We start from the raw sequence: 57,671 nt of genomic DNA, 5'->3' as shown, positions 1-57,671 counted from the left end.
TCATATCCAGAAGACTCCATATGGAATATGCCTTCACTACCATATCCCCCGCTTCATCGTGGATCATAAAATTACGATAACCAAACATCTTCTCGCTGCCGCATGCCTGTGTGGTGATCCGGATCTGCTCTCCCAGCTTCGGATAGCGGTCAACCACGATCTGCCAGAAATTTAAAACCCACATCCGCTCCCTGCTGTAAGTGGTCTCCATCCCTACTCCCAGCTTTTCCGACTCAAAGCAGGTGCAGTCCTGCAGATAATTCACGATTCCATCCAGACTCAGCCTGCCATTTTCTGCCAATTCACTATATCTTACTCTGCTTTCAAATGAATACATATGAATCCCCATTTCTATATTTCTAAAAGAAAAAAGGAGCCTCCATCCTTTGGAAACTCCTTTCTACTGCAAACTTACTGAAATAATGATAATTATTTAACCAGCTCTTTCACCTTTGCAGCTTTACCTACTCTGTCACGAAGATAGAACAGTTTCGCACGTCTAGCTTTACCTTTACGTACAACCTCAATCTTATCAATGATCGGAGAATGAAGCGGCCAGGTCTTCTCAACACCAACGCCGTTAGAGAACTTTCTAACTGTGAATGTCTCTCTTGCGCCACCGTTCTGTCTCTTCAGTACGGTTCCCTCATACACCTGGATACGCTCACGGCTACCCTCGATAACCTTTGCATAAACCTTTACAGTATCTCCAACACGGAAATCTGCAACTTCTTTTAACTGTGCATCTTCAATTGCCTTAATAATATCGTTCATGATGTGACCTCCTTATATTTTCGACATTCTTAATACTTATGTGCTTTCTGCAACCGTAACAGAGGAATATCTCTACTCACAACCACACTATCATATCATAAGAACCCCGCCAATACAAGCCCTAAATTCAAAAAAATTGGTAACTTTCTTATTCCGCCTGAAACAGCTCCACCAGCTCTTCCATAGACAACTGATTTACAAAGACCTCACCGGCTTCGATCACATTCTCAGACAAAAGCTTTTTGCGGGTCTGAAGTGCATCGATCTTTTCCTCGATGGAATCTTTCATGATCAGCTTGATCACCTGCACTTTCTTTTTCTGGCCAATACGGTAAGCACGGTCCGTCGCCTGCTCCTCCACAGCCGGATTCCACCATGGATCAAAGTGGATCACAGTATCCGCCCCGGTCAGATTCAGTCCGGTTCCTCCTGCCTTTAAAGAGATCAGAAATACCTTTACCCTTCCCTGATTGAAGCTTTTTACATATTCCTTGCGCTGCTCCGGCTTCGTAGCGCCTGCCAGATAATGATAATCAATCCCCTGCGCCTCCAGTTCTCCGGCAATAATATTAAGCATAGAGGTAAACTGCGAAAAAATGATCACACTGTGTCCTCCATCCAGAATCCCCGGCAGCTGCTCCATCAAAAGATCCAGCTTGCCACTGCCACCATGATAATTCTCGATAAAGGTTCCCGGATGGCAGCAGATCTGGCGCAGTCTGGTAAGTGCCGCCAGCACCTGCATACGGCCGCCGGCCGCCTCCAGGCCTTCCGCTCCCCTCATCTCCTCCTGAATCCGGGACAAATAAGACAGATAAATCTTTTTTTGCTTGGCTGTCATCTCCGCCATACGTTTTGTCTCAATCTTATCCGGAAGCTCTTTCAGCACTTCCTTTTTCATCCGCCGCAGAACAAAAGGCTGTATCCTTGTCCGCAGCTCTTTCATTTTATTCTGGTCATGCTCCTTTAAGATCGGCTTCTCATATGCGTCCGCAAAACGGGAATATTTCATAAAAAATCCCGGCATGATAAAGTCAAAGATCGACCACAGCTCTGACAGGGCATTTTCAATCGGCGTACCTGTCAGGGCAAACCGGTGATCTGCCGGAATACTCTTGACTGCCTTCGCCCCCAAAGAGGATGGGTTTTTGATAAACTGTGCTTCATCCAGAAATATGTGGTCATATTTCTGTTTCTGGTAGCTTTCCGTGTCCTTCCGAATCAGGGGATATGTGGTGATCCACACATCATACTCCCCATCCTGCCCGGAGATCAGTGCCTCCCGCTCCTCCGGTGTTCCCTGTACGATACAGGTCCGGATCGACGGTGCAAACTTCTGAAACTCATCCTGCCAGTTGTAGGCCAGAGAGGTAGGACACACGATCAATGTCTTCTGTCCCGGAAAGGAACAGATATAAACGATCGCCTGTAAGGTTTTTCCAAGACCCATATCATCCGCCAGAATACCACCCATTCCATAATGAGCCAATGTTTTGAGCCACTGGAAGCCAACCACCTGATAAGGTCTTAGGGACGCCGTAACAATATCCGGGATCTCCCATTTCATCTGTTCCGGATGCTTGAGATCCTGTAGCAGCATCTCATAAGACTCCTGCCTCTGCAGCCGGCTTCCCCTCGGCAGCATCCGTTCCAAAAACATAGCGGTACTCTTATGAAATGTCATTTTACTTCCATGGAATTCCTGATCATTCTCCAACATCCAGCGAAGAGAATGAAGCTGGGAATCCCCTCTGGTCAGATCAATAAAGGAACCATCCTTTAAACGGAAATATTTCCGTTTAAGCTGCACCGAACGGAAAAAGGCCTCCAGCTCCTCTCTCGGTATCTGTGCATAACCCAGATCAATTTCCAGCAGATTAATATCCGTATCTAATCGTATATTAGCGGACATAGTTCCCATTTTACGGATGCCATGGCTCTTATACTCCTTGGAATAAAACACCTTAAAATGATCCGTCAGCTCTGTGATCCGGTCCGTCATCAGTTCAAAAATATCATTCTCATTTTTCAGCAGAAACGTATCCCCCTGCACCTGAAAGTTCAGGCCATAGAGAATGCTGAGCAGCCGCTCCTCCTCTTCCTTGTCCCGGACCAGTATAATATCTCCCTCCGGGAACTCCTCCCGCAGAGGATTCACACGGTACCTGCCATAGCAAAACTCCAGTCTGGCAGAAACATAATATTTCTTACGCATCTGACTGACATCCAGATAAAGCTCCGGCTGTAACGCCTCCACGATATAACTTTCCCGAACCTCCTCCGGCACCTGCACCTGCATAGACTTTTTAATGACCGGCAGCACCTTCTCAATAAAACGCTTTTTATTTTCTCCGCGAAATTCAATCTGCCGTTCCTGAGACTGAAACAGACTGGAATAAAACGGAAGCAGGTTACAGATATAGTCCCTCTCCGGCAGATAAATATCGTTTTTATAATATAAAATAGAACCGTCCTGTGACAACGCATGCAAAGGCTCCCCACCCTCCTGGGCAAGCCTCAGTTCGTCCCCTTCCATCTGCATATCAAGAGAAAGCTCCGGCCGGCCTTCAACAATCTGTGCCGTTCCCATTTCTTTTCCAAACAGATTAAGCTGGCAGTCCAGTCCCTTTGCCAGATGCAGCAGCTTAACCAGCATATTCTGAGACAGAACCATCTCCTGACGACTAAACAGATTAGAATAATAGGTCTTTCCCAATGTCTCCTGAATCTCGTAAATCTCCGTAAGATATGACATCACACTGGCGGACGCCTCATCAAAAGCACATTCTCCGGGAATAAAATAAAACTGCTTTCCCAGACGGATATCCCTTTCCTCATAATAATCTGCAATAAACTTTTTGGTATTGGTTACCTTATACATTTTTTCAGAACCCGCATACAGGCTGAGATATGCCTTGGCATTCTGCTTTTTGAGCAGTGACGGTATCGTGATCCGCAGTCCCAGATGATAATAAGTAGGACTCAGACGGCGAAATTCCCTTTTCTGAAAATATTCAATGATCTGGTATGCTGTCTTATCCTTTTTGTCAAGGTTCTCCCGCACATTTTCCCTCTGCTGGTAATCAGCAATAAACAGCAACGTTGCCACCACATGCTTGCAGGCTCCCTTCTGCTTTACATGAGAAGGGCAGTTACAGGTATAAAGCCATTCTCCCTCTTCGGAAACCTGTATCGTGACCACATACTGGTTACCCCCATGTACCACACTGCGATACTGACCGGCGTTTTCATTCCATGTCACATCGCTGACAGCGTGAGCTGCATAATAACGCATTCCCCGATAATATACCGTCTCCGAGGACGCCATACGGCGGATTGCCTCCCGTGTGATTCTTTGCATGCACGAAACCTCTTTTCTATTCAACAAATGACTTTTGCGGATACTTTATTTATTACGCTTCAAATTCCTCTTCCAGCAGATGAAGCTTATCTGCCACAATCGACATTTTCCTTCCAAACGGAAATTCATATAATTCCTCTCTGTTCAGTCCCTTCAATTTCAGGACAAGAACAAAATATACGCATACCGCTGCCACAAGAGCCGGCAACAGAGAAATTACATTGCTCTTTGTCAATACATGGAACAACCGGAACACGACAAATGTCACAATGCCCATGATCACAGAGGACAAAAACGGTACACAGAAGCATTTGGTGATCTCCTGCTTAAAGCCCAGATGCGCACTGACGGAATATCCGTTCAATACACAAACAAGCAATGGATATGTGACATTACCGATCACCAGAGCATATACTCCAAGTCCTGTGAAACGCATCAATCCCCACACCAGTACAATATGCACGATCAGAGAGATCAATGAATGGATCACCGGCAGACGCATCTGGTCAATACTCTGCAGCACGCCGCTTGTCACGGTAGATAACGCATAAAATATAATACAGCTTGAACCAATCATCATCATCATGGAGCCCGTCCGATACTCCATGGAAGGATAAATGGAATGAATGATCGGCACTGCCAGCACTGCCATTCCCACGGCAGATGGAAATGCAATGATCATATTAAACTTGACTGCCAGATTTACCTTGCGGTGTACCGCATGCTTATCTTTTCCAATATAAGATGCCACAAGACTCGGCACCATAGAGGATGCGATTGCCGTAGAGACAGCGATCGGCACACTCACCAGTGTACGATATTGTGTACTGTAAATGCCCTGCCAGGTACTGATCTGCGTACCGCTGATGCCCTTGCCCAGCAATACCCAGTTGATCAGTGATACATCAATAATACCACTGAGCTGATATACTGTCTGGCTCAGAATGATAGGAATTGCCGTCCACAGGATCAGCTTATAAGTCTCTCCCAGAGACATCTCCTCGGAGACACGATCCTTTCTCTGCTGCTTCTTCATCACCGGCCGATACAGCAGATAGATCAACACCAGAAAGATCAATGCCATCAACGCACCCATACTGGTACCAAGAGTACCGCCGGCAGCTCCCCACGCAGAGAACTTTGCCGATGCACTGTGGGCACGCATCATAAAAAATGCTGCAGATACACTCACAATCGCATTGACGATCTGTTCGAAAATCTGGGAAATTGCCGTCGGCATCATAGTTTTTCTACCCTGGAAAAGACCTCGCAGCGTTCCCATAATTGCTACCACAAAAATGGTTGGTGCCAGAATACGCAGTGGAATGGAAATTCCGTAAAAGCTCTTAAAGAAATTTTTTTCCAGCCAGTCTGCTCCAAAAAAGACAAATAATGCTGCCGCACCACCGGTACAGATGGAAAAGATCATAGAACACCGGAAAATATGATATGCCTCTTTATACCGTTTTTCAACACATTTGGCCGATACCATCTTGGATACCGCCATCGGCATACCATAGGATGAAATGATCAGCAATATATTGTATATCTCGTAAGCAGAAGAATAGATTCCGTTTCCCTCGGAGCCAATAATATTGGCCATCGGTATCCGGTACAAAAGACCGATCATCCGTACCAGGATCGATGCCACCGCCAAAATACTTCCCTGCTTCAAAAAACCGCTGGCAGCAGTTAATTTCTTGTTTGTTGTTTCCATTCTGTTACCCATGCCTTTCCCACGCCTGCATGACAGAAACCGCAGGCTTATATTTCCTGTATCTTATAATTTATTCCCGTATAATACCCAGATCCTGCAGAATCTGCTCCTGACGCCGTTCCATCTCAATCCGTTCCTCGTCCTCCATATGATCATAACCAAACAGATGAAGCATACTGTGCGCCGTCAGAAAACAAATCTCCCGTTTCAGGGAATGACCGTATTCTTCCGCCTGCATTTTGGCGCGCTCCACAGAGATTACAATATCCCCCAGTATGAGCTCTCCCGTCTCCGGATGAAAATACTCTGCTGCATTATCCTCATCCTCCAGCACAGAAAAATCCGCAGGTGCCGGATAATCTACCATCGGAAAAGAAAGGACATCCGTGGGGACATCCAGTTCCCGGAACTCCCTGTTAATTTCACGGATGGAATCATTGTCGGTAAACGTTACATTTACCTCAAATTCATAGGGACATTTTTCCTGATCCGCTGCCTGGCAAATGACTTTTTCCAAGATCGTTTCGTAATCAAAATCCAGTTTCTGATCTGTTTCATTTTCAAAACAAATTGTCATGGTAAATGATAATCCTCCCTTATATCTCAAATGCATGTGCTACATAAAATGCTTTTAATGTATCTAACTGTGCATCGGTCAGTCCAGCTTCATCCAAACCGCCCTTATTGATACGATTTGTAAATATACTCATCACAAGCTGGTCATCGGAAATCGCACCTCTTTTGCCGTTTTTGCGAAGATATTCACTAGTGGAAACAATACAATCGCTCAGCATCACAACGGCCGCCTCCGGACTTTTCGGTATCTCGCTGCCGGTATTATGCTGGCGGATCACTGCTGCAAGATCCTCCGGAAAGCCGTATTGTTCTGCCAGAACAGCATTGCCCTCCATATAATTGTCCGGGGAAAGCATTCTTCCTGCCTCGTGGAACATTCCTCCCACAGCTGCCAGTGCCTCATTGCAGCCCAGCTCTCTGGCCGCCAGCCCGGATAACCGGCTGATCTCATAAGAATGCTGATAAAGAGTATCCTCCTCCTTCAACTGAAGGATTAACGGATAATCATCCTGCAGATATGCCATCATATCAAACGATTCCACAGAAGCTTCCGGCTCCTGTCTTTGATTTTCCTCCGGCTCCGGACCGATACCGGCTTCCACGTCAGGTGACATCTCCGGCACATCTGACGCACTGTCAGCTCCGGCTGTCCCGCAGACAATCTGCAAAATACCACTGAAGACCGCCACAAATACCAGACTGGAAATCTCCAGGATCAGGAAATATCTCTGCCGGAATATCTCACTGCTCTGAAATCCACAGCGGATTACAAACAGGGCAATACACAATGCCACAAGAATCACTCCTGCATATGGCATTTCCTTTCTGTCACGCAGCATAGATAAGATCATTACGATCGCTGCTGCCATGATAAAATACCCCACCAGCAGATTGATATCCTTATGGACCAGTGCCGCATTGCACAGATAATCCAACATCAGAACGCCAAAGGTCACTGCCTTGATCTCGACCGACTCAAGATATCCCACAACTGCCAGCGGCAGAAGCCAGAACAGCCCAATGTGGTAGCGGGATGCGGCGCCGATCAGACACAGGGAAACGGAAAAAGAAAACAGATAAACTAACTTCTCCGGAATCTGTGCCCACAGCATGTCCTCTCTTGTATGAAGCAGTGTCATAAATACCACACCAATGATCAGAGAATAACAAACCTGCACCAGCATACCGGCAATGGTCATACGATTTATACCGGCACATATCAATGCTCCCAGTATCAGCGACAGATACATCACGATCGAGAACAGTCTTTTTTCATTTATCCTTTCCATGACGTGCCCCCTGCTCCTTTTTTCTTGCCTCGCGGCGAGCCTGTTTCTTTTCATAATCGTCATATGCACTGACGATCTGCTGTACCAGCGGATGACGAACTACGTCCTTATTATCTAAAAAGGAAAACCCGATATCATCTACATTTTTCAGTACATTGATTGCCTGATCCAGTCCCGAAGCGGTTCCCGACGGCAGATCCTTCTGTGTCTGATCTCCGGTCACAACGACCTTGGAACCAAATCCGATTCGTGTAAGAAACATCTTCATCTGCGCCGGCGTGGTATTTTGTGCCTCATCCAGAATAATAAAGGAATTGTCCAGAGTACGGCCTCTCATATACGCCAGAGGTGCCACCTCGATCAGTCCTTTCTCGACATTTCTCAGATAGCTGTCCACTCCCATGATCTGATGAAGCGCATCATATAATGGCCGCAGATAAGGATCCACCTTGCTCTGGAGATCCCCCGGCAAAAAACCCAGTTTCTCCCCCGCCTCAATTGCAGGACGTGTCAGAATGATCCGGCTGACCTCATCCCGTTTAAACGCCTCAATCGCCATCGCCATGGCAAGATATGTCTTTCCGGTTCCTGCCGGCCCAACGCCAAAAACGATCATCTTTTTACGAATCTGGTCCACATATTTCTTCTGTCCGGTCGTCTTTGGTTTGATCAGCTTTCCCTGTATGGTCCTGCATACAATGTCCGAGTCGATCTCCACCAGCTCCGATTCTCTGTGCTCCATAGAAAGTGCCAGCGCATAATCCACATTCTGCTCCGTGATGGTATTGCCTCTGCGGGACAATTCCAGAAGCTGCATCAATATGCTCTCTGCCGTCTTAACGCTGGCCGCCTCTCCCACCAGCTTCAAGCCACCGTCCCTGGCAACCATCGTAACATTCAGATTCCGTTCAATTTTTTTGATATACGCATCGAAACTGCCAAATATGTTTTTTTCATGCTCGGCAGGTATCTCAATAACTGTCTCCATAATCGACATGTAATATATTTCCTCCAAACTAACGCTAGAATTGCTGATATTTCTTCTGCTTTTTGGAATAGACAATATCTGCCTCCCCCACAAAGCAGTCCCCCTGCTCCCGGATGACCAGTTCGCCCTCCAGGTCATAACATCCCTTCTCTGTCATCTGCTGCCGGTAATAATCAAACCGGCCGGTAAGAAGCTTTGCCGCCTCTTCTTGGGAATAACGTGATTTTTCCTGTTGTATCTCCCGAAATGTCTTTTTCCAGACAAAAACAGGAAAACGGCATGACAGAAAAGGGCATACTTGCCCACCTTCACGGATTATATCATATTTTTCGTAACTTTCCAAACTTTTTAATGGATTATATAGAAAAAGATCATGATTTTTTATGTTTATCTGGTATATGGTACGGCTTTTCCCCGTTATTTTTCTTTTCTGATACTGCTTTTTCAGACTGTCCTCATAATGATAAACAGACTGCAGTACCACCGTTCCGGCCGCCCGGACATGCTTTTTGGCCACCACCTCCTCATTGTCTCCCACAATCTTTACCTTTTCTGAGATCAGCTTCTGTCCCTCTTTCACCTGATCTCCGGCTCTGACCTTTGCCGTCCCGGTCTTGGTCACAATACTTAACACGGTTCCGGAATTTTCTGCCACCAGACTTGCCGGCACCTTCTTATGCTTCTTTTTCTGCAGCAGCACTTCATCCAGCCGCACATAAAGCTTGCTTCCGGACTTTTCCACCGATGCCCATCCAATATCCTGATACTTTTTTCGAAGCTTTGCTTCAATCTCACTGCACACGACATCCTTTCCTGCCATCCCTCCATACACATCTTCGGATTCCAGATACCGCAGGATGCTGTCCTTCGTATGATACGACTGTCCTGACACTTCAATGCCCCAGATCCTTCCTGCCAGCAAAAACAAAATGCACAGCATAGATAAAATTCCACACCAGAAGCTGGCTCTCGCAATTCCTCTCCGAAGCCAGAAGTAGCCGCCAATCCTTTCCTTCACCACAGGGAAAACTCCTGTCTTTTGTACCACAGGGCGCAGCTTATAATAATCCGTTCGTTTCATACAGCCATATACATACTGCCCCTGCCGCTGCCACCGGACCTTCCACCAGAAGATTCCCTTCGTCCTGCAGATATTGATAAAACGCTCTGCCTGATCTCCCGGCAGACGTACGATCACATAGCCTCCGCACCAGGTCAAAATTTTATGTATCATTCCCGCTCCTCCATCTGAGCTATCCTTTCTCTTATTTGCTGCCTCGATATCTGTTACTGATATTCTATGGAATGGATCTCTCCCACCACACACATACAATCCTCCCGGTAATAGGCAATTCCCAGCCGCTTCCCGGCGATCCGGATCTTTCCTGTCTTCGTCTGTATCCGGATCTGCTCCTCCTGATATTCTAATATACTACGGTAATTCTCAATACATACCCGGTATCTTCCAAAACTGGTCACCACAGGAGCCTTTGCCAGAATATCCTCTGAAAGATTCAACACTCCCGATATTTTTCCCGACAACACAGGATCCTGCATGGAGGGTTCCGTTTTCATCCTCTTTTCATGCTTATGCTTCACCGGTTTGACACGATACTCCCTTCTCATGGATTTCCTCCGATCAACAGTCTCCTTCCTGTCATTATATGCAAAAAACACCGGAAAGTGACTTCCGGTGTTTGATCTATGTCATTATTTACTTTTCTTTTTGTCTCCCAGCGTGTCATCGATCAGATTCTCAATGACAGACTTTTTAACCCAGACATCAAAGCTCAGCATACAGATAAATGCAAATGTCGTCAGAAGCTTTTTCTCCTCCGGATCCTCTACGTCAGCAAAGGCCTCTCCGGACTTGTTCAGCTTACGGATAATGTCTCTCGCCTGGGAATTGATATTTTCCTGCTCCAGCTCCACGATCTGCCGGTAAATATCACTCAGGGATAAACCGTCCTCACTTCCAAAAAACTTCTCCGTCAATGGATTCAGAATACTCTGTATATCATTGATAGACAAAAAGTTCTTGAGATAATAAATATAGATCAGCAACAGCATATGCTCACTGGAATATTTCTTTTTGACCGGTGGCGGCAGCAAATTATTCTTCGTATAATTGTTGATCATAGTCTTGGTGAGTATCTTATCCTCCTCAAACCGCTTGGAAGAACGCAAATGCTCATCCATAAACGTCGTCACCTGATCCATATATAAATCAATCTGAGGTATTTCATCGGGAGTAATATAGTCGATATTTTGTATACTCCGTAGGAGATTCAGAATCTCGTTTGTGTATTTTTTCTGCATAATGCCTCATTCCCTGTTCTTTTCACATTTTTTCGCATCTGTCATTATAACGCATTTTGGAAATTATGGCAAGAATGAATCCCTGTGCTGTTCAAACCTGCAAAATCAAAGAAACGGTCCCCCACCATTTGGTAGAGAACCATCTCTTTTCCTTATTCTCAATAGATAATTTTATTTTTTATAATTTTGTTTCACATTTGCTCTAAGACGTTCCACCATTTCCTTTTCCGGTTCATCCATATAATAATAATTGGGGTCTTGTTTTAAAACTTCATTTAATACGTCCTCTTTATTATCTGCACTTAAGATTACAAAAGCACGCTTTTCTTTTATATATTTTAATTTGCAATACATATTTTTTCGAATAAGATAAATCTCCATTTTTTCTCCTATCCTATCCCATGTAAATCCATTACAAAAAAATACTTGTTCCATTTTCGTCTTCTTGGCATTTACTGCACGTTCTTCCCGTAATCTTTCCTGCTCCTCCTTTGGTAACTTACTTTCCTCCTCGTCTCTCTTTTTAATTCGCAGTTGTCTTTGCCTTTCCCTATTTTCTTCCATCTCTATTTCATCCATCATTATATGATACAGTCTATCAAACGCCTCATCTTCACTATCCGTTTCCAGAAATATATAGAATTCACAAACACTTGATCGGTCGGGCAGTGTTTTTCTATATACCTTCCATTTCCGATTTTCCTGATCATAACAGCACCCAATGGTATACGATGATGATAATTTTTCTTCTACCTCCACAAAGATATCTTTTAGTTCTGGTTTTAACTCTTTCTTTTTTTTTAAAAATTCTTCTTTTTTCATCCTGTTATCCTTCTTTCTTATATCCCTTCTGTTAAAATTCCCAGCTTTTTTAAAACATCACCTGACAATGGCGTTAAAAACTGATTTGCTCCTCCCTCCATGTCACCCATTGGTGCTGCTTTTCCCCTGCAAGAAAGAAACGATTCCCCACCATTTGGTAGAGAACCATTTCTTATTAAAACGATTACCTATCTATTTCATATAGTTTGCCATCACATTTTCATCTAATCGTTTCAACATTTCCTTTTCCGGTTCATCCATATAATAATAATTGGGGTCTTGTTTTAAAACTTCATTTAATGCATCCTCTTTATTATCTGCACTTAAGATTACAAAAGCACGCTTTTCTTTTATGTACTTAATATCACAATATGTATCATTTCGAACAATATATTCTAATTCATCGTCTTTTCCTATTTTCTTTCTAGTAAATCCATTACAATAAAAAACCTGCTTCATTTCTATCAATTTAGCATTTACTGCACGTTCTTCCCGTAATCTTTCCTGCTCCTCCTTTGGTAACTTGCGGAATTTTTTCGGGTGGTTGTCACCCTACCCGATTTTCCTTTCTTTTAATTTCAAGAGACTTTCGCCTCTTTTTTGTTTCTGCTTCTTGTCTTGGATTTAGCCATTCTTCTTCTGAAAAACTCCAGGCTCTGGTTCCTTTTGCCCATCTTTCCGGATATCTTCTTTTCTTCTGCATACAATAGATCACCATCAACCTGCAAAGTGAATAAGTCTGTTTTATTATCAAAATGCTGATATATTTTAATCCCCTGAAATATTTCAAAATTCTTACCTATAGACAAATTACAACTTTCCTCAATATTAAGCTTTCCTCCTGCAAAAACGTAATCCTCCTTTACTGATACATCACTATGCTGTATATAAAATCCTCCACTGCCTTCCTGGATAATATTTTTCTTTACAATTACTTTTTTTCCATTTGTATATAAATTTCCATGAATATACAAATTGTCACAAATCAGATCCTCTTCCAGCACAATGTCGCTATTTATATGATAATCTCCTCTTGATTCTTCCTCCGGCTCTTTAGTTACAAAGGGCCCCTCTGTATCCGATGGCATTTTTGTTTCTTCTGGTCGATCTGTATCCATCGGTTTTTCCGTTGATTCTTCTATATTTGTCTCTGCTGGCATAGCCGTTACCGGATATACTGTACTCGTCTCCTCCGGAGGAGTTGTAGTTCTAAAATCCGTCGCTGTACATTCCGGAATAATCGTTTCTGGATTATCCGTAAACACCGGATCAACAGGTGAAGTCACAGGATGTCCTGTCTCGGCAGGATCTACAATCAATGTTTCCAACGGATAATTTGTTTTTACCGGATCTGCTGTTGGAATCTCAATATTGCCAGAAGAAACCGGAGCCGATGATATCATAGGAAGTCCAGAAGCTATCGGAGCTGATGAAGTTACAGGAAGCTCAGAAACCTCCGGCTCCTTCGATGAAAATACCATCTTCTTTTTTGAAATAAACCCTTCTTTTCCAAACTGTTCCAAGTCTTTTTCTTTACCAGATGCCTGAAATCCAATCTCTACCTTTCCTCCAACAGCGATTTCAGAGTTATAATTCATTGGATTTATGGAATACCCGCTTTTGTCTTTTTGACATACCGCATTCCAAATATTATCTATCTGACCATCCCATACAAAATGTAGCTTCCATCCCTTCAGAATTTCCTTTCCCGTATTTTCAAGGATGATCTTTCCTATGATCCCTCCATCCCATTGATTTGACACTTCCGTTGTAATACGGCAATATCCTCCAAAATCTGCCGTATCCCCAACTGCTCCCTTGGGATCCTCCCGCTCTCCTTCAATTTCAATTTTGTCCGGAGCCTGAGGTAAATCGACTCCTTCCGCAATAAATCCAATGTTAATGCTTTCCCCTGCATTGAGCAGCTTATTGTAGGATTCCGGTGTGAGCACATACTGCCATGCACCGGACACCTCCTTTTCACTTGCAATAGATGCATTCCATATATTTATTATTCTTGCCTGATATACAAAACGAAGCTCAGAAAGCTTCATACTTTCCTCTCCATCGTTTGTAATGGAAATATCTATTTGCACCTGATTTCCCCAACCAGACTTTGTCTCATATTTCACGCTGCAGCCATTGGAGGTGTAACTTTTCTCTGTAATATTTTCCTTTTCCTCCTTCTGCGCTGCCTTTACCTGATGAATATTCATCAAGCAGTCCGGTGTCATTGTGATCAACATTGCAATTGCCACAATCAGACATATAACTTGTTTCATAATTCTTTTTCTTTTTTTCATAAGTACCTCCTTAATTATACTTTTTCTGCAAACCTATCGTTGTGTGTTTTACATTAGCACTATATATATAATATGTCAACAATAATATTTATTATCTGTGCTACTTCTATAATTTTCTACGAAAAAAGAAGACCCCCTGCATGGAGGTCCTCCTTTTCGTTTTATAATAACCGAAGATGAATTTCCACTTATTTTCCGGCCGCATCCTTTGCGAGCTGCGTATCTACCAGATCATCATAGGACAACCGGTCCTTCAATACTCCCGCATCCTGCAGAATATCCTGTAAAAGCTCAAAGCTGGCTTTTTCAAAGACCAGATTTTCCTTCCAGGTTCCCTGGTCATAATAACGCTTTACCACAGTAACCAAAGCCTTCTCGTCCGTCTCCGGGAACTGTGGTGCGATCACCTTTGCAATTTCTTCCGGAGTGTGGCTCTGCACAAAATCCATTCCCTTCTGTACCGCCTTCGTGAAAGCAAGAAGCTCCTTCTGATGATCCTTCATATAACTTTTTTTGGCAGAATAAGCCGTGTAAGGAACATCACCGCTGGCTTCCCCAAGAGATGCCACAACGACACCTTTCTTGTCAGCCTCCAAAGAAGCAGCAAATGGTTCAAATTCCACGGTATAGTCTCCCTGTCCGGAAGCATATGCCTGTGCTGTGAGACCAAAGTCAATATTTTTAACAATTTTCAGATCTTTTTTCGGATCAATGCCATTTTTCTTTAATACATATTCAAATACCATCTCCGGCATACCGCCATCCCGGCCGCCCAGTACAGTCTTCCCCTTCAGCTTGCTCCAGTCAAAGGAGTCATCCTTTGTCTTTGCCACCAGGAAATTACCGGCACGATTGGTCAACTGGGCGAAATTCACAATGTAGTCCTTTGCGCCCTCCTGATACACATAAATAGAGGACTCGGAACCCATAAATCCTATGTCTGCCTCCCCGGAAACCACTGCAGTCATTACATTGTCTGCCCCCATTCCATTGGTCAGCTCCAATGCAATCCCTTCGTCCTCAAAATACCCCTTTTCAATCGCCACATACTGCGGTGCATAAAAGATAGAGTGTGCCACCTCGTTGAGACGGATCGTAGTAAGCTCTTTATCCTGCTTGCCACAGCCCGACAAAGCACCCACCATCATCACCGCCGTCATACCAACGCAAAGCGTCTTTTTCCAGATACGTTTCATATGATACCTGCCCTTTCTGTACAAAAAAGAGGACACCCCTGTGGGTATCCTCTTTTGCACAAACAATTTATAGATTATGGTATGCGGCTTTTTCAAAATGGTTCGCCTTCTTTAATTGAAGAAGGACCCCCACCCGTTACTATATCCGTTTCCATTCTGGGAATTATTTCCATTTTGATTTCCATCATTATTCTGGGAGCCGTTCTGACTGCTGTTTCCACTCTGGTTGTCATTACTTTGGCTGTCATTACTCTGGTCATCTGTGGAATCTGATTTCTTACCAAGCTTTACTTTCATGGTAACCTCTTTATAATCACCGTTATCTGCTCTCTTTACAACAACCTCCACAGTATCTCCGGCTTTGCAGCGTCCCAGACGATCCTTCAGACCATCCATGGTTGTTGTCTCATTTCCGTTAAATTTGACAATGATATCGCCTGTCTTGATACCGGCTTTTCCGGCAGGAGAATCCTTTGTAACTTTGCCTACATAAATTCCTTCCGGCATATTGTAATACTGGGAAATCTCACTGGAAACATCGGTTCCTTTGATGCCCAGATATGCCTGTTTATCCTCAGATACCTGCTGTGCATCAATAATATCATTGATGATCGGAACTGCTGTAGAGATTGGGATGGCAAAGCCCATACCCTCTACAGAAGTGTCAGAATATTTTGCAGAATTGATGCCGATAACCTTGCCCTCATCATCCACAAGAGCACCACCGCTGTTGCCGGGATTGATCGCAGCATCTGTCTGAAGCAGCTTCATATTGACATCCTCAGAGGCAACCTCTCTGTCAACCGCACTGATATATCCAACGGTAACAGAAGTACCATAACCCAGTGCATTACCGATGGCGATAGACTGTTCTCCAATCTTTACCTTGGTAGAATCTCCAAGGGTTGCCACCTTGATATTATTTTTGGTGTCACTGGACAGATCCTTCATCGGTATCTCAACCACTGCCAGGTCGGAGTCTGTGTCGGTTCCCTTGACGCTTGCAGTATAAGTACTGTCGTCATTAAATTTTACGGATACGCTGGTGGCATTCTGTACAACGTGATTGTTCGTTGCAATATAAAGATTACTGTCATCCTGCGCTACGATAATACCGGAGCCGCTTCCGGATGATTCCTGAGAATAGTTTCTGCCAAATACATCCTGTGTATTTTCCTGAACTGTTACATCAATGGCTACAATAGACGGAAGCACATTAGCTGCTACTGTGGATACACCTTCGGAGCTTCCATCACTGCTTCCTGTTGAAGTCGTAGTTGTTTTTAATTTGCTTGCCGGCGTAGCGGTGCTTTCTACCGCTGCACTTCCAATGAAATGATTGGCGGTATAGTTAACCCCCTCAAATGTCACGCCTCCTACCAGTCCAAACACTGCAGCATACGCTGCCACCTTTGCTAAATCCTGTTTTCTCATCACAATCTCTCCCTTCCGTTCCTTACTCTTCTCTAATACGGCTAAACTCCTGATATGAGTTCTTTAGAACTCATTATATCGCCGTTTGTTTTATCTTATGATGTCATTCTAGCAACGAATTATGTTTCCTTTGTGATGTGATTATGAAGAAAACGTGTTTTAATTGTGTTTGTTCTGTGAAGTGATGATCCTGTGTGGCGGAATATCATGCTCTTCCGCCTCAATATGATCCACGATCTGAAAGTCATAAGCGACCGCATATAAATGTAAAGACGTCCCCTCAAAACGGGCAAGATAACGGTCATAATATCCGCCACCATATCCCACACGGTGTCCTTCTCTGTCAAAGGCAAGTCCCGGCAATAGCATCATTCCTTCCGTTGCTTCTACCTTCGGGCAATACTCTGCCGGCTCCAAAATTCCCTGATAACCGGGCTGCAGATCGGTCATATCGTGAATCTCGTAAAAGTCCATTTCCCTGCCGGCAACCCTTGGAACTGCCACATGAATCCGGCGTCCCTGTTTCTGCTCAGCGAAAAGCCCCCGGATGAGCTCTTTTGTATCCACCTCTGTTCCATAGGACACAAACGGATAAAACCAGGATACCTCCCTCCATACGGGATCTGCCAGAAGCTGCTCACGAATCTCCTGATTCTGACGGCTGCGCTCCTGATCGCTCATCTCCCGGCGGAGCTTTTTCATAATCTCTCTGGCTTCCTTCTTCGTCATTCTGCATCCTCCAGACGAACCGGTTTCTTTTTGCCAATGGTCTCTCCAAGATCTGTAATACTGCCATCCTTCTCGATGACAGAAATATTATTTAACTGTGACCGTACATTTGCGCGGATATCCGCCAGAAATTTCTGGCGCAGCTTTTTCTGTTCTGCCTTTTCAGCAGCGGTAAGCCCCTCTGCTTTTGCTTTATGTGCCAGTTCATTAATTCTCTGAATTCCCTTTTCGTCCATGATAATCTCCATTTCTTATTTATTTTCACTTGATCAGGCTCTCCGCCACACGGATTCCATCCATCGCGGCAGAAGTGATCCCGCCAGCATATCCGGCACCCTCTCCACATGGATAAATCCCCCGGATATTCGCCTGCAAAGACTCATCTCTGCATATCCGCACCGGAGAAGATGTTCTGCTTTCGATTCCTGCCAGAACCGCATCTTCACGGGCAAATCCATGAATCCGTCGGTCAAAAGCTCCAAAGCCTTCCTCGATGGCATCTCCCACAAAGCCCGGAATGACCTCCCGGACATTTGCCAGCGCATATTGTCCCTTAATAGACGGAATCACCTGTCCCAGTCCGGTGCTTTTCCTTCCGGCACAAAAGTCACCAAAAAGCTGTACCGGGATCTTTCCCTGACCGGCTTTGTACGCCGCCTCTTCCCATTTTCTCTGAAAGGCAATCCCTGCCAGCGGATCACGTCCTCCAAAATCAGAAGGATCCACCGTGACTACAATGGCACTGTTGGCATTGCGCCCGTCTCTGGCATGGTTACTCATTCCGTTTACCGCCAGACGTCCCTTTTCCGAAGAGGCATTGACGATATATCCACCGGGACACATACAGAACGAATACACGCCTCGTTTTTCTCCGGTATTGTAGGTCAGCTTGTAATCTGCAGTGGGTAGTTTTTCGTACAGATCTCCATACTGGTTCCGACCGATCATCTCCTGTGGATGCTCCACCCGTACTCCTACTGCAAATGGCTTCGCCTCCATAAGGATTCCGCTGTCATATAACGTCTTTACCGTGTCTCTGGCACTATGCCCCGTTGCCAGGATCAAAGTGTCACATTCCAGATGCTCCTCTCTGCCATTCCGAAGATATACGATTTCCTCAAGCGTATCCTCCTGCCATATTGCCCGAAGGAACTGTGTTTCAAAAAGCACCTCTCCTCCCAGCTCCCGAATATGTTCCCGGATATTTCGTACGACCTGTCCCAACAGGTCTGTACCAATATGTGGCTTTTGCAGATAAAGGATTTCCTCCGGGGCACCAAACCGCACAAAGGTTTCCATTACTCTTCTGCCCCGCCCTGTGGGATCCTTGACCAGTGTATTCAGCTTTCCATCGGAGAAGGTTCCTGCTCCCCCTTCCCCAAACTGTACATTACAATTTTCATCCAGCTCGCCGGTGTCCCAAAACCGGGACACCTTTTTCCGGCGTTTTTCTACCTCGCAGCCCCTCTCCAGTACAAGAGGTGCGGCTCCATGCTCTGCTAACTCCAATGCCGCAAATAATCCGGCCGGTCCCATCCCCACAATGACCGGTCGTTTTCTCTGTCCGATATCTGGTACAGATGCTGCATTCACAGCTTCTTTCTCTGACTCCTTTGCAGCCCCGTTTCCAAATCCCTTCCATATTACCGCATCGTTTTTTCCATAACGGCGAAGTACCTTTTCTTCATGAGGTATCTGAAAAACCACTTGATAAATATACTGCATCTGATGCTTCTTTCTGGCATCCATCGATCTCCGGAGAATCTGAAATTCTTTCATTTCTTCCTCCCTGATATGTAGCTGCTTTGCTGCTGCCCGCCGGACAAGCTGCTTTTCTTCCTCTCCAATGATTCCTTTTTTGACAAGCTCTGCCGGAGCCTTCTGACAAATTTTATCCAAAGAAACCTTGATCTGTGAAATCTTGATCATGATCTTCCTGCATTCCTTTCCTGATTCGCAACTGCCATTCCTGCGAGATAACCGCTGGTCCATGCCCACTGTAGATTATATCCCCCGCAGATTCCATCCACATCCAGAAGCTCTCCCGTTATATAAAGCCCCGGATATCTGCACACCTCCATGGTATCCGGATCAAGCTGACTTGTAAGAACTCCTCCTGCCGTCACCTGTGCAAAATCAAATCCGTTGACCCGCTCAATGCCAACCTTCCAGTGTTTGAAACGGTCTGCGATCCGGCGGATATCCCGGTCACTCCATTCTCCCGCCTTATCCTTCGGCTTTAAGCCAAGGCTTTTAAGAAGAACTCTTCCCAGAATCTGATGCACCATGCCTTCCAGTGCCTGCTCTGCTGTATATGACGCAAAATCCTTTCTCCTGCGTGAAAGCTCCTCCCAAAGCTCCTCCTCCGGATAATCCGGCAGGATATCAAGCAATAGATATGGCCTGTCCCCCTGCTCCAATGCTCTGGCGGCATAGCGGCTCACCTGAAAGCATGGAATCCCGGACAGACCGTAGGATACAAGCTGAAGCTCTCCCCGGTCCTTTGCAAGAAGCTCTCCAGCCTTACTGTAGAGTTCCACACAGCCCCGTACCCGTATTTTAGCCCATTCCTTTGTAAAATCTCCCTTCAGTACACATGAGGTCAGGGCCGGAACCGGAGAAACAATCTGCAGCCCAAGCTTCTCTGCAATTTTATAGCCATCCCCTTTGGAGCCGTGAACCGGTGCTGCTTTTCCTCCCACTGCAAGGATCACATTCCGGGTCTCATACGAAGCCTTGTCCGTCTGAACCTGATAATATACTGTACCATCTTTGGCTGTCCTGTCTGTAATACGCTGTACTCTCTCCTCCGTATGAAGGGCCACCCCAAGCATCTCCATCCGCCGTACCAGTGCATCCACCACAGAGGCAGCCTGACCGGATACCGGATAATAATAACCGTCTCTTGCCTGTGGAAGGATTCCCATCCCACGGAATGTATCCAATGTCTCCCGATATGAAAAATGCGCCAATGCTTTCCGGATAAATCCCGGTTCTTCTCCACGATAACATTCCGGCGATTGATGCTCATTGGTATAATTGCATTTTCCGTTTCCTGTCGCATATATCTTTTTACCGGGCTGCGATAGCTGCTCCAGAACAAGAACCTTACAGCCCTCTCCTGCAGCCGTCACCGCCGCCATCATTCCCGATGCACCGGCACCGATCACGATCACTTCTTCTTGCATGTTTTTCTCCATTTCTTTTCTATCTGTCAACTGGAATAATTTTCCAATATGCCGTACAATTCTTCCTCATCCTTTACTTCAATGCCCTTTTTCAGCTGCTGCTTTTCTTTCCTGGAAAGTGAGGAAACCGCAATGCCCGTATGCTCATATACGGTTTTCATATCTCCATAATAGGCGATCACCTCTGTGCCATCTGAGATCAGATAATAACGAAATTTTACCTTTGACTGATCATAATTCTTACATATGGTCAGCCGCTCCGGCGAAAAGGAGATCAGACTGACACTCTGCAGACCATCCAAAAACTCCTTTGCTGACATGTTCTTTTTGTACTTGCTGCAATATTCCTGCGCCTGTTCCCTGTCACAACCCACCAGCTCCTCCGGCAATGTCTGATACTCCGTGACCGTCTCATCCGTCAATGCATTGTGACTCTGCACCTGATACACTGTACTATCCGATAATGTTTTGGAAACATTTTCTGTCTGTACCGATTCCCGGACACTTTTTTCCAGCTGCTCCACGCGGTCTGCCATCCGGTTATCCACATATACCTGCACCTGCTCTCCCACACGGCTCTCATAGTCCTCCTGCATCTTTTCAAACTGATTCATGGCGGACTGATAACAGTAAAAATTGGCAAGGGCAAATAATGCAAGAAACACACAGCATACGGTAATATAGCGAAATACTTTTCCTTTCATACATAACCATTCCTTTCTGAATTTGTTATGTATTATTTCCGTATTCTGCCATGAATATTCTGTTGTTATTATATTCCCTCATCTACCAGCAGATCAGTTCCATCTGCCGCTGTAGTGGCAAGCTCATCACAGCGTTCATTCTGTGGATGTCCATTATGTCCTTTGACCCACTGAAAAGATACCTGATGCTTCTCCATTGCAGCCAGCAGACGTTTCCACAGATCTACATTTTTGACCGGCTCATTTTTTCCGCGTTTCCAGCCTTTTTTGATCCAGCCATCCAGCCAGTGCTCATTAAACGCCTTCACCACATACTGACTGTCCGAATATACCGTGATCTCACATGGTCTGTTTAATGCTTCCATCCCTGCGATCACTGCCATCATCTCCATTCGGTTATTGGTGGTCTTCTGATAGCCGGCCGAAAGTTCCTTGATATGCTCCTGCCCTTTGGAATCCACAAAAGACAAAATCGTTCCATAGCCTCCCGGTCCATCCGGATTTCCTCTGGCTGCTCCGTCTGTATACATTGTAATTTTCGTCATTTTAATCTGTCTTCCTTTCCTGTTACGGGATCACATTTTCCAGCTTCCGGTCTCCACAAAATTTTCCACACGTTCCTGCGCCCGCTGTACAATATGCTGGTCATACCCGATCATGTGCAAAAGCTTAATGGCATTCCTCGTCATAGCTTTGCCCTCCCGGAGACGGTAATCAAAGATCACATCATCCTCCTCTACCTGCTCCTCAAAATGATAATTATCATACTGCTCCTTCAAAAGCTCCGTAAGCTCAATATCATGAGTCGCCGCAAAGCAGAGTGCATTTTTCTGAGCCAATACACTTAAGATCTCCGTAGATGCCGCAATACGCTCCACTGTATTGGTGCCACGAAGTACCTCATCAATAAAACAAAGTACCGGTTCTCCCTCCTCCTTTGCCTGATCTACGATCCGCTTGAGGGATTTAATCTCTACCATATAATAACTCTCACTGCTCAAAATGTCATCCCGGAGTGCCATAGAAGAATAAACCCGGAAATAAACAGCTTCATAACGGTCTGCCAGCACAGTATGCACCGTCTGCGCCAAAATCGCATTGATCGCCACGGTTTTAATGAAGGTTGACTTTCCGGATGCATTAGAGCCTGTCAGCAAAACATTCCGGTGTGCATGGATCGTATTTTTGACCGGAGACTGCAAAAGAGGATGATAAATTTCATCTGCCTCCAGATAAAACACTCTTCCTTCCGCCTGTTCCATTTTAGGGACACACCATTCCTGCATCATTTCACGGTAAGAAGCAGTAGCAATCATACTGTCCAAAAATCCAACTGTCTCATAAATATCCATGAGATCCTTCTGCAGGCGCAGCACTTCTCTTGCCATCGACTGGAATTTAATAATATCAATATGTGTCAAAAGACGGACATAATCCATCAATATATCGGTAATATTCCCTTCCATCCTGCCGCCGCCAACCACAAGCCAGCTTCCCCGGCAAAATTTTCGGAACTTGCCCTGTTTTTCCTTCATCCGGTCAAAATATGTCTGCAATTCCTTAATTTTCAAAGCGGATACCGTCTCAGAAAAACGGATCATCCGCACAACAAATGCAAATAACCGGTAAAATTGCTCCATCTGTGCTTTTCTTTTATAATATGTCACCATATTGACTGCTGCAATCACCGCTGTCGGCATGATCATCATATCCGGCACAAAAAAGCATGATATAACGCCCCCTATAAATGCCACAAACTGAATAATGGAAAAAATTCCCGTTTCTCTTTTTAACAAATTGATCTTGTCCAGATAACCATAAACAGAAAAATTGCCCGACTTTCCAATCGTGGCAAACTCTCCCTGAAGCATATAACGTGCTTCCTCCTCTGTCCGGAAAAAGGAGATCAGCCGTTCCCTTTCCTCCAGCTCCTTCGGATCTGTCACAGGGCAGCGCAACAGATAATATAAGTATTCCTGCCCCATTGCTGACTTCGTATGATTCATCTGCTGATATACCCGGTTCATATCCAGATCATTCCAGGTAATATCATCCACAAATATGGACGGTTCATGGTCTCGATAATACTCCGCAACTGCCCGAAGCTTTTCTGTACTGTATTCATCCTCAATAGGACTTCCCCATTCCCGCAGAAGTCTCTTGCGCATCCGTTTTTTATAATTTCTCCGGTCTACATATAGTTTTACTCCGACCAGCAATATGATCACAACGACACATAACACAATCTTCATTCCAACACCCCTTCCTGTATCTACAAGTCTTTCGCTATAAATATAATGTCAGAACACAAATATATTTTCGCCTTCGTGCACAGTTTAACAGAAAAAGACTGTTCTGACAAATTTTCTTTTGCAGAACAGTCTTATCACTTACAATAAATTATCCGATCACACGGCCAATCTTCACCGGTGTCCGGTAATATGCCGATGAAATCTTTATGCCGGTACGAGGGTTACTTGCATGGATGATCTGGCCATTACCAATATACATAGCTACATGACTTACTCCTCCACTACCATAGAAAAACAGGTCTCCCGGACGAACATCACCGGAACTGACTGTCTTTGTGGCTCCAGCCTGTGCAGCGGAAGTTCTTGGCAAAGAATATCCGAAATGCTCGTAAATTCTCATAACAAATCCGGAGCAGTCGGTACCATTGGTCAGGCTTGTACCTCCCCAGACATATGGGTTACCAAGGAACTGCATTGCATAGTTTACCATATTGGTGAGATTGGAAGAGTCGGATGAATCGGAGGATGTCTTAGAGGCAAGTCCCGATTCATTAATAGATACCGCCCTGTCAAGATTAAAGGTAACCTTTACAAAATCTTTGCTGACAAAAGCCTTCTCATTATCAATGCTGATACACATCCAGTTTTCCAGATTATTGTACATTTCCTTTGTGTCAATATTTCTCAGATCAGATTTCTTACAATGTTTGGAAACATATTTCTTTAACCAGGTCTTTGTCAGGTCTCTCTTGTAAATATCATACTCATCCTCTTCGGAAATCTGATCATAAATCCCTGCATCCGTAGATGGAAGATAACGCACATTCAATGTCTCTGTATTTACAGAGATACGAAGATTGGCAATCTTCTTTGCAAGCTCCTCTGCCTGCTGGTCTTTTACCAGATAGCTTGCTTTCACATATCCCTTTACCTTACCGGATACGATTTTTGCCCAGCCTTTATTCACCTTATAAATATTGCAGCCGGAATTTTTGGTCATCTTTCCTACGATCTTGGAACTCTCGCCCGGCTTATTTCTGACGTTCAGATAAGAATCTACCTTTGCCACACCAAGCCTGTCATATTTCAGATTCAGCTTTAAATGGCTGATCCCCTTTTTTTCTTTTTTGTCAGAAGACTTCTCTGTGCTCTCAAGAGTTGTGATAGCCGCTGCGCCTTTGGAGGTAAGCTGCTCTGCTGTTACTTCTGTCTCCTGCTGTGCCGTTTCTTCCTTTTCCTGCTCTGCAAGAACCGCATCACTGTACTTGTCCAGACTAAGATTAATACCAGCCATAGGCTTCTCTGTTGCCACAGTGCCTGCATGGATCCTGGCCGTTCCGGCTATCATCACGATGGCTGCCACTGCTGCCGCAATCCATTTTATATTCTTTCGATACATACGAATCCTCATTTCTAATAAAGAATATTACATATTCAAGTCAAATGTTACATATATATTACAAAAGAATTATAACAGTATGGCAAAAGCTTGTCAAATCATAAATGGATTTATATTTTCATCTTTGTATTTTCATTTCTTGGTTTTATCCCTGCATCGTACCGGAAAAAGTGACTGTTTTCCCCTCTGCTTTCGCCGTGATATTACCTTTGTGGGCATCTACGATCTTCTTTGCAATAGACAACCCAATCCCGTGTCCACCTGTCTTGGAAGAACGGGAGCTGTCATTCCTGTAAAACCGGTCAAACAGATGCTTCGTATCCACATCATCCTGATCTGTTGTGTTGGTCACGGAAAAGCTGACACCCTTATGGATCTTTGATAGCTTCCAGGTAATATTTCCCTCCTCACTGACATATTTGGCTGCATTGTCCATTAATATCGTCATAAGCTGTTCCATCTGCTCTCTGTTGGCACGTATCTGCAGATTGTCCTCCAGTTCCATCACAAGCTTCACATTTTTTCGTTCCAGCACCTCATTAAAAGGCTCTACTGCCTTTTCTGCCAATTCCTTCATATCCACATCCTGCCGGTCATTTTTCTCCTGGACCTCATCCAGCTTTGCCAATACCAGAAGCTGATTGATCAGCTTCCCCATCCTCTTGGTCTGGTCCACGATATTCTGAAGCCACTCATTCTGCTCCCCCTTATATTGTAACACCTCTGCATTGGCAGAAATAATGGCAAGGGGAGTTTTCAGTTCATGGCTGGCATCCGTGATAAACTGCTTCTGCCTTTGGGAGTTCACCTCGAAGGGACGTACCACCCGCTTTGATGCTATGATAAATATGATCGTGATCAGCATCGTTAAAAGAAGTGACACTCCTACCGTGAGAGTCACCACCAGCTGGTAAAATTCCTGACTTTCCTTGAAATCCAAAAAGATAATGTCCGTGACCTCTCCATCCGAATATTCCTTTCGGAAACGATAATTTCCCACATTTCCCACATCTTTTTTCACAAAAAGCACAAACTTGGCCATGCGGGCTGCTTTCTTCTCATCCACTGCTGCAATATGATCCATATCCACAGACAAAATCTGCTTGTCCGAGTTTACGGCCACACAGAAATACCTGGTCCGAAATGCCGACTCCTCGTTAAACTCAATATAATTTCCGCCAAAAAGCTGCTGTTTGACAGATTTTTCATCATAGTCCTTCATCAGCGGAACTGTTCCGTCATTTTCACTGATGATCTGTGTCATCTGGTCCGCCTGATCATTATTGTATGTGCGCAGACAGAATATCAGCACCAAATTCATAATGGCAAATACCACTACGACAGAGAAAAAAACAATCCCTACAAGACGCCATCGTAATTTTCTCAAGCCTATCCCTCCTTCTTCTCAGCAGAAATCTTTCCATCCTCCATCATAAGCTGCAGATTTCCATGAATCTGTACCAGTTTATTATTGAGATATGCCATATAAAGAGAGATTTCCTCTGCACTGACCTCCCCCTGAAAAACCTGACCGGCAATCTCCTCCACCGAATAACTGATATCCTCCTTTTCCAGAAAAAGTGCCAGAAACTTGGCTTCCTTTACACTCAGGATCAGGCTGCCGGATTTGGCAGAAAGTTCATTACTCTCCAGGTCCAGTGTCACATTGGCAAGATTTAAAACCGTCTGCTGATACTCCCGGTTTCTCCGGATCATGGCCTTAACCCTTGCTACCAGTTCTCCCATGGCAAAGGGCTTTGCCAGATAATCATCAGCCCCCATATTCAGACCCTCGATCCGGTCCTCCGTCTCCGCCTTTGCCGTCAGCAGCAGAACCGGTGTATAATCGGAACGCTTTCTCATATTCTGTGCCACCTGTGTTCCTTCCATTCCCGGCATCATAATATCCAGCACAACCATATCAAAATGCTCCTTCTGCAGGATTTCATCGGCCGCCAGACCATCCATCACTGCCGTCACCTCAAAGCCCTCCATCTTCAGCACCTCTGAAACTGCCATCGAGAGTCCCATCTCATCCTCTGCATATAATATTTTCATGATTTTCCACCCTTTCCCGGCTCCCGGATCATATCCCTCAGCGTCTGCATGGACAGATCTGTGGATGCCATCTCTCCGGCGCACCGCTTTAACTCTTTTTCAATCAATGCCGCATTGTTGATATTCTTCTTATATCTCATCTCATGCTCCAGGCTTGCCCAGCAATCCATGGCAATGGTCCGAAGCTGTATCTCCACACGGATCGTCCCCTTTGCTGCCGGCGGAAATGGACATTCTATGATCACATGGTAGCTGCGGTACCCATTGGGTTTCGGACTGGCAATATAGTCCTTTTCCTTTACCACAAAATATCTGCCGTCCGCTTTCATGGACTTTACCAGTTCATACACATCTCCAACAAAATGGGTCACCAGACGGAATCCTATAATATCCGATATAGCCCCCACTGCCGTCTCTGCATCCTGTGGCAAATCCTTTCTTGCTAACTTTTCCCGCATTCCATCTGCAGATTTAATCCTGCTGCGGATATGCTCCACCGGTCTCTCTCCCTGTCTGTCGGAAAGACCGTCTACCAGTTCCGAAAGCCACCCAAGCACTTCCTGCTCCAGTTCCTTCAATGGTTCATAATATGCTCCATAATATGTACTCTGTATCTCTTCCATAATAATCCAACATTCCTTCCTCAACTCGCAAACCCGGAGCCGCCGGCACAATATCTGCCAAGCAATTCCCGTTGGCTTTCCTCTACATTGCGAGCATTTTCCTATGCCCTAATAAAATACGGTACAAGCTGCACCTTTCTGAGCAACATTGTACCGTATATATATGAAAATTCAATGAACTTATTATATTCTGGAAAAGATCTCTGTCTCTGATTTGAGCTCTCCTGAAATCTGATAATTGATATCCATTTTACCGGAAATATTTTCCATATCAAGCACTAGATTCTGCGTGCTGTCTGCCACACCGGACACGCCTTGGACACCTTCATCAATCGCCGTTGTAATGACCTGGATGGAATTGGCGATTTCATCCACAACATTTTTTAAGTGATCTGTCTTTTGCGCAAAATCCTTCATGATATTCTCAATATAACCCGCCTTGTCACGATAGACTTCTCCTGTGCTGACAAAATCAGCAAAATCCGGCAGGATCGACTCCTGTATATACTCCACAAGTCCGTTGGCACTTTCCGACAGATTATGAACTGCCTCTGTGACAATGCCGTTGATCTGCTGAATATTGTTGGCAGCCTCTCTGCTGTCCGCCGCAAGCTTGCTGATCTCATCCGCCACAACCGCAAATCCCTTTCCTGCCTCACCTGCTCTTGCCGCTTCGATGGAGGCATTTAAAGCTAGAAGATTTGTCTGGGCTGATATACTTAAAATATCATCCGTAAGACTATTTACCTGATCCACACTTTTACTTTCCTCTATCGCCTGATTCAGCTTCGCTAATATAATCTCCATTTTCTCCTTTGTGGAAATCATGTTCTGGCGCGCCTTTGCTTCCATGGCACTTGCATGCTCCTCCATCTCCAGAGAATATGTGTTGATATCCTTGGAACGATCTGCAATCTGGCTCACTTCTCCGCGAACCGACTCTGCATTCTGGTTGATCGCAGCGGCGTTATCTGCTACCTGCTGCATTGTAGCCGTAAGCTCCTCTGTCAATGCAGATAATCCGGTCACACTGTCATTGGATGTCCTGATACTTCCCATAACATTTCCCACAACCTCATCCATTTTCAGTGTATTCTCTGTAAGAAGCTTAAATATATCCTGTAATTTTGACAAAAATACGTTAATTCCTTCACACAGGCTGGCAATCTCATCATCAGATACAACTGTAATCCTTTTGGTCAGATCTCCTTTCCTCTGTTCCAGATCCGTCACCATCTGCGCCATATCCTTCTCTGCGCGGGTAATCGGTTTCAGAATACGTTTCAGCACAGAATATAATGCCCCAAGCATTGCGAGGATTCCCACCAGAATCGCAATTCCATTCAGAATCACTGCACTGCGATACACCCGTTTTAAACCGGTTCTTTCCGCTGCCACTTTCTTTTCTGTGTTTCCCATCAGAGTCGTCATTGCATTCTGCATTTTCTCCCCGTATGATGCTACGTCTCCGTTTGCCAGAGCATAAGCATCAGCGGATTTGTTGTTGGCACTGTATGCCAGCAGATTTGCCAGTGAAGACTTGAATTTATCATATGTAGTTTTCAATTCCTCATAAGTACTTTCATCACTGTCGCTTACATACTTCTAATACTGCGACATGCTTTTGTCCATATTTTTTTCCAGTGCTTTTAATTCATCTACCATACTTAATTTCACATTATAATCCGTGGCTATAATATGAGACAATGCTGCATTATGGATACTCTGTGCTTCCTGCTGCATCGTCCCCAGCACCTTCACACTATCCATTCCATGATCTGCAATACTTGCCGCACTTCCATTGACATTCTGGATATTCGCCACCGCCATAATATTAGACAAAATAGAGACAATCCCCAAAATCAGTACCGGCATCATAATAAAAAACTTAATACTCGATCTTCTCTTTTTTGTATTCACGCTGATTTCTCCTTTCTGTATCACATCAGACGGTCGGTGCTGTCACCTTTTTCACCATATCATCCAATTCTTTCTGTAATTCCTTCGGGCTCAACGTCCCATTTGCCACTGACGAGCCAAATGATGAGATGGGATCCCAGAAATTTCCTCCCACTCGCTGCAGGCACCCATACTCAGACTGTGCGATCACTGCCTGGATAGCCGGCGATTTTTCAATGTCACCGGACTGGGATGCCTTAATATTGGAAGGTCCCTGCCCCCTTTCTGCAAAACGCCTTGTCTGATTATCCTGATTGGTAATCCATTCTGCCAGCTTCATTGCCCATTTAACATCGGAAGAATACGCATTTACTCCAACCATTTTATAACCCGTAAAGGAAGCCATCTGCACCTGCTTTCCGGCGCAGGTATATGTCGGAAGCTTTACTGCCCCATAATTCTTTCCCCATGCCTTGTCAATCGCATTGGCATTCCATACACCGCTGACTCCGGCGATCACGCTGCCATTTTGTACACCTTTGAGAAACTTATCGTCTGTCGTATTTAAAAATGCACTGCTTCCGGCAATCCGCTCCATTGCCTGTGCCACATCAATCCCCTTGATCTTTCCTTTTTTGCTGTTCCAGTTGCAGTAGTTGGTGACACCATCCTCATTTACTCCTGCCTTCAATCCGGTATTTCCAAAAAAGGAATACAAATACCATGCAGACGTCCAGTCCATTGTCACTTTTTTATGTACCTTTTCGGCCTTTGCCAGAATTGTATCCAGCTTCTTTACGTCATTCCCGGAGAAATACTTTTTATTATAGTATAAGAAATATCCGTTATCTGCTGTCATAGGATAGGCAAAAAGGCGATCATTAACAGATGCAGCCTCCACCGCACCCTTGATATTGTCCTGTTTCACCTGGTCCGCATCCCTGATCTCCTGCAAAACTCCACTCGCCGCCAATGCCTGCAGCTGATCATCCGGGAAAGCAAACACGTCGGCTCCTTTTTCCACATCTCCCAGTAATGTTTCCTTACATGTGGTTTCACCCTCTACTGCCAGTTTAATATCAAAGGATGCTTCTGAGGCATGCTCCTTTTTGAAATCATCCACCATAGATTGGAGCATCTTCTGATCCTCAGCCCCTCCCCACAGGGTAAGCTTCACGGTCTGCTCCTTATCTGCCGCTTCCTTTTTTACTTCCTTTTTCTGAGACCCGGTTGTGTTACTACAGCCGGTCAATGTCAACGACGCACACAATAGCATTGTTATGATTCCTCTTGTCTTTTGTCTCATTTGCAAATCACTCCTCTACTAAATGATTCATTTCATCATACGATTATAACATAAGATATTTTATCCGTAAAATTAAATTTTTGTAAACTTATTATGTCCTATTGTGAATAAATTTCACAATTAAAATCCCCCGGTTTCTTACTATTTTTACGTTTCAATTAGATACTCTTTTTAAATAATAATGCACACCAGGCCGCCATTGCTGTCGTTGATCACCTTCTGAATGGTTTCCTGCAGCTTTAACTGGCTTTCCTGCGTCAGCTTATTGACCTTTCCACTCATGCCCTCATCCACCAGCTGCCGTACCGTCTTGCCAAAAATATTGGTGTCCCAGATTCCATCCTTATCCGGTCCCCCCTGTTCGGCAATATAATCTAACAGATCCTTTGCCTGCTCCTCCGTACCAACGATCGGTGCGATCTCTGTCTCGATATTTGCACGGATCATATGTATGGATGGACTCACCGCCTTCAGCTTCACACCATATTTATTGCCATGATGAATGAGCTGCGGCTCCTCAATGGTTATCTCATCCGTTGTCGGTGTGATCACACCATATCCCTTCTGATGTACCTCCTGCCATGCCTGCCCGATCTTGCCAATCTCTTCCTTCTGGGCAGCATATTCCTTCAACAGGCGGATCAACTGATATTCTCCCGGTATCTCCGTTCCCACCAGTTCACTGAGGATCTGATAATATTTCGTATCATCAAACAGGGTGTCGATCAATACCTTTCCATTTTCCATACCAATCTTGCGAATATGAAACTCCTTGATCATATCACTGTCTACCTGAAAATGCTCTCTGGTCACATCACTGATCTTTGCAATTCCTGTCAGGATCTGACGCACCTTTTCAAATAATTCTGCCTTAAGCCAGTGACTGTTGGGCAGCATTTCCACCCATTTCGGCAGATTAAATTCAATCTGGCTTACCGGAAACGCCCGAAGGATCCGTTCCATAATTTCCAAAATATCCTCCTTGCGAAGCTGGCTGGCATTCACCGCCATTACCTCCACATCATATTTATCCCTGATCTCCTGAACCACATTTATGGTTTCCTCACTGTAGGGATGTATGGAATTGACAAGCACCACAAAGGCTTTTCCAATCTCTTTTAACTCCCGGATCGTCCGTTCCTCTGCCTCCAGATAAACGCCACGCTCCAGTTCCCCGAAGCTTCCGTCCGTGGTCACCACAACCCCCACCGTGGAGTGATCGTGGATTACTTTCTGTGTTCCAAACTCTGCAGCCTGTGTAAATGGCATCGGTTCCTTGGACCATGGTGTCATGACCATGCGCTCCTCGCCGTCCTCCGTGAGACCATTAGCCCCATCTACAATATAGCCCACACAATCGATCAGCCGCATTCTGACCTCATTATCTCCCATAAGGCGGACCCCTACGGCTTCCTTCGGAATAAACTTTGGCTCTGTAGTCATAATGGTTTTACCATCGGCTGACTGTGGCAGCTCATCCACTGCTCTCTGACGGTCATGCTCATTGGTAATGGCAGGGAGCACCAAAAGCTCCATAAACCGCTTGATAAATGTTGATTTTCCTGTACGGACCGGTCCGCATACTCCTAAGTAAATCTCGCCATTGGTTCTGCTGGCGATGTCTGTATATACCTGAAATTCCTCCATGGCTACCTCCCGGAATACATTGGCAATGCGCTGGTACATGCCGACCGGGCATTGCATGGTTTGCTGTTTGTCTATCTATATGCATTCCGGAATATTATTATGCCTTTCTGTCAGTCCATAAATGATTTAAAATTTTCAGAGTAATGAAGTTTTTCATCCTTGGTGATAAAAATAGCCTCCACGCCATCCATGGAATTGATCAGCTTCATTCCCTCTGAAAGTCCCAGTGCAAATGCCGTGGTAGAAAGTCCGTCTCCGTCCACCGACTTATCCGATACAATGGACACGCCCAGAAGATCATTTTCATAGGAATATCCCGTTTGCGGATTTAAGATATGATGATACATGGTGCCATCCTCCGCCTTAATATATCTCTCATAAATTCCGGAGGATACTACGGATTTATCACGGATATTTACCACGCTCACTGTCTCACTCCGATCAGCAAAGGGTTGTTGTATCCCAATCCGGAACCCATCGGATTCACTTTTTCCTCCCAGACATAGAATATTTCCTCCCAGATCGATCACCGCTGATGTGACCCCATTTTGGGACAGATAGTCCCTGAGCCTGTCTGCAATATACCCTTTGGCAATTCCTCCCAGATCCAGCTCCATTCCGGATCTCTCCAATGTCAGCAAATTCTTTTTCAGTTTTACCTTTTTGTAATCCACATAGGAAAGTGCTTTCTCTATCTCTGCAGCATCCGGAACCGTTCCCTTCCCGGATGAAAAGTCCCACAAACTGCTGACCGGATCAATGGTAATATCAAAGCTCCCTTTGGAAAGACGGCTGTAATACAGACCTTTTTGAAGAATATCCTTCATATCCTTTGATATCTTTATCTCCAGACTGCCATCCTTCCCCCCGCTCTGCGCCGCCTCACGGCTGACCTGATTGATCTGATAAAGCTCGCTGTCTTTGCGGGTGGTACTAAACAGCTTCTCATACTTCGTACAAAGAGAAATACATTGATCCAGTATCTCCTGACTGCCTCCCTTGTATATGGTGATCGTATAGGTTGTATCAAACGCAAAGCCGGATATTGATAAGGGATCCTTATTTTTCTCTGTATTTGAAAAGGGTGATACGCAGCCCGTTATGCTGCATATCACCAACGTTACGATCATACCGATTGTAGGGAGCTTCTTTCCTGTTCCTGCTTTCTTTTTCATATTAATCTCCCAGTTTTTCAAACATCTGCTTTGCACAATGCTCCACCTTCCAGGCCCATTCATAGGAAGCAGAATAATGTCTGTTAATGTCCGACAGGCCATTTCCCATATGATAAATTCCTTCCTGCGCCAGATAACTCTTCGCCAGCCAGCGGGCAGTTCTCATAATATTCGCCTGATCACTGGACGCATTGATTCCCTCTGCAGCATCGGCACTGACGCCAAAACCGGTCAGATTATGATCCTCCCTGGCTCTCCTGGAGGTGCCCCATGCACTCTCTAACGCTGCAATAGACGCAAGCCCTACCGCATTGACACCATATTTATGTTCTGCTTTCACAAATACCGGAGCTAATGTCACCATTTCGCTTCCCTTGAGCATTTTTCTCATCTGCGGAACTGTAGCATAACTTTTCACTGTCAGATCATAGGGATTAAAGATCACCGGATTATGCTGTTTCATTCCCTTTACATAACGAGAATGTATTTTTTCATATTTTTTCTTGATCCTATGCACCGGTCGTTTTAACCGGTCCAGCTTCTGCCCACATTCGCTCATCTCTTTATCCAGATAAGTCCCCAGATCAATCGTGTCATTCTCTTCAAAAAACGCATCCATTCCGGATACACTAAGTACATCAAAATAATTTGGATTACACAAAATATATCCCTGATATACCACCTGATCCACAGTGGAATCGAAGCCCTGCACCGCTGCAGAGGACACCACACGGGACACGGCAGTTCCGGTTGCCGCTACTTTCACTGCCATTGTACTGTTTCCAATAACCCGGCGCATCTTTTTGAGATATGCCTGACGAACCGTTAATGACTGTGTCTTTGTGATCAGGGCAGATCTCCTGCCGGTAATCTTTTTGTTTTCTTTTTTTAACTGCTCAATCTCGGTCATGTACCGGGAATTGTGCAGAAGAACCTTTCCCTCGATCGGACGATAGGTTGGAACCGGCGTTGGTTTTGCCGGTGTTTTCTTTTTGTCATGTTTTGTTTGACCGGACGTTTTATGAGCCTTGGAATCCGATGAAGAATCCTTTCTCCCCGGCACATTCTGTTTTGTTTTATCCTGTGCCGGTTTTGCCGTTTGCACCGGCTTAACTGTCTTAGCCGGCATATCGTCAGACTCTGCCTGATCCGGATCATCTGTTCCGTTGTCTATCGTGATCTCTGTGGTTGCCAGATCATCCTCATTTGCTGCCAAAAGCTGCAGTCTCGGTGCTGCTTCCACCAAAATTAACGTAGATATCAGAATCATTACGGTTACTTTCCATATTTTGTTACTCATGATGTCTTTCTTCCCCTTCCAGCTGCTGAATCAGCCATTGTCTTTCTTTCTCTGTCAGCTCTGCTTTTTCTAACAGATCCGGTCTGTTTTTTGCCGTTCTCAGGATGGACTGCTCCCGGTACCAGGCAGCAATATTTTTATGATGTCCCGAAAGAAGGACAGGTGGAACCTTTTCCCCCATCCACTCCTCCGGTCTTGTATATTGTGGATATTCTAACAGGTTATCCGAAAAAGACTCCTTGACCGCCGACATACCATTATTTAAAACGCCCGGTACCAGACGGGAAATGGTATCCATCACCACCAGAGCCGGAAGTTCTCCGCCTGTGAGCACATAATCCCCGATAGAGACATTATCTGTCACGATCTTTTCCAGTACCCGCTCATCTATGCCTTCATAATGACCGCAGAGCAGTATCAGATCCTCCTCCCGGGACAATTCCTCTGCCATCTGCTGATTAAAGGTACGTCCCTGAGGCGTCATAAACACAACTCTCGGTCTTGAGTTTCCTATAGATCTGCAAATGCTCTCATAGCACTGATATACCGGCTCTGCCTGCATCACCATACCGGCACCTCCACCGTAGGGATAATCATCCACGCGGTTATGTTTATTGTTGGCAAAATCCCGGATATTAACCGCATTCACCGATATATGCCCCGCCTTGATCGCACGGCCGGTAATACTCTCTCCCATAGCCCGCTCAATCATTTCCGGAAATAATGTCATTACATGAAAATTCATCCGCTTCACCTCTCACGATGTAAAATTTAGAATTTTATAACAGCTTCTCCGGCTGTCCTAAAAGTATTTTACATTAGCCCCTTCATAATATGGACCGTAACAATCTTTTGCTCCATATCTCTCGCCAGCACGCAATCGGGAATCACCGGAAGCAGCACTTCTGTCCCCTCATGATCTACAACATATACGTCATTGGCTCCTGTCGTTAATACATCCTTTAATATTCCAAACTGCGCCCCATCTTCTGTAACCACTGTGGCACCGATGATGTCTGCAATATAATATTCACCTTCATTCAGAGGAATAGCATTTTCTCTTGTCACTAACAGATCCTTCCCCTTATATTTTTCGATATCGTTGATCGAATCAATCCCTTTAAATTTTAAAATCACAAGATTCTTAAAAAAACGGGCGGAAGCAACCTCCAAAACCTTTTTTTCACTTCCGGTATCCAGAATGATCTCCTTCATCCCTTTAAATCTCTGTGGATCCTCCGTTGTCGGAAAAACCTTTACTTCCCCACGAATCCCGTGTGTATTGGCAATCACACCAACTCTGAAATAATCTTCCATCTGATCTCCTTAAAAACAAAATAGATAAAGTTTCCCATAAAGTAAAAATACACCTGTACATAATCATGTACAGGCGTTTTTCACGAACCTACTGTCCGATTTCTACAGTAATCTTTTTGTCCGTATTATAGGCAGCCGCTTTTACAACAGTACGGATTGCCTTGGCAATACGGCCCTGCTTTCCAATAACCTTACCCATGTCATCAGAAGCAACCTTAAGTTCCAATAGAATTTCATTCTCTGTCTCAGTCTCTGTAACGACCACCTCTTCCGGATGATCTACAAGTGCCTGTGCGAGAACTTCCACTAATTCTTTCATATTCTACACATCCTCACTGGTCAAAAAAATTACTCGATTCCAGCCTGCTTTAACAGCTTTCCAACTGTCTCCGTCGGCTTAGCACCATTTGCCAACCACTGCTTAGCCTTTTCCTCGTCAAACTTGAAAACGCTTGGATCCTGATTTGGATCATAGGTACCGATCTCATCGATAAACTTACCATCTCTTGGAGATCTGGAATCAGCAACTACTACTCTATAGAAAGGTGCTTTCTTCTTACCCATTCTTCTTAATCTGATCTTTACTGCCATGTCTTTCACCTCCTAATCTTGCTTGTACTATTTATATACAAATTCCGGAATGTCCGGAATCTGAATGCACTGTCATAAATGCCTCCCATTTAAAAACCAAATGGAAGCTTTGGCATACCGCCGCCGAAACGCCCTTTCTTTTTGCCCTTGCCGGACATCATACCGGACATCTGCTTCATCATTTTGCGGGACTGCTCAAATTGCTTGATCAGCTTATTGACCTCTGCAATATCTACTCCGGCGCCCTTCGCAATACGCTTTTTACGGGATGGATTGATCAGGGCCGGATTGCCTCTCTCCTCCGGTGTCATAGAATAAATGATCGCCTCGGTCCCTTTAAACACATCATCATCAATGTCCAGATCTGCCGGAAGTCCCATTCCCGGCATCATACCAAGAATGCTCTTGATACCGCCCATCTTCTTCATCTGGCCGATCTGCTCCAGAAAGTCATTGAAATCAAACTCCGCCTTGCGGAACTTCTTTTCCATCTCTCTGGCCTTGTCCTGATCGATCTCAGCCTCCGCTTTCTCAATCAGAGTAAGTACATCGCCCATACCAAGAATACGTGATGCCATACGATCCGGATAAAACTGCTCCAGATCAGAAAGCTTCTCTCCCATACCGACATACAGGATCGGACACCCTGTCACCGCACGGATGGAAAGTGCCGCACCACCTCTGGTATCACCGTCTAACTTTGTCAGAATGACTCCGTCTATCTCAATCTTTTCATGGAATGTCTTAGCTACATTGACTGCATCCTGACCTGTCATGGAATCCACAACCAGAATCGTCTGGTCTATGTCAATGTTCTCCTTGATCTCCTGTAACTCGCCCATCATATCCTCATCCACATGAAGACGTCCTGCAGTATCCAGAATCACAACATTCTCATTATGTGCTGCCGCATGCTCGATTGCTGCCTTAGCAATATCCACCGGCTTATGGCTGGTACCCATGGAGAATACCTCCACGCCCTGCTTTTCTCCGTTGACCTTTAACTGCTCGATCGCCGCCGGACGATAAATATCGCAGGCTGCCAGCAATGGACGACGTCCTTTCTGCTTCAGCTTTCCGGCAATCTTCGCCGTGGTCGTGGTTTTACCGGCACCCTGAAGACCACACATCATAATGACGGTAATCTCATTGGATGGCTTCAATGCAATCTCTGTGGTCTCACTGCCCATCAGATTGACAAGCTCTTCATTTACAAGCTTGATCACCATCTGCCCCGGCGTCAGGCTGTTCATCACATCCTGTCCAACCGCACGCTCCTGCACTGTCTTGACGAAGTTCTTTACTACTTTAAAGTTTACATCTGCCTCCAGAAGAGCCATCTTTACTTCCTTTAAAGCTGCTTTCACATCCTCCTCCGTCAAACGTCCCTTGCTACGGAGGTTCTTAAAAACATTTTGCAGCTTTTCGGATAAACTATCAAATGCCATATAAATAACCTTGCCTTTCCAAAGAACTGCAAACTTTGGGCCGCAGGCACAAGATTTGCAAAGCGAATTTTATTCGCTTGGTGAAAATTTTAAATTTTCACACTATCCCTCCATTTCAAAGTCTGCTTTTACAACACAATGGGTAGTATACACAATCGTTTTAATGTTGTCAAGTATTTTTCTTGACAAAAAACATTTTTTAAATATTATGGACATATCGATATATTACATGTGCGAAGCTTGTATATTATACATATTCTTCCAACATTTCTCCAACACATTTCTGTATTTCCCGTGAAATTTCTTCACATATGTCTTTGTTCATTCCGGCTTGCACTCCAACCCGGACCAGTTCACAGATACCCGGATCTTTTCCATTGCCATCTACCGTGGTTGTATGTTCCCCAAAATAAGTATTACTGTATGTCAGATCATAAGCCGGGCTTAACCTCCAGCAATCGTTTTCTTCATTATACAAGTATGAAAAGTTTTTCGAATGGTCGTCCCTATTATGTGCAAATACATTAAAACACATTCTTCGAAACATCTGCTCCCGTTCTATCGGATCATCGGCTGTCAGCAACCTCGTTAATTTCATTAGACTGTGATAATCCAGACTCGGCTGTTCAAAATCTAACTCTAATAATGCTGCTACCGTAGCTGTATGAATTCTTTTGACCTTTCCCTGATGATCCTCCCGGTCGAACCGCTTTATTCCAAAATAACCATCACATCTCTCAGACGGAAACAACTTTGTCCTGCTCATAGTAATTCCACATTTTCCGGCACAAACCGAATACTCATACTCCATTCTCCCAATATTTTTGCCATCCACATGTGCCGGAAATTTGATGATCCACTCCTCTCCTCTGTACTTTGTCATGATCTTTGGCCGCGCACCTCCACTGGTGCCTCCCAGACTGTATAATTCATCAAGCTTATCAGAATACTCCGTATTCAGAATTTTTTGACACTGCTCCGCCAGTTCATCCAGATCATCCATAGAATGTTCCTGTGCGATGTCTATATATGGCTCATACGCAAGCTTTCCCATTCCAGAATCTCCCACAATAGCCAGCCGGTCCAGTACCGTATAGGTTTCCGGGTTCTTTCCCTTTTGCCGGAGAAGCCGGTCCAGTAAAAGTCTTCCCCATGCATCCGGAAGACTATCTGCAAATATTCCAAACAAACCATTAAAATATGTTTTTTCCGGTACAAAAACACGTCCATTCACCGGCAGAGAAAACGGACTAATAGATACTTCCTTTTCCAGCCACTCGTCACTATATTGAAACGCCACTCTTTGATCCTGCGTCATTGCCAAAGTTCCCACAAGACAATCATCCCACAAAACCTTTATAAGATTATCTGCTTTCATTAATAACCTCCTGAATATCCCGGTAAGGAATCTGTGTAAATATATTGCGCAGATCCCCTGCTATATCTAATGCCATAGCAAGCTTCGTAAGACTCACAAGTGATATCTGACCGGTTGTCTCAAATCTTTTAATAGAACCGTAGCTTACCCCACTCATCCCTGAAAGTCTTTTTTGCGAAATAGATCTTCTCTTGCGAATATCCCGAACCCGCTGTGCAATTTTCAGATCAAGCTCTTCTGCCGTTTCCCATACCAGACCTCTCATTCCGTGTCATCTCCTTCCAGTAATTATGTATAATATTTTATCTATCTTTATTATATTTATGCATTTTGGGATAATATATTATCTATTAAATTATAACATTTTCTTATGATTCTTACAAGCAGAAACCTGTCCCATCAATGTCCCCGCAGATCCAGTTCACTATATATTCCATCATAGTCTCCCCAGGCATAAACAGCGTAATAATTCTTCCCCTTGACCGTATGCTTAAAGCCCAGTTCCACATGTTCACTGGCACGCAGGCTCTGACCTTTCTGCCGTTCCACATCACAATACCATTTCCTTGGAGTATTCGCTGCATAATATTTTTTCAGATCTTTCAGCGAAAGATTGCTTTTTACCAGCAATGCTCCCAGATACTGCATTCCATTTCCGTTGCCAGACAACTTTCCGGCTGCAGATACCTTTTCAATACATTTCGTCTGTTCCGGCATCGGCACCTGTGCAAGCTCTGTCATGGTATGCTTTGCTATATGATCATTCACCCTGGGAATAGAGATCAAAAACAAAATTCCCCCAGCCATCACAATACATAACAGAAATATCAAAAGACGTTTTACTATTTTCATATCTTATCTTCAAGCCTCCCATAAATTCTTTATTGTAGAATTATTCCTTCTTAAATATTTATCGACATCACTTTGTTATTTCAATATGAAACTATCTGAGTTGCGGCTTATTAAAAAGCATCCGGAACACGCCACAACAGGCACATCCCGGATGTTTTCTTCTCAAACTTCAACCACAAAAATAAGTAGTTTAAGTATTTATTTTATTGACCCGTATCTTCTCTATTCCAGCTTGCTATACACATCATCGGTCACAGGCTCACACCACTCATTGGAGGTTTCCTCTCCCGGCACCTCTACTGCCAGATGGGAGAACCACTCTGTCGGAGCTGCACCATGCCAGTGCTTTACTTCTGCCGGAATATTAATGCAGTCACCCGGCTTTTTCTTAAAATCCCTGCCAAACCAATTCACAAGCTCGCTCTGCACTCCCATTCTCTCCGGCAGGATCAGGGGTTTTCCGATCAGATCCTTCTTTTCAATATATTCCCTTGAGGCAAGAGGATCATCCGGCCGCATCCCCACAACCCAGCGATCGCTTCCCAGGATCCGTATATGATCCAGTCCCTGCGTATCCACCGGTTCCATAAATAGTCCAATATCTACAAGACCTTTATTCATCATTTCCGAGATGGTATCCGCTGTGGCTGTATGAAGTGCGATCTGGACACGAGGATACTTCTGCTGATAATTTCTGCATATCTCCGCCAAAGTCTCCACCACCGCAAATTCTCCACAGCCAATGGTGACCGTTCCCTCTACAATCCCTTCGCTGCCCTTCAGCTCATCCAACGTCCGCTCCTCCAGATCCAGAATCTCAAGCGCCCTTCTTTTGAACAGGATTCCTTCTTCTGTCAGTGTAATATTCCTGCCGGAACGGGCAAACAGGGTAACTCCAAGCTCCTCCTCCAGAGCGGCAAGCTGCCTGGAAAGTGTCGGCTGTGTAATATGTAACTGCTGTGCCGCCTTTGTAAAGCTCTGTTCCTTTGCTACATTCAAAAAATAACGTAATATCCGAAAATCCATGGACAATCTCCTACTCTTTATGACGTGATCCATGCCACAACTCTTTTCTTCCGTGCCGCATTTCCAAAGCTTTTCCGAGATGCTTCGATGGACTTATAAGTACGATACACTATCTTCATGGAACATTCCCGCCTTCATTTTTATCTATTTTACTTGAAATATTTCTTATTGACAACAGCAAAAACGGGACCTCCAAGGAAGTCCCATCTGTTGTTTTATTTTCCTTAATTCTTTTCCATCACGATAATTTTATTGGAAATGTTGCGAACCGCCGGAATTTTTCCAAGCACATGATAGATCGGCATCATTTTTTTCATGCCCTCCACCAGACTAACCTCTTTTTTATATGTAAATGCCGGGATCAGCTCCTGCAGGGCTTTTCCGTTTTTGATACCCCATACGAACTTCGCCTGACTTCCCTCAATAGATTTCTCCTTGATATGTTTTACAAAAAAAGGAGACATGGTTTCAATAAAAACCGTTGCCTTCGGAAAATTTTTCTCAATAACGGAAAACATCTGCAGAATATCCGCTTCTTTTAAATACATGGAGAGCCCTTCGATCACAACAAGAATGTCCTCTTTGTCATAAGAGATTTTCTCCGGATAAGAGGCATCCGTCGCCGATTTTGCAATCTGATATACCGGTCCATCTTCCGTGAGAAACCGCTTCCGGATCTCCATGGTTTCCGGCAGATCAATATTATACCAGCGTGAATATTTTCCTCTCATACGGTAACATCTCGTGTCCAGACCACAGGCAATATTCACAACAACCGCCTGAGGATGGCTGTCCAGATATTCTCCCACCATTCGGTCAAGCACGATCGTTCTGGCAATCACCCCGGAGCCCATCGCCTTGTCCTTATCCGCATTGGAAAAATCATAGTCCAGCTCTGACACGATCTCCACTGCCATGGTATCTTTAATCTTTGCATCCGGCTTCTGCGATTCCTTCGCCCGTGCATACAGGGTCTGAATCATAGTTTCCGGTACTCCTGTTACAGTTACTTTTTCTTTCATCGTATCTTCCTTTCCACTATAGAAAACAATACGTTTCATTACAGCAACCTTATGTTAGTTTAATCTAACCGCTTTGTCAAGTTTGTACTAATTGATACATTTAAAATACAACAAAAATTCCACCTTATCCTTCCGCTCCACTTCCTTTAAAAATTCATCAAAGTCCGTAAGCACCTTCGTCGTCGAGGACACAAGATAAAATTACTTTTTAAATTTATATTTTCCTTTTCCGTGACCTGATACTGGTTCAATAATATCCGCCTGCACCAAATTGGAAAGTAGTTTCGAAGCACCTGAACTTTTCAGCTCAAGAATTTCCATAACTGCACTTCTTCCAAACACTCCATCAAAGCCAAACTCCTCAAAGAGTCTATGGATATGAGCCGTCGTTTTTACTGTGAAGTCGCTGCCTTTCACAGAAAGTACACTTTCAATGTCCACTTTTGCATCTTGAATGTCCACTATTTCCTTCTCAATGTCCACTTTCGCACCTTGAATGTCCACTTTTTCTTTATTCAGAAGTCCGCTTATGTGAAGATTTCGATTTTGGAGTTCGTTTTGCTCGTTCAAAAGCAGGTTTCTAAGAAACAATTCCAGATATTCTGTTGTTTCGTGAATACCTTTTTGCAAGTTCGTATAGTTGGCACGGACAAGTGCATTTCTAAAATACCACGCATTTTCCGCAAAAATATCATTGGTTGCAGCAAAGCCAAGTGTTCTCAAATATTTAATAAAGAACACTGCTGTTGTTCTCGTATTACCTTCTCCGAAGATATGAATCTGCCATAACCTTGAAATAAATACTGCAAGATGATGAAAAATCTCATCCATCGAAAGACCTTTATAACTAAAATCTTTCTCCTGTGAAAAATCATATTCAAGCGTTGCTCTTAATTCAGAAGCACTGCCGTACATAACGGTTGCCCCATCAAGTACCCATTCCTTCTTTGTGATATTATAATCTCTAATCTTTCCAGCATGGTTATAAATCCCCTGAAAGAGTTTACGGTGGATAGAGATATACTCGTTCGGAGAAAATGAGAACGCTGTTTCAGAAAGAATTTCTGCAATACGAGAAGAAACCTTATCTGCTTCTTCGGTACGTTCATCATCAGATAAATTCACCGATCTTTCTTCATAGTAGCTGTCAATAAGGCTCTGTGCTTCTTTCATTGTGATTTTGCCTTCAATATTCTGAATGGCAGTATCAATCAGATATTTAGATGGTTTGAGTCCGTCCACCTCTTGAAGTCCGATTGCTGTACTCCAGGCATAACCCTTATAAGCTTTATCCGGTTCAGATTCCCTTAAATATTCCTTAAACGGATCTTTTTCCATATCCACTACCTCACTTCATAATTTTATAATTCCGCAAATCCCACCTTTTCTTATTGTGTAAAATCAGGCTAACACATGTTTCAGAACTATATAAGGCACAATATCGCATCACACAACTCCGAATGTGTATCATGCGTAGAAAATACATAATTCTTTGTTCCTCCCTCCAGATTAAAACCATGTGCTACGGCAAGTGCTTCCAACAAAGTTGATTTACCACTGCCGTTTTCTCCAACAAAAAAGGTGATTGGTTTATAGAAACCAAGAAAACTATATAAATCAGTATAACACAAAATGAAAGTGACAAGACAATTTTTGTGTACACAGCTCATGGTTATTCAAAAAATCTAAGGCAACCAAGCTGTGAACTGTCAAGGCACAACGTATAATTACCGGCTTTTCCCCATTTCTGATCCGTGTAAAAGTTATAGCTTCCCAACTCTCTGCTGACCGTAATAATTCTCTTTGTCATAACCGCTTTCTCCTTAACTTAAACTTTCCACTTTGTTCTTTCGGATTCTCGTTAACAATGCATATCCCACCAGACATACGATAAACTCCGTAATCGGGAATGCCCACCAGATCAATGAACCCCCCATCTGTCCGTTTCTGACAAAAATGGAGAAGATACCCGCCAGCGGTAATATGACGATCAGCTGTCTGAGCAATGAAATTACAAGCGATTCCGGGCCTCCGTCCAATGCCTGATAAATTCCCTGATATGCAACATTGATTCCTGCAAAAATAAAGCTGATAGAAATAATTCTCATGGCTCCGATAAAATATTCTCCGGACTTCCCGGCATTAAATAAGGCTGCAAAAACACCCGGGAAAATTTCTGTAATCGCCACACCCATGATCATAAGTACAATCGTATAGATCAATCCATATTTAATTCCATCCTGAATCCTTTTTTTGCTGCGCATTCCGTATGCAAAAGCAATGATCGGTGTGATGGCATCTCTAAATCCAAAGGCAAGGAATAATACAAACTGCTGCACTTTATAAAACAATCCATATGCGGTTTGTGCGGAAGGACTGAACTTCAAAATCAGATTCATCACATAAACCATGGTAGACATCAGTGCCTGTGCAATAATTGCCGGGAGTCCGATCGAATAGATCTGCCTGATGATTCTGCCATCCGGTTTCATATATTTGACACCATGTTCGAATTCCTTATTTAACGTTATATGGAACACAAACAGCAATGCCGCAGATGCAACCTGTCCGATTACCGTTGCATAAGCTGCACCTTTTACTCCCATTTCGGGAACCGGTCCGATACCATAAATCATGATCGGGTCAAGAATAATATTTACCACGGCTCCCACAACCTGACCGATGGTAGAGTAAAGAGAACGCCCTGTTGCCTGTAACAGCTTTTCAAATAGTGAAAAGAAAATAATTCCAAATGAAATCACGCAGCATATTTTTAAGTAGTCTGTTCCCATTGCAATAACATCCGGATCCACGGTCTGCGATGAAATATATGTTCTTACTCCGCAAATTCCAAACAACAGACATACCGCATAAATAACTATCCCAAGAAATAAACTGTTTCCTGCAGCCTTTGCCGCCTTTTTGCTGTCCCCCTGTCCCAGTGTTCTTGCAAGAAGCGCATTGGTTCCTACTCCGGTTCCAATTCCGACTGCTACCATGAGCATCTGAACCGGAAAAACCAGGGTAAGTGCATTAAGTGCCGCTTCACTTCCTTCCCGCATGTTTCCCACAAAGGCACTGTCCACAATATTGTACACTGCCTGCAACGCCATAGATAAGATCATTGGTATTCCCATCTGAATCATAAGCTTATTTACCGGCATCTCCTTCATCTTGTTACTTTCTGCCATCATAATCCTCCTTGTTTTGCGAAGCAAAATCCGAGCCCCCTGGCGAGGAGAGGATTTAGCCTCCTTGTTTTGCGAAGCAAAATCCGAGCCCTCTGGCGAGGAGAGGATTTCACCTCCTTGTTTTGCACAAAAAAAGTATGTACTTATCTCACAAGCTGGACTTACGCTGATAAGCAACACACTTTTTTACGGCATAATATATTTTAATGATTTGCAAAAAAACGAGCAGCAAAACTGGATTTACGCTAGTCTGCTACTCGTTCAAAGGCTATTATATTTATTATTTTTGAAAAAGTCAAATAGAAATTTTCTTGCTTTCAAGTTATCTGCTTCTCTCACATTCTCTTATGTCCAATATATCTTGCGTCTCTTTCGCAAGATTGTCTGAAACATCAAACGTAAATGTATACAGGAAATTACCGTTCTTGTATTTCTTTACCACTAAGATGTTCAATTTCTATTTCAAAAACCTGTGCGGCCTTTCCTGCACGAGCAATCTCCTCGTCAACCATCTGCGCATCAGGATAGTATTTCATTGCAAATTGTTTTAACAAAGCGGTTGCTTTTGCACCGGATTCCACAAAATGGCATCTGCCAAATACAACAACGCTCTGCAAAAATGGTGCCCATGCCTCTTCTTTGATGGTTTCATTTCCATACACTGTAAAACATACCTTATCACAGTTCCTTAGAGCATCCACTTTATGACCTGCATGCGCCCCATGAAAATAAATTTTTTGAACTTCTTTGTCATAAACATAATTGATGGGGATTGCATAATGATAACCGTCATTTTACAAATTGTTCTAAATCTAAAATCTGGCGGCTAAACTTCATTTCCGGTGTTACTTCATTAATCCGCCGTGAAAAAAGCATTCATATACCTTTATATTATTGTAGAAAATTTCTTCATAACCTTGAAACCGTGTAAAGTCTCCAACCACATTACACTTATAAATATACTGCCCTGACTGATAATGCTCCGGTCCTCTAAATGGCATTTTTTTATTCGCTTGGCGCAGAGCTTCCTTTAGAAAATCACCACTAAAATTCTGATCCAAAACGCGTCCCATGTAATTCATTGCATACTTTGATTTTCCTTCATACCATATGGCTTCTTCACCAGCAAACTGTTCTCCGCCAACATATGTATCATGATATGTATATGGACCATTAGTATATGTAAAATCACGGGAATCTAATCTCGTTGAATCCGTCTCATTCATATACGCAGCATATGTATTAACATTTGCTTCTAAGCGAAATTTAATAAGCTGATCAATGTCCGTCTCATTATCATCCAAACAATTAACCGTACACTCCTGATCCTTTACTAAATAATCAATGGTAACATTGAATAAACTGCTAATCTGAATAAGGTTACTAATATCAGGATATGCTCGTCCATACTCCCACTTTGCTACGGCCTGTCTGGATACAGCTAATTTTTCTGCTAACGCTTCTTGAGTAAAACCTTTATTTTTACGAATTAATTGTAGTTTTTGTGAAAAAAGCATTTCTTGTCACCTCCACAATCATCGTATTACAATTTAAGCATTTTGATCATTTCCTTTTTCATCACCTTATGTTCAAACTCAACCCATGCTATCTCAGCAAATAACGCAATTAACAAAATAACTGCCTGAAACAAAACACTATCAACCAAATTTTCAATAAAATATGCAAAAACTGATAGCGTAATAAAAAATGCACACCCCAAAATAATAAAATTTCTGCCATGTCTGTGGTTCCATTCAGTAACACTCGTCAGTTCATCTTCACGAGGTGGTTTTTCTCCCGTGTTTATTGTTGCCGGTTTTTCAGCTTTATACTGGATCATTCCAAGTATGATAAAAATAAGTGAAACCAATAGTGAAATCCAATGCTGATCAAAATAACATCATCAATCACACCATCTTTCATAAGCGGTCTTAATTTCGGGTGATCGCTTAATCTCCACACCCCATCTGTCATAACTACCAGCGGATATTCTTTTGTCTCAGCATAGTTTGGGGGAAGGGAAATATGAACAACAAAAGTATCATCTATTTCCTTATCATCCACTGTATATTTAATTTCATCCGGGCACTCCTTTCCTCTCAACCTCGCTGATAAATTTTTCTATCAGTCTGTTTACTTCATCCGGTTGGTCAGCGTTGGAATTATGACCAGCATTCTTTATCCATTTAATTGGTAAACCTTCTCTCTGATGCCATTTTTTATTGTAGCTTTTTGCTGTGCCCGCTTTATCCTTTTCTCCACAGATAAGTAATGCCGGACAACTGATATGATATGGCAGATCTGCTTTGATTGCCTCAGCAAGAATTCTGTAACCAAAACCGGCAAGCCTTGCATATTCTTTAGGATCTGAGTCATAGGACATCATCATCTTTCGCATAAGATTCTGTCCATAATCCGTCTCTGCGCACCCTCTTGAACCAGCCCTAAGAAGTGCTTTCCATGGATATATCTTATATAATGGCTCTGTTCTTTCAAGAAGCCATATTTCCATTGCTGTCATATAAGACTTTTGAAGCGGTGCAGAATCAATGGAGATAAAGCCCTTTATCTTATCCGGATATAATTCCATATACATTTGAGCCAGATATCCACCCATAGACTGACCGATAATAATGGGATTATAAATTTCTTCTTTTGCTAAGATTTTATCAAGCCATTCTGCCATGTCAGACAGACTGTAATTATTCGTAAATGGTCTGGATAATGCATGTGATGGTGCATCCCATACAAACACATTCTGTTTCTTTTCAAAATATTCTGTCTGCTTCTCAAAAAGCCTGTGATCTGCTGTAAGTCCCGGCAAAAAAACTAAAGTAGGTTTTTGTTTATCTAATATATTTACAAAATAACGGATGCAGCCACAGCGTGTTTTATAACTGTTTTCTGTCATTTCCCGTCCCCTTTCCATAAACCGTTTCCCAATGATTTATCATTTCCAGATACTCCTGCTCAAAAGCAGTTACATCATAATTCCCTGCTCTGTACCAATACTTAAGCATCCCATCTGAAGCATACAGAATTTCTTTGTATATACCGGTAAACTCTATATCCTTGCGGATGAAATCGAGATTCAAAATTGACAAAATCATTTCCAATGTCGTTTGCGCAGCATCTTGTACATATGGTTGGATGATTGATTGAATATCCGGCTCAGTTTCAAAGTATGAATTAATGGAAAATAAGGACAAAAATGTGTATTTCCTCATCACAGCACATTTAACCATCAGACCACGACGCATCATTTCAAAAAAATCATCTGTTTCATATACCTTATATTTACACATATATTTTTTTGTTAAATCCGCTGCATACTTCCATAGAAAAAGATATAGCTCCCGTTTGTTATGAAAATAATGAAACAAAAGTGACTTAGAAATTCCGGCTTCTGCCGCAATTTCTGAGGTTGGTGCCTTTTTATATTGATTCGATGCAAATACTTTGTATGCAGCATTCAATATTTGCGATTGTTTTTCTTCCTGCAAAGCATAAAATTTTTCATTCATAAGCTACCTCCGTTGACCAATTCGGTTAATGTGAGTATATACCAATTGACCGATTATCGGAAGACCTTATTTAATTGTGTGCATGGGAAATCCGTACATTCCCCACAATGCTCCAGCTTTTTCTCTTCACAACAACCCTTTACCGGACAAGCTCCCCAGAAAGGATTATCAATATTAAAACAGCCCTTACATTTTTCAGTCTTTTTCCAGTCACATTTGCTACATAAAATACCACACCTTGATTCCATTCACATTTCTCCTTAATCTTCCATTGTATTGTCTTGCATATTTTATATTACCATAGATATAGGGATTCCAATTATGACTAAAAAACAGGCAATAGCTATCATCAAAAAACCCGACTATTTTATTAGAACAACCAGACACATGTTACTGCCATATCATTACATAATCTTTTTCACCTGTAGCTTCGTCTATCCCTTCATCCTGAATTTCAAATCCCTCTCTCTGATAAAAATGTATTGCCCTTGTATTTTTCTCATACACATTTAAACTTAATCCCGTCCGTCTCTCCTTTATAAAGTCCAGCAGAAGCTTTCCTATCCCCTGCGACTGCAGTTTATCACAGACAAAAATACCTTCAATATATTCTCCGTTTAATCCTATAAATCCCTGTATCTCCCCATTACTCTCATATACATAGACTTCTGCCTGTAACAACATTTCTTTTACCGGATCATAATTGCTTTCCCAGTATCGTGCCGGAATAAAATTATGTGCTTTTATATTAGAATTCAGCCATATGTCTGCCACTTTGATTACATCTGCTTTTTGTAATTTTCTTATCATAATAACTACCTCTATTGATTCTTACCTGAGAACATTTTTCCAATCATCCTTTATTTGTAGATAATCATAATATTTTAGGATGACTTTTTTTCTTTCACAATTGCCGTCTTATTTTTATTGAGAAGATCCAGACATATCATCCAATAATCTCCTGCCATGAAATAGCACATCATATCATATTTTCCAATCGCAAATATCATATTTAAAATATGTATTAACCAGAAGATCACCCGATATTTATTGACTGATTTTATACCATTATTTTTTAATACAAAAATAATTTTCTCAACAATATAAACATTAACGAATAAATAAATTATTCCACAAATTAAGATTTCCCCGAAAAAATCCTGCATATTCGCAAAAAAAGCTGCACAGATTGAATATCCTGCCAAATACGGAAGAACCTGTGCTGTTTTTTCGTCATTGACCTGCTGTAATTTCTCTTTTATCTCGTCTGCAGATAAAGAAACATTTTTTACTTCTCTCCATATCATAAATGCAGACACTACATTTATGATTGAAAGTCCGATAATAAGAAGAAAAATCTCCGGATATGTGAAATTCTTCAAATAAAAATACGTTAACATAAAAACAATCATTTTAGTAATCAAATCACTTTTATACCAACAAATATTTATATGCATCAATTCCAGATTGATCAAAGCATCTGGCACACATGAAAATAATAGGGCAGTCATCACCAAAACAATGGCAAAATAATTCAATCCCGGTACATTTTGAAGCAGGATAAAAATCCCAAAATAAAACAGTAAAAATGTCAACAGATAAATATGTACAACTTTAATTTTTCTTTTCATATATCCCCCTTGTCACTTATCTTTTTTTGCAAAGATCAGACTGCCGGATATACCAAAAGATATACCCAGACATATTCCAATTCCTATCCCCGCCATACTGTTTAATACATTTACGAAAACAACACTCCAAAGTATTGCCATTATTACCCCGATCATTAATCCTATAATCATCCTTTTATTTTTCATAAACTTTATCCCTCCAAATGTTGATTTAAAAATATCATCCTTTCCTGTTTCTTCCTCATGCCCCTGCATGGACATAATCTCATGCATTTTCAGACGAAGCTCTACTCCGGCATAGGTATGAATAAAATTATCGATACAGGCGTGCATCGGAGAAAAGCACCCCAGCATCTGCGAATTGCATGCATTAACAATGGCATCACATTTAAGAGATGTAATATCCCCCTGCCAGATATAAAGTCTCGGATCGGTTTCGACAGGTTCCAGGTCTGCAATATCAGTAATGCCCCGTTCCCTGTTTCTTTCTTTAAGGTATTCATCCTGAATTTTTAAAAACTCTTCACGGATCGTTTTCGGTGGTCTGACATTCATCAGAGAACGTAGCATTTCCTCCTGGGTCATCATAATAAATCTACCTTCCCTTCTCTATCCAAAGACTCTCAACTAAAAATACAGTCTATTTGACTATATTTATCCTCTGAATACTTTTCTGTCTAATTTTCCATCTGCTTTCTGATATCCGTAATCGCCTCTGCCATAACGTTAATCCATTTGATTTCAATGCACTTTCCGCTCCAGCCGTTCATGCATATATACCATAAGCCCAAGCAGAATCAGCAGATAAACCGGCAACAATCGGATGGATATATGGTTTGCGAGCAACCCAAACAATGGCGGCATAAGGCACGTTCCGATATATGCACTGGCCATCTGCACACCGATAATTGCCTGGGAACGCTCTGCACCAAAGTGATCCGGCGTTGAGTGAATAATGCATGGATATACCGGTGCGTAGCCCAGTCCGATCAATGCAAATCCAAGCAGGGAAACCATTTGCCCAAACGGAAACAGCATCACAATAATACCGGACAATATGATCGCCTGTCCCATACGGATCATCTGTCTGTCATTCAGTTTCATTGCAATGAATCCATTGATTCCCCGGCCAACGGTAATTCCAATGCAAAACATCCCGGCAAAGGAAGCAGCTGTTTTGGCATCGACCCCCTTTGCCAGATTCAAATAACTGCTTGCCCAGAGCATGGTTGTCTGCTCTACTGCACAATAACAGAAGAAACAGATCATAATCGCTTTTGCTCCGGGAATCCCAATAATTTCCTTCAGCGAAAGAACCTTTCCTCCCATTGTTTCTTCAGAGGATGTCTTTTGCTCCTTCCATTTCGGAAGACTAAATACCAGAATCGCCGTAAGTACAATCTGCAATACGGAAATAATACGATACCCTGTGTTCCAGGTGGCACCACCCGTAAGAGCTGCCCCCAAAAGGGCATCCGGCAGCCCCAGACTAATAAACGACAGATAAATAATTCCTAATAAAAAGCCCATTTTATTCTCCTCGCTTTAAGTCTCACTTTAATTTTTATCCAAATTACAGATCTGAATCGCCGCGCCATTTTCCATAACAGAAAATCCATGCTTCACATAAAACGGCACATTCTTTTTATCTTCCGGCATCCCCTCAATATACAAAAAGTTCTTATATTTTTCTTTTATATATTCAATCATTTGACCGGCGATGCCCTTTCCCTGATAATCCGGATGTACAATTACATAATGAACCTGCGCCAGCATTTCCGTATCGTCCAGAACCCTGGTAATACCTACCAGCTTTTCGTCATCCCACACTGTCAGTACGGTGGACGAATGCATCAAAGCCTTGTATAAACGCTCCGGATAATTTCCGGAAATCCAATTTACCGATAAAAATAACTTCTGCACCTGTTCCTGTGTAAATATTTTTTGTTCCGTATACTTCAACATACTGCTCCTGCATTCCTTCCGAAGCCCACTGTACCGGAGCTTTTCCTTTGCCGACAACACGCAGATAATACGGGATTTCCATTTTCCGCCAAAAATTGTCAAGCCATATTCCAATGGACACCGTATATCTTCCTCTAATTTTTTCTTATACTTTGCCATAAAAATCCCCTTCAAACTATTGGTCTTGTTTCATTATAGCTTAAAGGGGTTCTTTTTTTAAGTTACTATGGAATTTATTAGGGCCTTTTCCATTAAATTTCTTTTTTATTATCCGTACCGGGCGTTGTGACAATTACTTTGGAAGGTGTAATAACAAGTGCTCCCTTTGCCGTTGCCGCTCCCTGAAACATCTTTTCGACCATTTCCTTGAAGGAATCTACCAATTTTCCCTCCTCGGTAACATCCTTAAATGCAACCGGAACGACATTCGGTTCTCCATTTGCACATGTCGCAAGATCCCACATTTCATTTTTTAATACTTTGATCACTGATTCGTTTAACATAAAATAGTCCTCCATTTCTGTTTTGTATTATTTTTCGGATATATTTATGTTAATGAATCTGCTTCCGTTTCCATAAGCCCTCACTACTCTTCCCGCCATTCCTTTAATGCCACCGAAAGCCTTTTGTCGATGTCCTTTCTGGTAGCTTCACACTCATTCGGATATTCCTTTGCCGCTTTGAAAATAAACCGCAACACAAATTTCAACCCTACGGGTAATGCCTTTCGAAGCAGGGACTCCGGCAATACGAAATGCGTTCCATGCTCATATACAAGTGCCTCATATTGACAGGTATGAGGACGCTCTTTTAAACGCTGATCCATACGGCGGATATATTTTCCGGCTTCCCAGAAGGAATCATCATCCGCCCCCACAAGAAACAACCGTCCTTTTATATTTTCCACCTTGATCATTTCCTCTTCTGTGTGTTCTCTTGCTTTTTCCGAATCAATAAACAGGCAGGTACTTCGCTCAATATCACCGGAGCCTTTTGTCTCTTCCTCCACCTTCTGCCAATATACCGGATGCTCATAGACAAACGGCATGTACGCCAGAGGCTTTCCCTTCCAGGAAAGAGTGGAAGTCCCCGGAACCGGCCACTCTTTACAGCCATCCTTATTGCCCTGCTCAAACCCCTGCCACACAAAGTCACTGGCTGTCAGTCCAAAGGTTAATGTGATATCCGGAAAATAAGAAGCTGCAACGATCGCATCCATACCGGCGGTACTCATCCCCATAATTCCAACTTTCCTGTTTCCATTACTCATCAGCCATTGAATGGCTGTCTCAATCCGTTCCAGCGGATAATTTACATGACTGTAATTTTTCTTGCCGGGAGACATACAAAGCACATTTACACCATTTTTATGCAACCATTTTGCACCACACTTTGCCATAAAATCATTAGGATCATCTCCAAACAACCCGATCATTGCACAATCGGAACCCTTCGGGTTTTCATAATACGTTCCATAGAAGCCGTGTTTTTCTGTTTCAAAAAATTGTTTTTTCATTTAAATCATCCCTTCCTTTTTGAATTCAACTGCCCAGTTGCCGAACCGATGTATTCAGAACATATTTCTCTTTTATTTCTTTTAACAAGAAATAAAACCATCCTCTTCCTTTATTTTTTCTAAAACTCCGGAAGAAATCACCTCATCCATTTTACCATAATTTATAAATTATTTTGCATAATTACACAATTGTCAATTGATATATTTTATCAAATCGTCGTTTCAGATCATGTTCATTTTCAAAATTTCCGGTCAATACGCAAAATCTATTTTATTTCTTGATATTATAGTTCGGCCAGCATTCCATATTTGTCATTTGGCAATTTCCGGAATCCGAATTTCTTATAAAACAATTCTTTTCCGGAATTGGCATATAAACAACAGTCTAACTCACCTGAATCTCTTGTTATCCCCTGCGGTTACTTCCACAATTCATTTATTTTGCCCGGTAATTCATCTATATTATCTCCCAGCAGACGAATATCCCCGGCTCCGCCAGCAGCAGGTATATTAAATTCAAACTCATTCCACTGTCCCATTTATATCCCTCCGTTTTTCAAATAGAATAAAAAGCAAAACTATTTATTTACAAATGTAGGAAAAATACTTTCTTCCATGCTCTTGCACAGCACCAATTTGGTTATAAAAACGAATGGACGGCATATTCCAGCCAAGGCAGTTCCATTCGATCAGATTGTAACCATCCTGTTTAACAAATTCCTCTATTTGAGAGAAGAACTTTTTCCCAAGACCACCATGACGATACTCCTCACATAAAAATAGGTCTTCCAAATGAACCCCGCCCTCTGCTGCAAAGGAGCCAAACACAGGATAGTAGATTGCGTATCCGATCACCTCATCATTGTACTGTGCGATCAATGCCGTTGCTATTTTCTTTTCGAAAAGCCAATACTGCAGATTTTCCTGAGAGGCCGTCATATCCTGTGGCCTTTTCTCGTATGCAGCCAGACCCTTGATCATATTTTGCAGCAATACAATATCCTTTTCCTCTGATTTTCTCACAGTAAATTTTCCGTTCATTCTTCGTCCCCCCTTTTTATTTATTAATAAAATAAAGACCAATCAGGCATATTACGATACCGATAACTTTGTTGGCTTTGATTGCTTCGCGGTACAAAACTGCTCCCACAATAATCAATGCAACTGCCAAAAATGCACTTTGCACAAGGGATGCTGTACTGACTGCCCAGCCGTTTTTATAAGCATAAATAAAACCGACCTCCAGTCCAACCACAGAGACACCGAGAAAAAACGGTGCCCAATTCATCTTGGCATACTCCTGTAATAAATTGCCATTTTTGTTCATCACAAAATACATAATGGCAGAACATACTGCCCCCACAAGATAGGTTATCGTCATGGATGCCATTGCATCCATATCTTTAGGCACTCCCTTTGCACAAATTTGATAAACAATATTGGAAAATACCACCAGCGCGATGGGCCATATCATTGACATATTTATTTCCTCCTAAAAAATCCTTATACACTAAGAAAGACAGCCAGACTAAAATCAGCCTGACTGTCGGTAGGTGCTCACCCGTTAAATGAAGTATAATGAATTCCTTTGAATCCGTCAAGTATCGCTGCTCCAATTTCGCCTCACTGCAATAAGGCAGAGTCTTCTTGACTTTCTCCATCCGATATGCTATAAAGTAAACAATGTTTACCAGCATGACACATGTATTGACCTAATGCAATACTTTATCAAAGGAGGCGGTCATTATTCGCGAGAGTTCCAAAGAAACCAGAGAACTGATCTTAAAAAGTGCTATGGAAATATTTCTTGAAGCAGGATATCAGGATGCCTCTATGCGAAAGATTGCTGCAAAAGCCGGCATCACAGCCGGAGCCATCTATAAGCATTTCTCGGGCAAAGAGGAAATGTTTGGAGAGCTTTTTCGTGCAAGCGGACAAAAACTTATGAATATTACTGAATCTATGATGGGCGTTGATTTCTCTGCTATGTCAGACGAGGAACTGATCCGGGTTCTATATTCGAGAGTCTCTCTGTAAACACTGGAATTGCTGCAGGGAGACATGAAGCTTTTTCATATGTTATTGAAAAATGATTCCGGGACATATATGGAGCGTTTTCGTTCCGTCTACCTGAAACGAAGTACTCAATTTGCATCTAATTATTACGGGGAATTATACCGACGGGGGCTTGCTTCAAAAAAATTATCAAACAAGACCATCTATATGCTTTCTTCCTCCGAATTTTCCATGATCTGTGAAATGATCGCGGATGATTCCTGTCAGAATGGAATCACAGAGGAGATAAAAAACGCATTTACAGAAGCAATGACGATTCTGCTCCATGGTTTAGAGACAGAGCTTGGAATCCATTATCATACAGAAGGTGACAAAGCATGAAGAATACATTTAGTGTAAGATTGATCTATCATTTTTATCATAATGCCGTAAAAGCAGAATTAAAAAGACGAGGGTTTCCTAAAAATACATCACGAAAAATCGCAAAAGAACATAAGATCATTTTGGACCGTGCGAAAGATATCGGCAAGTCCAATTTGTTAAGTTCATATATTATGGGAAGCTATTTTATTGCATTAAACCGCAGCACCGGCAGGTCTGCCGAAGAAAATTATGAGATATTCCGGGATGGGCTGTGTGCATCCAAGCTGTTTCACAAAATAATGGGGGATGCTGACAGTTACTTAGATCCAAAGAGAATACCTGCAAGACGGCAATGGTCTGAAGACAGCCATAAACGCAAATATGAAAATGACTGGGTTGTTGATATTCTGCCGGGAAATGACGAGTATGATCTGGGTTATGATTATCACGAATGTGGTATATGCAAGCTCTGTCAGGATGAAGGGTGTCCGGAGCTGGCTGCCTATCTGTGCAGAATGGATTATGTTCTCGCAGATATTATGAACATGAAACTAGTGAGAACCGGAACGATTGCGGAAGGGGCCTCCTGCTGCGATTTTCGATATAGCAAGCCCCGCTAGGAAATACAAAGGAACAAATCAGTATGAGAGATCGAGACTATGAGAAAAAGTCTGTAAATAAGATTCTTCTATGATAATGAAAGGCAAAAAATTCTTTGTCAGAGCTTTTTGCCCTTTAGTTATATATAACAGTTGAAAAATGACATGTCAAG

The 57,671-nt window shown here is 43.1% G+C and carries 63 protein-coding genes and 2 pseudogenes (1 of these 65 running past the window's edge); 3 read left to right on the top strand and 62 right to left on the bottom strand.

Translation table 11 applies throughout. The features are described 5' to 3' along the window. The 62 genes and pseudogenes from H8704_RS09800 to H8704_RS09490 all read right to left on the bottom strand — a co-directional run. A protein-coding gene (locus H8704_RS09800; protein ID WP_249298157.1) for an acyl-[acyl-carrier-protein] thioesterase crosses the window boundary here: on the bottom strand, nt 1-337 show its 5' portion. Its footprint begins 371 nt before the window's first position; only the first 337 of its 708 coding nucleotides appear in the window; its start codon is at nt 335-337; the stop codon falls past the left edge of the window. Nucleotides 338-429: 92 nt separating this feature from the next. Beyond that, nucleotides 430-774, bottom strand: a complete 345-nt coding sequence (rplS, locus tag H8704_RS09795) for a 50S ribosomal protein L19 (protein ID WP_022465817.1) — start codon at nt 772-774, stop codon at nt 430-432. A 148-nt stretch (nt 775-922) separates the two neighbouring features. After that, on the bottom strand, nt 923-4,135 hold the full coding sequence (locus tag H8704_RS09790; protein ID WP_249298155.1) for a DEAD/DEAH box helicase: 3,213 nt from the start codon (nt 4,133-4,135) through the stop codon (nt 923-925). A 52-nt stretch (nt 4,136-4,187) separates the two neighbouring features. Next, entirely contained in the window at nt 4,188-5,852 is a 1,665-nt protein-coding gene (locus tag H8704_RS09785) for a putative polysaccharide biosynthesis protein (protein WP_249298153.1), read from the bottom strand. Nucleotides 5,853-5,922: 70 nt separating this feature from the next. Further along, nucleotides 5,923-6,429: an rRNA maturation RNase YbeY gene (gene ybeY / locus H8704_RS09780; protein WP_022465814.1), complete on the bottom strand. Its 507-nt coding sequence runs from the start codon at nt 6,427-6,429 to the stop codon at nt 5,923-5,925. A 19-nt stretch (nt 6,430-6,448) separates the two neighbouring features. Further along, on the bottom strand, nt 6,449-7,717 hold the full coding sequence (locus H8704_RS09775) for an HDIG domain-containing metalloprotein (protein ID WP_249298152.1): 1,269 nt from the start codon (nt 7,715-7,717) through the stop codon (nt 6,449-6,451). Then, nucleotides 7,701-8,714 (bottom strand): PhoH family protein, encoded by a 1,014-nt coding sequence (locus H8704_RS09770; protein WP_249298151.1) that lies wholly within the window; start codon nt 8,712-8,714, stop codon nt 7,701-7,703. The genes H8704_RS09775 and H8704_RS09770 overlap by 17 nt, the downstream gene beginning before the upstream one ends. 25 nt (nt 8,715-8,739) lie before the next feature. Then, nucleotides 8,740-9,939, bottom strand: a complete 1,200-nt coding sequence (locus H8704_RS09765) for a sporulation protein YqfD (RefSeq protein WP_249298149.1) — start codon at nt 9,937-9,939, stop codon at nt 8,740-8,742. 53 nt (nt 9,940-9,992) lie between these two features. Further along, nucleotides 9,993-10,331, bottom strand: coding sequence for a YabP/YqfC family sporulation protein (locus H8704_RS09760; protein ID WP_022465810.1), 339 nt, complete (start codon nt 10,329-10,331; stop codon nt 9,993-9,995). A gap of 84 nt (nt 10,332-10,415) precedes the next feature. Further along, the gene (locus H8704_RS09755) at nt 10,416-11,024 is read right to left on the bottom strand and encodes a DUF1836 domain-containing protein (RefSeq protein WP_022465809.1); all 609 of its coding nucleotides are present in this window, start codon (nt 11,022-11,024) and stop codon (nt 10,416-10,418) included. Nucleotides 11,025-11,195: 171 nt separating this feature from the next. Then, entirely contained in the window at nt 11,196-11,846 is a 651-nt protein-coding gene (locus H8704_RS09750; RefSeq protein ID WP_118689518.1) for a hypothetical protein, read from the bottom strand. A 192-nt stretch (nt 11,847-12,038) separates the two neighbouring features. Next, on the bottom strand, nt 12,039-12,314 hold the full coding sequence (locus tag H8704_RS09745) for a hypothetical protein (protein ID WP_249298148.1): 276 nt from the start codon (nt 12,312-12,314) through the stop codon (nt 12,039-12,041). Nucleotides 12,315-12,424: 110 nt separating this feature from the next. After that, entirely contained in the window at nt 12,425-14,149 is a 1,725-nt protein-coding gene (locus tag H8704_RS09740) for a cellulose binding domain-containing protein (RefSeq protein WP_249298146.1), read from the bottom strand. 188 nt (nt 14,150-14,337) lie between these two features. Beyond that, the gene (locus H8704_RS09735) at nt 14,338-15,345 is read right to left on the bottom strand and encodes an ABC transporter substrate-binding protein (RefSeq protein ID WP_249298145.1); all 1,008 of its coding nucleotides are present in this window, start codon (nt 15,343-15,345) and stop codon (nt 14,338-14,340) included. A 111-nt stretch (nt 15,346-15,456) separates the two neighbouring features. Beyond that, on the bottom strand, nt 15,457-16,779 hold the full coding sequence (locus tag H8704_RS09730) for a S1C family serine protease (protein ID WP_249298182.1): 1,323 nt from the start codon (nt 16,777-16,779) through the stop codon (nt 15,457-15,459). Between the two features lie 159 nt (nt 16,780-16,938). Continuing rightward, nucleotides 16,939-17,508, bottom strand: coding sequence for a 5-formyltetrahydrofolate cyclo-ligase (locus H8704_RS09725; RefSeq protein ID WP_249298143.1), 570 nt, complete (start codon nt 17,506-17,508; stop codon nt 16,939-16,941). Further along, nucleotides 17,505-17,744 (bottom strand): DUF896 domain-containing protein, encoded by a 240-nt coding sequence (locus H8704_RS09720; RefSeq protein WP_249298142.1) that lies wholly within the window; start codon nt 17,742-17,744, stop codon nt 17,505-17,507. The genes H8704_RS09725 and H8704_RS09720 overlap by 4 nt, the downstream gene beginning before the upstream one ends. A gap of 25 nt (nt 17,745-17,769) precedes the next feature. Continuing rightward, nucleotides 17,770-19,437 carry an NAD(P)/FAD-dependent oxidoreductase gene (locus H8704_RS09715; RefSeq protein WP_249298141.1) on the bottom strand — a complete coding sequence of 556 codons (1,668 nt, stop codon included), beginning with the start codon at nt 19,435-19,437 and terminating at the stop codon, nt 17,770-17,772. Then, nucleotides 19,434-20,696, bottom strand: a complete 1,263-nt coding sequence (locus tag H8704_RS09710; RefSeq protein ID WP_022465803.1) for a BaiN/RdsA family NAD(P)/FAD-dependent oxidoreductase — start codon at nt 20,694-20,696, stop codon at nt 19,434-19,436. Before H8704_RS09710 ends, H8704_RS09715 begins: the two co-directional genes overlap by 4 nt. A gap of 26 nt (nt 20,697-20,722) precedes the next feature. Next, nucleotides 20,723-21,400: a BofC C-terminal domain-containing protein gene (locus H8704_RS09705; RefSeq protein WP_249298139.1), complete on the bottom strand. Its 678-nt coding sequence runs from the start codon at nt 21,398-21,400 to the stop codon at nt 20,723-20,725. A 68-nt stretch (nt 21,401-21,468) separates the two neighbouring features. Continuing rightward, complete coding sequence (rnhA, locus tag H8704_RS09700; RefSeq protein ID WP_022465801.1) at nt 21,469-21,945, bottom strand: ribonuclease HI; 477 nt, start codon at nt 21,943-21,945, stop codon at nt 21,469-21,471. Nucleotides 21,946-21,975: 30 nt separating this feature from the next. After that, nucleotides 21,976-23,652: a MutS-related protein gene (locus H8704_RS09695; RefSeq protein ID WP_249298137.1), complete on the bottom strand. Its 1,677-nt coding sequence runs from the start codon at nt 23,650-23,652 to the stop codon at nt 21,976-21,978. A 148-nt stretch (nt 23,653-23,800) separates the two neighbouring features. Further along, the gene (locus H8704_RS09690; RefSeq protein WP_249298136.1) at nt 23,801-25,051 is read right to left on the bottom strand and encodes a C40 family peptidase; all 1,251 of its coding nucleotides are present in this window, start codon (nt 25,049-25,051) and stop codon (nt 23,801-23,803) included. Nucleotides 25,052-25,196: 145 nt separating this feature from the next. Further along, nucleotides 25,197-26,438 (bottom strand): sensor histidine kinase, encoded by a 1,242-nt coding sequence (locus H8704_RS09685; protein ID WP_022465798.1) that lies wholly within the window; start codon nt 26,436-26,438, stop codon nt 25,197-25,199. 2 nt (nt 26,439-26,440) lie between these two features. Further along, entirely contained in the window at nt 26,441-27,109 is a 669-nt protein-coding gene (locus H8704_RS09680) for a response regulator transcription factor (protein WP_022465797.1), read from the bottom strand. Further along, complete coding sequence (locus tag H8704_RS09675; protein ID WP_249298135.1) at nt 27,106-27,732, bottom strand: GTP pyrophosphokinase; 627 nt, start codon at nt 27,730-27,732, stop codon at nt 27,106-27,108. Before H8704_RS09675 ends, H8704_RS09680 begins: the two co-directional genes overlap by 4 nt. Nucleotides 27,733-27,915: 183 nt before the next feature. After that, complete coding sequence (locus H8704_RS09670; protein WP_249298134.1) at nt 27,916-29,298, bottom strand: methyl-accepting chemotaxis protein; 1,383 nt, start codon at nt 29,296-29,298, stop codon at nt 27,916-27,918. Between the two features lie 39 nt (nt 29,299-29,337). Further along, nucleotides 29,338-29,652, bottom strand: coding sequence for a hypothetical protein (locus H8704_RS09665; RefSeq protein WP_249298132.1), 315 nt, complete (start codon nt 29,650-29,652; stop codon nt 29,338-29,340). A 25-nt stretch (nt 29,653-29,677) separates the two neighbouring features. Then, complete coding sequence (locus tag H8704_RS09660; protein WP_118677913.1) at nt 29,678-30,937, bottom strand: extracellular solute-binding protein; 1,260 nt, start codon at nt 30,935-30,937, stop codon at nt 29,678-29,680. Nucleotides 30,938-31,108: 171 nt separating this feature from the next. Next, nucleotides 31,109-32,584 (bottom strand): stage IV sporulation protein A, encoded by a 1,476-nt coding sequence (spoIVA, locus tag H8704_RS09655; RefSeq protein WP_249298131.1) that lies wholly within the window; start codon nt 32,582-32,584, stop codon nt 31,109-31,111. 110 nt (nt 32,585-32,694) lie between these two features. Continuing rightward, nucleotides 32,695-33,759, bottom strand: a complete 1,065-nt coding sequence (locus H8704_RS09650; RefSeq protein ID WP_249298129.1) for an FAD:protein FMN transferase — start codon at nt 33,757-33,759, stop codon at nt 32,695-32,697. Between the two features lies 1 nt (nt 33,760). Then, on the bottom strand, nt 33,761-35,059 hold the full coding sequence (locus tag H8704_RS09645) for a glucosaminidase domain-containing protein (protein ID WP_249298128.1): 1,299 nt from the start codon (nt 35,057-35,059) through the stop codon (nt 33,761-33,763). Further along, a complete protein-coding gene (gene trmD / locus H8704_RS09640; protein WP_118677917.1) occupies nt 35,052-35,804 on the bottom strand; it encodes a tRNA (guanosine(37)-N1)-methyltransferase TrmD in 753 nt (250 codons plus the stop codon). Before trmD ends, H8704_RS09645 begins: the two co-directional genes overlap by 8 nt. 68 nt (nt 35,805-35,872) lie before the next feature. Continuing rightward, complete coding sequence (rimM, locus tag H8704_RS09635; protein WP_022465789.1) at nt 35,873-36,376, bottom strand: ribosome maturation factor RimM; 504 nt, start codon at nt 36,374-36,376, stop codon at nt 35,873-35,875. An 88-nt stretch (nt 36,377-36,464) separates the two neighbouring features. Continuing rightward, nucleotides 36,465-36,695 carry a KH domain-containing protein gene (locus tag H8704_RS09630; RefSeq protein WP_022465788.1) on the bottom strand — a complete coding sequence of 77 codons (231 nt, stop codon included), beginning with the start codon at nt 36,693-36,695 and terminating at the stop codon, nt 36,465-36,467. A 29-nt stretch (nt 36,696-36,724) separates the two neighbouring features. Continuing rightward, nucleotides 36,725-36,967 carry a 30S ribosomal protein S16 gene (gene rpsP / locus H8704_RS09625; RefSeq protein ID WP_022306232.1) on the bottom strand — a complete coding sequence of 81 codons (243 nt, stop codon included), beginning with the start codon at nt 36,965-36,967 and terminating at the stop codon, nt 36,725-36,727. Between the two features lie 89 nt (nt 36,968-37,056). Further along, entirely contained in the window at nt 37,057-38,415 is a 1,359-nt protein-coding gene (gene ffh / locus H8704_RS09620) for a signal recognition particle protein (protein ID WP_022465787.1), read from the bottom strand. Between the two features lie 247 nt (nt 38,416-38,662). Next, a complete protein-coding gene (locus H8704_RS09615) occupies nt 38,663-39,793 on the bottom strand; it encodes a type II toxin-antitoxin system HipA family toxin (protein ID WP_022465786.1) in 1,131 nt (376 codons plus the stop codon). Next, nucleotides 39,780-40,058 (bottom strand): helix-turn-helix domain-containing protein, encoded by a 279-nt coding sequence (locus tag H8704_RS09610; RefSeq protein ID WP_022465785.1) that lies wholly within the window; start codon nt 40,056-40,058, stop codon nt 39,780-39,782. Before H8704_RS09610 ends, H8704_RS09615 begins: the two co-directional genes overlap by 14 nt. Nucleotides 40,059-40,192: 134 nt before the next feature. Beyond that, nucleotides 40,193-40,645 carry a hypothetical protein gene (locus H8704_RS09605; protein WP_249298126.1) on the bottom strand — a complete coding sequence of 151 codons (453 nt, stop codon included), beginning with the start codon at nt 40,643-40,645 and terminating at the stop codon, nt 40,193-40,195. A gap of 222 nt (nt 40,646-40,867) precedes the next feature. After that, complete coding sequence (locus H8704_RS09600; RefSeq protein WP_249298124.1) at nt 40,868-41,671, bottom strand: LysR family transcriptional regulator; 804 nt, start codon at nt 41,669-41,671, stop codon at nt 40,868-40,870. Between the two features lie 224 nt (nt 41,672-41,895). Beyond that, nucleotides 41,896-42,732, bottom strand: a complete 837-nt coding sequence (locus tag H8704_RS09595) for a class I SAM-dependent methyltransferase (protein ID WP_249298122.1) — start codon at nt 42,730-42,732, stop codon at nt 41,896-41,898. 162 nt (nt 42,733-42,894) lie between these two features. Continuing rightward, entirely contained in the window at nt 42,895-44,031 is a 1,137-nt protein-coding gene (locus H8704_RS09590) for a Fic family protein (RefSeq protein ID WP_249298121.1), read from the bottom strand. A gap of 101 nt (nt 44,032-44,132) precedes the next feature. Further along, nucleotides 44,133-44,297: pseudogene (locus tag H8704_RS14395) on the bottom strand (AAA family ATPase); the annotation flags it as partial. A gap of 68 nt (nt 44,298-44,365) precedes the next feature. Further along, nucleotides 44,366-44,503 (bottom strand): hypothetical protein, encoded by a 138-nt coding sequence (locus tag H8704_RS09580; RefSeq protein ID WP_283241981.1) that lies wholly within the window; start codon nt 44,501-44,503, stop codon nt 44,366-44,368. 13 nt (nt 44,504-44,516) lie between these two features. Further along, complete coding sequence (locus H8704_RS09575; protein ID WP_249298119.1) at nt 44,517-45,884, bottom strand: MATE family efflux transporter; 1,368 nt, start codon at nt 45,882-45,884, stop codon at nt 44,517-44,519. 416 nt (nt 45,885-46,300) lie between these two features. Continuing rightward, a pseudogene (locus tag H8704_RS09570) lies at nt 46,301-46,663 on the bottom strand (pyridoxamine 5'-phosphate oxidase family protein); the annotation flags it as partial. Nucleotides 46,664-46,729: 66 nt separating this feature from the next. Continuing rightward, the gene (locus tag H8704_RS09565) at nt 46,730-47,401 is read right to left on the bottom strand and encodes a DUF5680 domain-containing protein (protein WP_249298117.1); all 672 of its coding nucleotides are present in this window, start codon (nt 47,399-47,401) and stop codon (nt 46,730-46,732) included. A gap of 26 nt (nt 47,402-47,427) precedes the next feature. Next, nucleotides 47,428-47,724 (bottom strand): hypothetical protein, encoded by a 297-nt coding sequence (locus H8704_RS09560; RefSeq protein WP_249298116.1) that lies wholly within the window; start codon nt 47,722-47,724, stop codon nt 47,428-47,430. After that, the gene (locus H8704_RS09555; protein WP_249298115.1) at nt 47,721-47,948 is read right to left on the bottom strand and encodes a hypothetical protein; all 228 of its coding nucleotides are present in this window, start codon (nt 47,946-47,948) and stop codon (nt 47,721-47,723) included. The genes H8704_RS09560 and H8704_RS09555 overlap by 4 nt, the downstream gene beginning before the upstream one ends. A gap of 13 nt (nt 47,949-47,961) precedes the next feature. Continuing rightward, nucleotides 47,962-48,795 (bottom strand): alpha/beta fold hydrolase, encoded by an 834-nt coding sequence (locus tag H8704_RS09550; protein WP_249298114.1) that lies wholly within the window; start codon nt 48,793-48,795, stop codon nt 47,962-47,964. Beyond that, the gene (locus H8704_RS09545; RefSeq protein WP_249298113.1) at nt 48,776-49,408 is read right to left on the bottom strand and encodes a TetR/AcrR family transcriptional regulator; all 633 of its coding nucleotides are present in this window, start codon (nt 49,406-49,408) and stop codon (nt 48,776-48,778) included. The genes H8704_RS09550 and H8704_RS09545 overlap by 20 nt, the downstream gene beginning before the upstream one ends. Before the next feature lie 53 nt (nt 49,409-49,461). After that, the gene (locus H8704_RS14390) at nt 49,462-49,656 is read right to left on the bottom strand and encodes a DUF3795 domain-containing protein (RefSeq protein WP_334299411.1); all 195 of its coding nucleotides are present in this window, start codon (nt 49,654-49,656) and stop codon (nt 49,462-49,464) included. Between the two features lie 142 nt (nt 49,657-49,798). Beyond that, nucleotides 49,799-50,218, bottom strand: a complete 420-nt coding sequence (locus H8704_RS09535) for an N-acetyltransferase (protein WP_249298112.1) — start codon at nt 50,216-50,218, stop codon at nt 49,799-49,801. Between the two features lie 74 nt (nt 50,219-50,292). Beyond that, nucleotides 50,293-51,039 carry a hypothetical protein gene (locus H8704_RS09530; protein ID WP_249298111.1) on the bottom strand — a complete coding sequence of 249 codons (747 nt, stop codon included), beginning with the start codon at nt 51,037-51,039 and terminating at the stop codon, nt 50,293-50,295. A 12-nt stretch (nt 51,040-51,051) separates the two neighbouring features. Beyond that, entirely contained in the window at nt 51,052-51,627 is a 576-nt protein-coding gene (locus H8704_RS09525; RefSeq protein ID WP_249298110.1) for a macro domain-containing protein, read from the bottom strand. 153 nt (nt 51,628-51,780) lie between these two features. Then, nucleotides 51,781-52,569 (bottom strand): MFS transporter, encoded by a 789-nt coding sequence (locus tag H8704_RS09520; protein ID WP_283241979.1) that lies wholly within the window; start codon nt 52,567-52,569, stop codon nt 51,781-51,783. A 27-nt stretch (nt 52,570-52,596) separates the two neighbouring features. Then, nucleotides 52,597-53,163, bottom strand: coding sequence for a GNAT family N-acetyltransferase (locus H8704_RS09515; RefSeq protein WP_330605920.1), 567 nt, complete (start codon nt 53,161-53,163; stop codon nt 52,597-52,599). 92 nt (nt 53,164-53,255) lie between these two features. Beyond that, nucleotides 53,256-53,507 (bottom strand): hypothetical protein, encoded by a 252-nt coding sequence (locus H8704_RS09505; protein WP_249298109.1) that lies wholly within the window; start codon nt 53,505-53,507, stop codon nt 53,256-53,258. An 83-nt stretch (nt 53,508-53,590) separates the two neighbouring features. Next, on the bottom strand, nt 53,591-54,520 hold the full coding sequence (locus H8704_RS09500; RefSeq protein ID WP_022465483.1) for an acyl-CoA thioester hydrolase/BAAT C-terminal domain-containing protein: 930 nt from the start codon (nt 54,518-54,520) through the stop codon (nt 53,591-53,593). A 582-nt stretch (nt 54,521-55,102) separates the two neighbouring features. Next, nucleotides 55,103-55,561 (bottom strand): GNAT family N-acetyltransferase, encoded by a 459-nt coding sequence (locus tag H8704_RS09495; RefSeq protein WP_249298108.1) that lies wholly within the window; start codon nt 55,559-55,561, stop codon nt 55,103-55,105. Between the two features lie 16 nt (nt 55,562-55,577). Further along, nucleotides 55,578-56,000, bottom strand: a complete 423-nt coding sequence (locus H8704_RS09490) for an EamA family transporter (RefSeq protein ID WP_022465480.1) — start codon at nt 55,998-56,000, stop codon at nt 55,578-55,580. Between the two features lie 314 nt (nt 56,001-56,314). Here H8704_RS09490 and H8704_RS09485 point away from each other — a divergent pair, with 314 nt between their 5' ends. From H8704_RS09485 to H8704_RS09475, 3 genes are read left to right on the top strand one after another with little or no spacing between them, the layout of a single operon-like run. Then, the gene (locus H8704_RS09485; RefSeq protein WP_249298107.1) at nt 56,315-56,557 is read left to right on the top strand and encodes a helix-turn-helix domain-containing protein; all 243 of its coding nucleotides are present in this window, start codon (nt 56,315-56,317) and stop codon (nt 56,555-56,557) included. A gap of 24 nt (nt 56,558-56,581) precedes the next feature. Next, nucleotides 56,582-56,917: a hypothetical protein gene (locus H8704_RS09480; RefSeq protein WP_249298106.1), complete on the top strand. Its 336-nt coding sequence runs from the start codon at nt 56,582-56,584 to the stop codon at nt 56,915-56,917. Further along, nucleotides 56,914-57,519, top strand: coding sequence for an L-2-amino-thiazoline-4-carboxylic acid hydrolase (locus H8704_RS09475; protein ID WP_118678200.1), 606 nt, complete (start codon nt 56,914-56,916; stop codon nt 57,517-57,519). Before H8704_RS09480 ends, H8704_RS09475 begins: the two co-directional genes overlap by 4 nt. Nucleotides 57,520-57,671: the final 152 nt, after the last annotated feature.

It is taken from the genome of Jutongia huaianensis, assembly GCF_014384985.1.
GTDB classification, from domain to species: domain Bacteria; phylum Bacillota; class Clostridia; order Lachnospirales; family Lachnospiraceae; genus Jutongia; species Jutongia huaianensis.
The sequence above is the reverse complement of the archived record's forward strand: the minus strand, read 5'-3'. Positions and strand labels throughout refer to the sequence as shown.

Excerpts from the sequence above, each read along its gene's own strand:
- H8704_RS09500 (WP_022465483.1), bottom strand. The coding sequence starts at position 54,520 with ATGAAAAAACAATTTTTTGAAACAGAAAAACACGGCTTCTATGGAACG.
- H8704_RS09760 (WP_022465810.1), bottom strand. The coding sequence starts at position 10,331 with ATGAGAAGGGAGTATCGTGTCAAACCGGTGAAGCATAAGCATGAAAAG.
- H8704_RS09790 (WP_249298155.1), bottom strand. The coding sequence starts at position 4,135 with ATGCAAAGAATCACACGGGAGGCAATCCGCCGTATGGCGTCCTCGGAG.
- H8704_RS09755 (WP_022465809.1), bottom strand. The coding sequence starts at position 11,024 with ATGCAGAAAAAATACACAAACGAGATTCTGAATCTCCTACGGAGTATA.
- ybeY (WP_022465814.1), bottom strand. The coding sequence starts at position 6,429 with ATGACAATTTGTTTTGAAAATGAAACAGATCAGAAACTGGATTTTGAT.
- H8704_RS09765 (WP_249298149.1), bottom strand. The coding sequence starts at position 9,939 with ATGATACATAAAATTTTGACCTGGTGCGGAGGCTATGTGATCGTACGT.
- H8704_RS09730 (WP_249298182.1), bottom strand. The coding sequence starts at position 16,779 with ATGAGAAAACAGGATTTAGCAAAGGTGGCAGCGTATGCTGCAGTGTTT.
- H8704_RS09560 (WP_249298116.1), bottom strand. The coding sequence starts at position 47,724 with ATGATCCAGTATAAAGCTGAAAAACCGGCAACAATAAACACGGGAGAA.
- H8704_RS09735 (WP_249298145.1), bottom strand. The coding sequence starts at position 15,345 with ATGAAACGTATCTGGAAAAAGACGCTTTGCGTTGGTATGACGGCGGTG.
- H8704_RS09715 (WP_249298141.1), bottom strand. The coding sequence starts at position 19,437 with ATGATCAAGATTTCACAGATCAAGGTTTCTTTGGATAAAATTTGTCAG.
- H8704_RS09720 (WP_249298142.1), bottom strand. The coding sequence starts at position 17,744 with ATGGACGAAAAGGGAATTCAGAGAATTAATGAACTGGCACATAAAGCA.
- rplS (WP_022465817.1), bottom strand. The coding sequence starts at position 774 with ATGAACGATATTATTAAGGCAATTGAAGATGCACAGTTAAAAGAAGTT.
- H8704_RS09675 (WP_249298135.1), bottom strand. The coding sequence starts at position 27,732 with ATGGAAGAGATACAGAGTACATATTATGGAGCATATTATGAACCATTG.
- H8704_RS09515 (WP_330605920.1), bottom strand. The coding sequence starts at position 53,163 with ATGGCAAAGTATAAGAAAAAATTAGAGGAAGATATACGGTGTCCATTG.
- H8704_RS09680 (WP_022465797.1), bottom strand. The coding sequence starts at position 27,109 with ATGAAAATATTATATGCAGAGGATGAGATGGGACTCTCGATGGCAGTT.
- H8704_RS09690 (WP_249298136.1), bottom strand. The coding sequence starts at position 25,051 with ATGTATCGAAAGAATATAAAATGGATTGCGGCAGCAGTGGCAGCCATC.
- H8704_RS09740 (WP_249298146.1), bottom strand. The coding sequence starts at position 14,149 with ATGAAAAAAAGAAAAAGAATTATGAAACAAGTTATATGTCTGATTGTG.
- H8704_RS09785 (WP_249298153.1), bottom strand. The coding sequence starts at position 5,852 with ATGGAAACAACAAACAAGAAATTAACTGCTGCCAGCGGTTTTTTGAAG.
- H8704_RS09710 (WP_022465803.1), bottom strand. The coding sequence starts at position 20,696 with ATGCAAGAAGAAGTGATCGTGATCGGTGCCGGTGCATCGGGAATGATG.
- H8704_RS14390 (WP_334299411.1), bottom strand. The coding sequence starts at position 49,656 with ATGGAATCAAGGTGTGGTATTTTATGTAGCAAATGTGACTGGAAAAAG.
- trmD (WP_118677917.1), bottom strand. The coding sequence starts at position 35,804 with ATGAATTTTCATGTAATGACATTATTTCCGGAAATGATTGAGCGGGCT.
- H8704_RS09775 (WP_249298152.1), bottom strand. The coding sequence starts at position 7,717 with ATGGAAAGGATAAATGAAAAAAGACTGTTCTCGATCGTGATGTATCTG.
- H8704_RS09600 (WP_249298124.1), bottom strand. The coding sequence starts at position 41,671 with ATGGATTTTCGGATATTACGTTATTTTTTGAATGTAGCAAAGGAACAG.
- ffh (WP_022465787.1), bottom strand. The coding sequence starts at position 38,415 with ATGGCATTTGATAGTTTATCCGAAAAGCTGCAAAATGTTTTTAAGAAC.
- rpsP (WP_022306232.1), bottom strand. The coding sequence starts at position 36,967 with ATGGCAGTAAAGATCAGATTAAGAAGAATGGGTAAGAAGAAAGCACCT.
- H8704_RS09695 (WP_249298137.1), bottom strand. The coding sequence starts at position 23,652 with ATGAAGATTGTGTTATGTGTCGTTGTGATCATATTGCTGGTCGGAGTA.
- H8704_RS09645 (WP_249298128.1), bottom strand. The coding sequence starts at position 35,059 with ATGAGTAACAAAATATGGAAAGTAACCGTAATGATTCTGATATCTACG.
- rnhA (WP_022465801.1), bottom strand. The coding sequence starts at position 21,945 with ATGACGAAAATTACAATGTATACAGACGGAGCAGCCAGAGGAAATCCG.
- H8704_RS09590 (WP_249298121.1), bottom strand. The coding sequence starts at position 44,031 with ATGGAAAAAGATCCGTTTAAGGAATATTTAAGGGAATCTGAACCGGAT.
- H8704_RS09495 (WP_249298108.1), bottom strand. The coding sequence starts at position 55,561 with ATGAACGGAAAATTTACTGTGAGAAAATCAGAGGAAAAGGATATTGTA.
- H8704_RS09475 (WP_118678200.1), top strand. The coding sequence starts at position 56,914 with ATGAAGAATACATTTAGTGTAAGATTGATCTATCATTTTTATCATAAT.
- H8704_RS09605 (WP_249298126.1), bottom strand. The coding sequence starts at position 40,645 with ATGAAAATAGTAAAACGTCTTTTGATATTTCTGTTATGTATTGTGATG.
- H8704_RS09485 (WP_249298107.1), top strand. The coding sequence starts at position 56,315 with ATGGAAATATTTCTTGAAGCAGGATATCAGGATGCCTCTATGCGAAAG.
- H8704_RS09660 (WP_118677913.1), bottom strand. The coding sequence starts at position 30,937 with ATGAGACAAAAGACAAGAGGAATCATAACAATGCTATTGTGTGCGTCG.
- rimM (WP_022465789.1), bottom strand. The coding sequence starts at position 36,376 with ATGGAAGATTATTTCAGAGTTGGTGTGATTGCCAATACACACGGGATT.
- H8704_RS09565 (WP_249298117.1), bottom strand. The coding sequence starts at position 47,401 with ATGCTTTTTTCACAAAAACTACAATTAATTCGTAAAAATAAAGGTTTT.
- H8704_RS09505 (WP_249298109.1), bottom strand. The coding sequence starts at position 53,507 with ATGTTAAACGAATCAGTGATCAAAGTATTAAAAAATGAAATGTGGGAT.
- H8704_RS09530 (WP_249298111.1), bottom strand. The coding sequence starts at position 51,039 with ATGAAAAGAAAAATTAAAGTTGTACATATTTATCTGTTGACATTTTTA.
- H8704_RS09545 (WP_249298113.1), bottom strand. The coding sequence starts at position 49,408 with ATGAATGAAAAATTTTATGCTTTGCAGGAAGAAAAACAATCGCAAATA.
- H8704_RS09750 (WP_118689518.1), bottom strand. The coding sequence starts at position 11,846 with ATGAAAAAAGAAGAATTTTTAAAAAAAAAGAAAGAGTTAAAACCAGAA.
- H8704_RS09725 (WP_249298143.1), bottom strand. The coding sequence starts at position 17,508 with ATGACGAAGAAGGAAGCCAGAGAGATTATGAAAAAGCTCCGCCGGGAG.
- H8704_RS09550 (WP_249298114.1), bottom strand. The coding sequence starts at position 48,795 with ATGACAGAAAACAGTTATAAAACACGCTGTGGCTGCATCCGTTATTTT.
- H8704_RS09580 (WP_283241981.1), bottom strand. The coding sequence starts at position 44,503 with ATGACAAAGAGAATTATTACGGTCAGCAGAGAGTTGGGAAGCTATAAC.
- H8704_RS09630 (WP_022465788.1), bottom strand. The coding sequence starts at position 36,695 with ATGAAAGAATTAGTGGAAGTTCTCGCACAGGCACTTGTAGATCATCCG.
- H8704_RS09770 (WP_249298151.1), bottom strand. The coding sequence starts at position 8,714 with ATGTCGATTATGGAGACAGTTATTGAGATACCTGCCGAGCATGAAAAA.
- H8704_RS09705 (WP_249298139.1), bottom strand. The coding sequence starts at position 21,400 with ATGAAAGGAAAAGTATTTCGCTATATTACCGTATGCTGTGTGTTTCTT.
- H8704_RS09535 (WP_249298112.1), bottom strand. The coding sequence starts at position 50,218 with ATGATAAGAAAATTACAAAAAGCAGATGTAATCAAAGTGGCAGACATA.
- spoIVA (WP_249298131.1), bottom strand. The coding sequence starts at position 32,584 with ATGGAGGAATTTCAGGTATATACAGACATCGCCAGCAGAACCAATGGC.
- H8704_RS09525 (WP_249298110.1), bottom strand. The coding sequence starts at position 51,627 with ATGATGACCCAGGAGGAAATGCTACGTTCTCTGATGAATGTCAGACCA.
- H8704_RS09595 (WP_249298122.1), bottom strand. The coding sequence starts at position 42,732 with ATGAAACGTATTGTTTTCTATAGTGGAAAGGAAGATACGATGAAAGAA.
- H8704_RS09615 (WP_022465786.1), bottom strand. The coding sequence starts at position 39,793 with ATGAAAGCAGATAATCTTATAAAGGTTTTGTGGGATGATTGTCTTGTG.
- H8704_RS09610 (WP_022465785.1), bottom strand. The coding sequence starts at position 40,058 with ATGAGAGGTCTGGTATGGGAAACGGCAGAAGAGCTTGATCTGAAAATT.
- H8704_RS09575 (WP_249298119.1), bottom strand. The coding sequence starts at position 45,884 with ATGGCAGAAAGTAACAAGATGAAGGAGATGCCGGTAAATAAGCTTATG.
- H8704_RS09650 (WP_249298129.1), bottom strand. The coding sequence starts at position 33,759 with ATGAAAAAGAAAGCAGGAACAGGAAAGAAGCTCCCTACAATCGGTATG.
- H8704_RS09520 (WP_283241979.1), bottom strand. The coding sequence starts at position 52,569 with ATGGGCTTTTTATTAGGAATTATTTATCTGTCGTTTATTAGTCTGGGG.
- H8704_RS09490 (WP_022465480.1), bottom strand. The coding sequence starts at position 56,000 with ATGTCAATGATATGGCCCATCGCGCTGGTGGTATTTTCCAATATTGTT.
- H8704_RS09480 (WP_249298106.1), top strand. The coding sequence starts at position 56,582 with ATGAAGCTTTTTCATATGTTATTGAAAAATGATTCCGGGACATATATG.